Annotated in this window: 50 protein-coding genes, 1 tRNA gene, 1 rRNA gene and 1 pseudogene; 21 read left to right on the forward strand and 32 right to left on the reverse strand. The window is 47.1% G+C overall.

The window, feature by feature from the left end:
• The 10 genes and pseudogenes from J0A65_RS27460 to mioC form a co-directional block, all read right to left on the reverse strand.
• Positions 1 to 94 (reverse strand): annotated as a pseudogene (locus tag J0A65_RS27460) (ATP synthase subunit c family protein); the annotation flags it as partial.
• A gap of 74 nt (positions 95 to 168) precedes the next feature.
• On the reverse strand, positions 169 to 1,002 hold the full coding sequence (gene atpB, locus J0A65_RS18250) for a F0F1 ATP synthase subunit A (protein WP_206595782.1): 834 nt from the start codon (positions 1,000 to 1,002) through the stop codon (positions 169 to 171).
• Between the two features lie 37 nt (positions 1,003 to 1,039).
• Entirely contained in the window at positions 1,040 to 1,417 is a 378-nt protein-coding gene (locus J0A65_RS27940; protein WP_416135318.1) for an ATP synthase subunit I, read from the reverse strand.
• A gap of 133 nt (positions 1,418 to 1,550) precedes the next feature.
• A complete protein-coding gene (locus J0A65_RS18260; RefSeq protein WP_206595784.1) occupies positions 1,551 to 2,426 on the reverse strand; it encodes a ParB/RepB/Spo0J family partition protein in 876 nt (291 codons plus the stop codon).
• A 48-nt stretch (positions 2,427 to 2,474) separates the two neighbouring features.
• Positions 2,475 to 3,266 (reverse strand): ParA family protein, encoded by a 792-nt coding sequence (locus tag J0A65_RS18265; RefSeq protein ID WP_206595785.1) that lies wholly within the window; start codon positions 3,264 to 3,266, stop codon positions 2,475 to 2,477.
• A gap of 21 nt (positions 3,267 to 3,287) precedes the next feature.
• Positions 3,288 to 3,926 carry a 16S rRNA (guanine(527)-N(7))-methyltransferase RsmG gene (gene rsmG, locus J0A65_RS18270; protein WP_416135319.1) on the reverse strand — a complete coding sequence of 213 codons (639 nt, stop codon included), beginning with the start codon at positions 3,924 to 3,926 and terminating at the stop codon, positions 3,288 to 3,290.
• Positions 3,926 to 5,827, reverse strand: coding sequence for a tRNA uridine-5-carboxymethylaminomethyl(34) synthesis enzyme MnmG (gene mnmG / locus J0A65_RS18275; RefSeq protein ID WP_206595786.1), 1,902 nt, complete (start codon positions 5,825 to 5,827; stop codon positions 3,926 to 3,928). Before mnmG ends, rsmG begins: the two co-directional genes overlap by 1 nt.
• Before the next feature lie 542 nt (positions 5,828 to 6,369).
• The gene (locus J0A65_RS18280; protein ID WP_206595787.1) at positions 6,370 to 7,191 is read right to left on the reverse strand and encodes an ATP-binding protein; all 822 of its coding nucleotides are present in this window, start codon (positions 7,189 to 7,191) and stop codon (positions 6,370 to 6,372) included.
• Positions 7,172 to 7,816, reverse strand: a complete 645-nt coding sequence (locus tag J0A65_RS18285; RefSeq protein WP_206595788.1) for a DnaT-like ssDNA-binding domain-containing protein — start codon at positions 7,814 to 7,816, stop codon at positions 7,172 to 7,174. The genes J0A65_RS18280 and J0A65_RS18285 overlap by 20 nt, the downstream gene beginning before the upstream one ends.
• Before the next feature lie 3 nt (positions 7,817 to 7,819).
• Entirely contained in the window at positions 7,820 to 8,278 is a 459-nt protein-coding gene (gene mioC, locus J0A65_RS18290; protein ID WP_206595789.1) for an FMN-binding protein MioC, read from the reverse strand.
• A gap of 162 nt (positions 8,279 to 8,440) precedes the next feature.
• Here mioC and J0A65_RS18295 point away from each other — a divergent pair, with 162 nt between their 5' ends.
• Complete coding sequence (locus tag J0A65_RS18295; RefSeq protein WP_206595790.1) at positions 8,441 to 9,751, forward strand: PP2C family protein-serine/threonine phosphatase; 1,311 nt, start codon at positions 8,441 to 8,443, stop codon at positions 9,749 to 9,751.
• 23 nt (positions 9,752 to 9,774) lie between these two features.
• On the forward strand, positions 9,775 to 10,278 hold the full coding sequence (locus J0A65_RS18300; protein WP_206595791.1) for an STAS domain-containing protein: 504 nt from the start codon (positions 9,775 to 9,777) through the stop codon (positions 10,276 to 10,278).
• Between the two features lie 106 nt (positions 10,279 to 10,384).
• On the opposite strand, the gene mnmE is transcribed toward J0A65_RS18300, so the two are convergent.
• The 6 genes from mnmE to rpmH all read right to left on the reverse strand — a co-directional run bounded on the left by mnmE (position 10,385) and on the right by rpmH (position 14,682).
• Positions 10,385 to 11,749 (reverse strand): tRNA uridine-5-carboxymethylaminomethyl(34) synthesis GTPase MnmE, encoded by a 1,365-nt coding sequence (gene mnmE, locus J0A65_RS18305; RefSeq protein ID WP_206595792.1) that lies wholly within the window; start codon positions 11,747 to 11,749, stop codon positions 10,385 to 10,387.
• A 5-nt stretch (positions 11,750 to 11,754) separates the two neighbouring features.
• Positions 11,755 to 12,237: a YajQ family cyclic di-GMP-binding protein gene (locus tag J0A65_RS18310; RefSeq protein WP_206595793.1), complete on the reverse strand. Its 483-nt coding sequence runs from the start codon at positions 12,235 to 12,237 to the stop codon at positions 11,755 to 11,757.
• 84 nt (positions 12,238 to 12,321) lie between these two features.
• Complete coding sequence (yidC, locus tag J0A65_RS18315; protein WP_206595794.1) at positions 12,322 to 13,953, reverse strand: membrane protein insertase YidC; 1,632 nt, start codon at positions 13,951 to 13,953, stop codon at positions 12,322 to 12,324.
• Positions 13,954 to 13,970: 17 nt separating this feature from the next.
• The gene (gene yidD / locus J0A65_RS18320; RefSeq protein WP_206595795.1) at positions 13,971 to 14,210 is read right to left on the reverse strand and encodes a membrane protein insertion efficiency factor YidD; all 240 of its coding nucleotides are present in this window, start codon (positions 14,208 to 14,210) and stop codon (positions 13,971 to 13,973) included.
• Positions 14,165 to 14,533 carry a ribonuclease P protein component gene (rnpA, locus tag J0A65_RS18325; RefSeq protein WP_206595796.1) on the reverse strand — a complete coding sequence of 123 codons (369 nt, stop codon included), beginning with the start codon at positions 14,531 to 14,533 and terminating at the stop codon, positions 14,165 to 14,167. Before rnpA ends, yidD begins: the two co-directional genes overlap by 46 nt.
• A gap of 14 nt (positions 14,534 to 14,547) precedes the next feature.
• The gene (gene rpmH, locus J0A65_RS18330; protein ID WP_082633349.1) at positions 14,548 to 14,682 is read right to left on the reverse strand and encodes a 50S ribosomal protein L34; all 135 of its coding nucleotides are present in this window, start codon (positions 14,680 to 14,682) and stop codon (positions 14,548 to 14,550) included.
• Between the two features lie 517 nt (positions 14,683 to 15,199).
• Here rpmH and dnaA point away from each other — a divergent pair.
• From dnaA to gyrB, 4 genes are read left to right on the forward strand one after another with little or no spacing between them, the layout of a single operon-like run.
• On the forward strand, positions 15,200 to 16,585 hold the full coding sequence (gene dnaA / locus J0A65_RS18335; RefSeq protein WP_206595797.1) for a chromosomal replication initiator protein DnaA: 1,386 nt from the start codon (positions 15,200 to 15,202) through the stop codon (positions 16,583 to 16,585).
• A gap of 19 nt (positions 16,586 to 16,604) precedes the next feature.
• Complete coding sequence (gene dnaN / locus J0A65_RS18340) at positions 16,605 to 17,708, forward strand: DNA polymerase III subunit beta (protein WP_206595798.1); 1,104 nt, start codon at positions 16,605 to 16,607, stop codon at positions 17,706 to 17,708.
• Positions 17,709 to 17,748: 40 nt separating this feature from the next.
• A complete protein-coding gene (gene recF / locus J0A65_RS18345) occupies positions 17,749 to 18,834 on the forward strand; it encodes a DNA replication/repair protein RecF (RefSeq protein WP_206595799.1) in 1,086 nt (361 codons plus the stop codon).
• A gap of 7 nt (positions 18,835 to 18,841) precedes the next feature.
• Positions 18,842 to 21,259 carry a DNA topoisomerase (ATP-hydrolyzing) subunit B gene (gene gyrB, locus J0A65_RS18350; RefSeq protein WP_206595800.1) on the forward strand — a complete coding sequence of 806 codons (2,418 nt, stop codon included), beginning with the start codon at positions 18,842 to 18,844 and terminating at the stop codon, positions 21,257 to 21,259.
• 47 nt (positions 21,260 to 21,306) lie between these two features.
• Here the strand turns inward: gyrB and J0A65_RS18355 are convergent, their stop codons facing one another.
• The 7 genes from J0A65_RS18355 to J0A65_RS18385 all read right to left on the reverse strand — a co-directional run bounded on the left by J0A65_RS18355 (position 21,307) and on the right by J0A65_RS18385 (position 27,652).
• Positions 21,307 to 21,792, reverse strand: coding sequence for an early set domain-containing protein (locus J0A65_RS18355; protein ID WP_206595801.1), 486 nt, complete (start codon positions 21,790 to 21,792; stop codon positions 21,307 to 21,309).
• 107 nt (positions 21,793 to 21,899) lie between these two features.
• Positions 21,900 to 23,966 carry a glycine--tRNA ligase subunit beta gene (gene glyS, locus J0A65_RS18360; RefSeq protein ID WP_206595802.1) on the reverse strand — a complete coding sequence of 689 codons (2,067 nt, stop codon included), beginning with the start codon at positions 23,964 to 23,966 and terminating at the stop codon, positions 21,900 to 21,902.
• Positions 23,966 to 24,877, reverse strand: coding sequence for a glycine--tRNA ligase subunit alpha (glyQ, locus tag J0A65_RS18365; protein ID WP_206595803.1), 912 nt, complete (start codon positions 24,875 to 24,877; stop codon positions 23,966 to 23,968). The genes glyS and glyQ overlap by 1 nt, the downstream gene beginning before the upstream one ends.
• Before the next feature lie 153 nt (positions 24,878 to 25,030).
• Positions 25,031 to 25,474, reverse strand: a complete 444-nt coding sequence (locus tag J0A65_RS18370) for a DUF2489 domain-containing protein (RefSeq protein WP_206595804.1) — start codon at positions 25,472 to 25,474, stop codon at positions 25,031 to 25,033.
• Positions 25,471 to 25,929, reverse strand: coding sequence for a Der GTPase-activating protein YihI (yihI, locus tag J0A65_RS18375; RefSeq protein ID WP_206595805.1), 459 nt, complete (start codon positions 25,927 to 25,929; stop codon positions 25,471 to 25,473). The genes J0A65_RS18370 and yihI overlap by 4 nt, the downstream gene beginning before the upstream one ends.
• A gap of 30 nt (positions 25,930 to 25,959) precedes the next feature.
• Complete coding sequence (locus J0A65_RS18380) at positions 25,960 to 26,592, reverse strand: class I SAM-dependent methyltransferase (RefSeq protein WP_206595806.1); 633 nt, start codon at positions 26,590 to 26,592, stop codon at positions 25,960 to 25,962.
• 442 nt (positions 26,593 to 27,034) lie between these two features.
• Entirely contained in the window at positions 27,035 to 27,652 is a 618-nt protein-coding gene (locus J0A65_RS18385; protein ID WP_206595807.1) for a c-type cytochrome, read from the reverse strand.
• Positions 27,653 to 27,871: 219 nt separating this feature from the next.
• Here J0A65_RS18385 and yihA point away from each other — a divergent pair, with 219 nt between their 5' ends.
• The gene (gene yihA, locus J0A65_RS18390; protein ID WP_206595808.1) at positions 27,872 to 28,504 is read left to right on the forward strand and encodes a ribosome biogenesis GTP-binding protein YihA/YsxC; all 633 of its coding nucleotides are present in this window, start codon (positions 27,872 to 27,874) and stop codon (positions 28,502 to 28,504) included.
• 339 nt (positions 28,505 to 28,843) lie between these two features.
• Here the strand turns inward: yihA and polA are convergent, their stop codons facing one another.
• Positions 28,844 to 31,588, reverse strand: a complete 2,745-nt coding sequence (polA, locus tag J0A65_RS18395; protein ID WP_206595809.1) for a DNA polymerase I — start codon at positions 31,586 to 31,588, stop codon at positions 28,844 to 28,846.
• 399 nt (positions 31,589 to 31,987) lie between these two features.
• On the opposite strand from polA, the gene elbB reads away from it, so the two are divergent.
• Positions 31,988 to 32,641, forward strand: coding sequence for an isoprenoid biosynthesis glyoxalase ElbB (gene elbB / locus J0A65_RS18400; RefSeq protein WP_206595810.1), 654 nt, complete (start codon positions 31,988 to 31,990; stop codon positions 32,639 to 32,641).
• A gap of 10 nt (positions 32,642 to 32,651) precedes the next feature.
• Positions 32,652 to 33,290: a helix-turn-helix transcriptional regulator gene (locus J0A65_RS18405; RefSeq protein ID WP_206595811.1), complete on the forward strand. Its 639-nt coding sequence runs from the start codon at positions 32,652 to 32,654 to the stop codon at positions 33,288 to 33,290.
• Positions 33,291 to 33,345: 55 nt separating this feature from the next.
• Here the strand turns inward: J0A65_RS18405 and J0A65_RS18410 are convergent, their stop codons facing one another.
• Both J0A65_RS18410 and J0A65_RS18415 read right to left on the reverse strand, forming a co-directional pair.
• Complete coding sequence (locus J0A65_RS18410; RefSeq protein WP_206595812.1) at positions 33,346 to 34,722, reverse strand: M16 family metallopeptidase; 1,377 nt, start codon at positions 34,720 to 34,722, stop codon at positions 33,346 to 33,348.
• Complete coding sequence (locus J0A65_RS18415) at positions 34,706 to 36,037, reverse strand: M16 family metallopeptidase (protein WP_206595813.1); 1,332 nt, start codon at positions 36,035 to 36,037, stop codon at positions 34,706 to 34,708. Before J0A65_RS18415 ends, J0A65_RS18410 begins: the two co-directional genes overlap by 17 nt.
• 177 nt (positions 36,038 to 36,214) lie before the next feature.
• On the opposite strand from J0A65_RS18415, the gene J0A65_RS18420 reads away from it, so the two are divergent.
• The 4 genes from J0A65_RS18420 to J0A65_RS18435 all read left to right on the forward strand — a co-directional run bounded on the left by J0A65_RS18420 (position 36,215) and on the right by J0A65_RS18435 (position 39,686).
• A complete protein-coding gene (locus J0A65_RS18420; RefSeq protein ID WP_206595814.1) occupies positions 36,215 to 36,640 on the forward strand; it encodes a hypothetical protein in 426 nt (141 codons plus the stop codon).
• Between the two features lie 7 nt (positions 36,641 to 36,647).
• Complete coding sequence (locus J0A65_RS18425) at positions 36,648 to 38,099, forward strand: TrkH family potassium uptake protein (protein ID WP_206595815.1); 1,452 nt, start codon at positions 36,648 to 36,650, stop codon at positions 38,097 to 38,099.
• 160 nt (positions 38,100 to 38,259) lie between these two features.
• The gene (locus J0A65_RS18430; protein WP_206595816.1) at positions 38,260 to 39,507 is read left to right on the forward strand and encodes an EAL and HDOD domain-containing protein; all 1,248 of its coding nucleotides are present in this window, start codon (positions 38,260 to 38,262) and stop codon (positions 39,505 to 39,507) included.
• A gap of 92 nt (positions 39,508 to 39,599) precedes the next feature.
• Positions 39,600 to 39,686, forward strand: a tRNA-Leu gene (locus tag J0A65_RS18435).
• 76 nt (positions 39,687 to 39,762) lie between these two features.
• On the opposite strand, the gene trkA is transcribed toward J0A65_RS18435, so the two are convergent.
• The 4 genes from trkA to def are packed head-to-tail and all read right to left on the reverse strand — an operon-like array spanning position 39,763 to position 43,943.
• Positions 39,763 to 41,142: a Trk system potassium transporter TrkA gene (trkA, locus tag J0A65_RS18440; protein WP_206595817.1), complete on the reverse strand. Its 1,380-nt coding sequence runs from the start codon at positions 41,140 to 41,142 to the stop codon at positions 39,763 to 39,765.
• Between the two features lie 59 nt (positions 41,143 to 41,201).
• The gene (rsmB, locus tag J0A65_RS18445) at positions 41,202 to 42,494 is read right to left on the reverse strand and encodes a 16S rRNA (cytosine(967)-C(5))-methyltransferase RsmB (protein ID WP_206595818.1); all 1,293 of its coding nucleotides are present in this window, start codon (positions 42,492 to 42,494) and stop codon (positions 41,202 to 41,204) included.
• A complete protein-coding gene (gene fmt / locus J0A65_RS18450) occupies positions 42,491 to 43,426 on the reverse strand; it encodes a methionyl-tRNA formyltransferase (RefSeq protein WP_206595819.1) in 936 nt (311 codons plus the stop codon). Before fmt ends, rsmB begins: the two co-directional genes overlap by 4 nt.
• A 7-nt stretch (positions 43,427 to 43,433) precedes the next feature.
• On the reverse strand, positions 43,434 to 43,943 hold the full coding sequence (def, locus tag J0A65_RS18455) for a peptide deformylase (protein ID WP_206595820.1): 510 nt from the start codon (positions 43,941 to 43,943) through the stop codon (positions 43,434 to 43,436).
• A gap of 219 nt (positions 43,944 to 44,162) precedes the next feature.
• On the opposite strand from def, the gene J0A65_RS18460 reads away from it, so the two are divergent.
• The 6 genes from J0A65_RS18460 to hemF all read left to right on the forward strand — a co-directional run bounded on the left by J0A65_RS18460 (position 44,163) and on the right by hemF (position 49,006).
• The gene (locus J0A65_RS18460) at positions 44,163 to 45,224 is read left to right on the forward strand and encodes a LysM peptidoglycan-binding domain-containing protein (protein WP_206595821.1); all 1,062 of its coding nucleotides are present in this window, start codon (positions 44,163 to 44,165) and stop codon (positions 45,222 to 45,224) included.
• 26 nt (positions 45,225 to 45,250) lie between these two features.
• Positions 45,251 to 46,363 carry a DNA-processing protein DprA gene (gene dprA, locus J0A65_RS18465; protein ID WP_206595822.1) on the forward strand — a complete coding sequence of 371 codons (1,113 nt, stop codon included), beginning with the start codon at positions 45,251 to 45,253 and terminating at the stop codon, positions 46,361 to 46,363.
• Position 46,364: 1 nt separating this feature from the next.
• Positions 46,365 to 46,841, forward strand: a complete 477-nt coding sequence (locus J0A65_RS18470; protein WP_206595823.1) for a DUF494 family protein — start codon at positions 46,365 to 46,367, stop codon at positions 46,839 to 46,841.
• Between the two features lie 62 nt (positions 46,842 to 46,903).
• Positions 46,904 to 47,455, forward strand: coding sequence for a DNA topoisomerase family protein (locus J0A65_RS18475; protein ID WP_206595824.1), 552 nt, complete (start codon positions 46,904 to 46,906; stop codon positions 47,453 to 47,455).
• 57 nt (positions 47,456 to 47,512) lie between these two features.
• Positions 47,513 to 48,079 carry an L-threonylcarbamoyladenylate synthase type 1 TsaC gene (gene tsaC, locus J0A65_RS18480; protein ID WP_206595825.1) on the forward strand — a complete coding sequence of 189 codons (567 nt, stop codon included), beginning with the start codon at positions 47,513 to 47,515 and terminating at the stop codon, positions 48,077 to 48,079.
• A 9-nt stretch (positions 48,080 to 48,088) separates the two neighbouring features.
• Complete coding sequence (gene hemF / locus J0A65_RS18485; RefSeq protein WP_206595826.1) at positions 48,089 to 49,006, forward strand: oxygen-dependent coproporphyrinogen oxidase; 918 nt, start codon at positions 48,089 to 48,091, stop codon at positions 49,004 to 49,006.
• Here the strand turns inward: hemF and J0A65_RS18490 are convergent.
• On the reverse strand, positions 49,003 to 49,428 hold the full coding sequence (locus tag J0A65_RS18490; RefSeq protein WP_206595827.1) for a group II truncated hemoglobin: 426 nt from the start codon (positions 49,426 to 49,428) through the stop codon (positions 49,003 to 49,005). The genes hemF and J0A65_RS18490 overlap by 4 nt on opposite strands.
• Before the next feature lie 13 nt (positions 49,429 to 49,441).
• On the opposite strand from J0A65_RS18490, the gene aroE reads away from it, so the two are divergent.
• The gene (gene aroE, locus J0A65_RS18495) at positions 49,442 to 50,263 is read left to right on the forward strand and encodes a shikimate dehydrogenase (protein ID WP_206595828.1); all 822 of its coding nucleotides are present in this window, start codon (positions 49,442 to 49,444) and stop codon (positions 50,261 to 50,263) included.
• Here aroE and J0A65_RS18500 read toward each other — a convergent pair.
• Positions 50,254 to 50,787, reverse strand: a complete 534-nt coding sequence (locus J0A65_RS18500; RefSeq protein WP_206595829.1) for a gamma carbonic anhydrase family protein — start codon at positions 50,785 to 50,787, stop codon at positions 50,254 to 50,256. The genes aroE and J0A65_RS18500 overlap by 10 nt on opposite strands.
• A 382-nt stretch (positions 50,788 to 51,169) precedes the next feature.
• Here J0A65_RS18500 and J0A65_RS18505 point away from each other — a divergent pair.
• Positions 51,170 to 51,257: ribosomal RNA gene (locus J0A65_RS18505) — 16S ribosomal RNA — on the forward strand; the annotation flags it as partial.

Below are 51,257 nucleotides of genomic sequence, written 5' to 3' on the forward strand. Positions count from 1 at the left end.
CAGATTCCATGAACTTGCCACCCAGCAGACCGAAGCCGATAGCAGTACCCAGAGCACCCATACCGATAAGTAGAGCAACAGCGATGTATAACATGTATATCTCCGATTTTTAGTTAAGTAAAAAGTTAAAGGTTTAAGGTTAAATTAGAAAAAAATCTCTAATACGTTTTAGTGATCTTCACACGCCAGGCTCAAATACACGATGGTCAGCATCATGAAAATGAAGGCCTGCAGTGGCAACACCAGAATATGGAATACCGCCCAAACGAAATGCAGGGGCAATTGGAAGAAACCGATAGTGGCGATCAGAATAAAGATCAGCTCACTGGCATACAGGTTACCAAACAAACGCAGTGCCAGAGACAACGGACGCGCCAGCAAGGTAACGACTTCAAGAATCAGGTTCACAGGAATAAATACAGGGTGACCGAAAGGCTGCATACTCAGCTCTTTGGCAAAACCACCAATACCTTTGACCTTGATAGAATAAAACAGGATTAGGGCAAACACGCCTAATGCCAGGGCAAAGGTCATGTTCAGGTCAGTAGTAGGCACGGCTTTCATGTATACATCATGAGGATCCATACCAAAACCGTATTGACCAATCATGCCTGCAATAGATGGCAGTACATCAACCGGCATCAAATCCAGCAGGTTCATCAACAGAACCCACACAAAAATGGTCAGGGCCAGAGGGGCGATTAGCGCACTCTTACCGTGAAAGGTACTTTTAACGTTGTCATCAACGAAATCGACTACCATTTCTACGAAAGCCTGCATTTTGCCAGGCACGCCGGAGGTGGCTTTTTTAGCTACGCTACGGAAAACAAACAAAAACAGCAGGCCCATTGCAATAGACCAACCGAGAGTATCCACATTCCACTGCCAAAAGCCGGCGTCAGCACAGGCTTTATTAAATGCAATACCAGAATCGGTATTACACATTGTGGCATTGGTCAAATGGTGCGTGATGTAATCTTTGGTAGAGATTTCTGATGCCATTAGTTATCCCAACAAGTTTTTTAAAAAATCTTTCATCTCAAGGCTTTATTTTTATTAACACGAGCCATTGAGTCAGCATTGTGGCGGCGAAACTGGCAAACAGCACTGGAGCCTGAACATAAGGCCACTGAAATACCGCCACAAAGATAAAAATCGTCAATATCAGTTTGAATTTAGAGCCCTGACTGAAACTGCGAACCACAAGATCATTCTTACTGGCTCCAGCATATCTAAAGGCAAGGTGGGCAAATACGCTATTGGGAATGATGCAGGTAAACACGCCTGCAATTGCGGACAACCCGCTGTCAGCCCCCCACAACCACCAAGCAGCAAGGGACAAAACCAAGCCAGTCAGGCTCTGGGCGATTAGTACTCTTCTGGCCAGCAACTTGCCGGTCCTGGCCAAATCCGCCACCGCGTTCCCCGCTCAATTCAAACTCAATTCAAAAGCGCCAAAATTATACTGTTTCGCCGTAAATATTCAACAATTACCGGATTATGCCTTGGTCTTATAAGATCGAAGAATAAAGCGTCTTGTAGAATGGCAGCTAGTGAATCTTAGAAAGAATGCCGTCCAACTCATCCAGGCTGGTATAGCTGATGACCAGCTTACCTTTACCTTTGCTGTTATGGTTGATAGAAACGGCGGCACCAAGATTCTCGGCAAGTTGCGTTTCTAGTCGCTTAATATCGGGGTCGGCTTTCTTTTCAGGCTTTGCCGGAGCAGGTTCAAGCAGCTTACGCACCAGCTTTTCGGCATCACGAACCGTCATGCCTTTAGCCACGACGGCACGTGCGGCTTCTACCTGAAGGTCTCCTTCCAGACCGAGTAATGCACGGGCATGACCCATTTCAATATCGCCGTACTCAAGCAACAATTTAACGTCATCATTGAGATTGTTTAAGCGCAGCAGATTGGTCACGCTGGCGCGGGATTTACCTACAGCATCTGCCACTTCCTGGTGAGTCAGTTCAAATTCGTTGAGCAAACGTTGCAGAGCTTGTGCTTCCTCCATGGCATTGAGGTCTTCACGCTGAATATTTTCAATCAACGCAATAGCCACCGCAGCTTCATCAGGTACATCTTTGATCAAACAGGGAATTTCGGCCAGTTGTGCCATTTGCGAAGCTCGCCAGCGACGTTCACCCGCGATAATTTCGTACTTTTGTTCTGCCACTTTGCGAACAACGATGGGCTGGATAATGCCCTGAGAACGGATGGAAGACGCCAGGTCTTCCAGCGCTTCTGGCGACATGTCTTTGCGAGGCTGGTATTTGCCGGGTTGCAAAAACTCAACAGGTAACTTTTGCAATTCACCACTTTTTTCGAGCTGTTCCAGGTCCTGTTCCTGTTTGACATGCTGGTTACTGGTAGCCAGTAACGCATCAAGGCCTCGGCCTAGTCCTCGTTTCTTGCTCGACATGGGATCCTCAAAAGTTCTTGGTTTACTGTGTCGGCGAATTCTAACGGATTAACCCGCTTTGGCTACAGTGGATTCTCTGTCACGTCGCCGTAAAATTTCACCAGCCAATGCCAAATAGGCCTTAGCACCAGCAGAAGATTTTTCATAATACATGGCTGGCGCACCGAAACTAGGTGCCTCAGCCAAACGCACATTGCGGGGAATAACCGTACGGTAAACCTGTTCGCCAAAGTGGCGTTTTAGCTGCTCGGATACATCATTAGCCAGACGGTTACGAGGATCATACATAGTGCGCAGCACACCCTCGATTTTAAGCTCGGGATTAACCACAGAGGCCAATTTACGAATAGTATCCATCAGCGCTGTCAGCCCCTCCAACGCATAGTATTCGCACTGCATGGGCACTAAAACCGAATCTGCCGCCGCCATGGCATTGACCGTAAGTTGGTTTAGGGAAGGGGGGCAATCGATGAAAATGTAGTCGTAATAATCGCGAACCGGCTTGAGGGCATTACGTAATCTGACTTCGCGGGCAAACTGCTCCATCAGCTTGATTTCAGCCGCAGTGACATCACCGTTGGCAGCGATCAGGTGATATTTACCGGACGTTTCTTTGATAATGACGTCATCAATAGGTTTTTCTTCAATTAACAACTCATAGCAAGTCGCGTCTACGTCAAACTTATCGACGCCACTGCCCATAGTCGCATTTCCCTGCGGATCAAGATCAATTAGTAAAACCTTGCGCCGGGTTGCCGCCATGGATGCGGCAACATTCACCGCAGTGGTCGTTTTGCCTACACCGCCCTTTTGATTTGCAATGGCAATAACCTTACCCAAGACAGTCTTCCCCACGTTCAGTTAGATTTTCTGGATCTTGACCAGATGGCGTTGCGCATCCAGACCCGGTACTTCCAGCTTGACGACCTCGCAGACCTTGAAGTTCGCGGGAATTTCGTCCAATTCTTCGGCTGGAAATTGGCCCTTGAGGGCTAAAAAAGTCCCTTGAGAATCTACCAGATGCTGGCACCAGTGCAACATATCTTTTATGGATGCAAAAGCGCGGCTTAGAACGCCATCATAAGGCACATGCTGATGAAACTCTTCCACACGACTCTGCACCGCCTGAACATTGGTCAAACCAAGCTCATGAACAACTTGTTTAATAAAACGTATCCGTTTGCCCAGACTGTCTAACAGCACAAACTTTGTATCAGGCAGCATGATGGCCAGAGGAATCCCAGGTAAACCAGGCCCAGTTCCTACGTCGATATAGTGCTTACCAGTGATTTGCGGCGCAACAACCACGGAGTCAAGAATATGCCTAATCAGCATTTCCTTAGGATCGCGCACAGAGGTGAGGTTGTAGGCTTTGTTCCACTTATCCATCAACTGTACAAAACCCACAAGCTTCTCAGTCTTTGATTGCTCTACAGGCAAGCCCATTTTGACCAGATAGGTATTCAAACTGGCCAGCAATTCACTATCAATTTTCATCATCAAGCTGATTCTTTATCCAATTTTTTTAGCAAGCCCTGCTTTTTGAGGTGTACAAGCAGCAATGAGATAGCAGCAGGTGTGATCCCGGAGATCCTGGATGCTTTACCAACAGTTTCAGGGCGGGCCGATTTGAGCTTGGCCACCACTTCGTTGGACAAACCAGAAATGCCGGCATAATCCAGATCAATAGGCAGTAAGGTATTCTCATTGCGTTGCGTCCGCTCGATTTCATCTTTCTGCCGCTCGATGTAACCAGCGTACTTGATCTGAATCTCAACTTGCTCAGCAGCTTGAGGATCATTCAGGCCAGGGCCAAGATCGCTGATTTGCATCAAGTCGGCATAAGTAACTTCAGGTCGACGAACCAACTCTTCTAGTGAATGCTCGCGAGAAATCGGATTTTTCAGCTTCAGATTCAACTCAGGAACTGCTGCATGTCCAGGATGGATCCATTGACTACGCAAGCGCTGTCTTTCAACCTCAATGGCTTCCAGTTTAGCGTTAAAAGCAGACCAGCGAATATCATCCACCAGCCCCAATTCGCGACCTTTAGCGGTTAAGCGCAAATCCGCGTTATCTTCGCGCAGTAGCAAACGATATTCTGCGCGACTGGTAAACATACGATAAGGTTCCTGCGTGCCCATAGTTGCCAGATCGTCGATCAACACACCAACATAAGCCTCATCACGACGAGGTGTCCAGCTGGCTTTCCCCTGAACCTGTAATGCAGCATTCATACCTGCGATGAGCCCCTGGGCGCCGGCTTCTTCATAGCCAGTGGTACCGTTAATTTGTCCGGCAAAGAACAACCCATTAATGTACTTAGTTTCCAAAGATTGCTTGAGATCTCTGGGATCAAAAAAGTCATACTCGATGGCGTAACCTGGGCGAACAATATGAGCATTCTCAAATCCCTTGATGGAGCGCACTAATTGCCACTGAACATCAAAAGGCAAACTAGTGGAAATCCCATTCGGGTATATTTCAATGCTATTTAACCCCTCAGGTTCAACAAAGATCTGATGTGAGGTTTTATCCGCGAAACGTACGATCTTATCTTCAATAGAAGGGCAATATCTTGGCCCAATTCCTTCAATAACCCCAGCATACATCGGTGATTGATGCAGATTATTGCGGATAATTTCGTGCGTTTTCTCATTAGTATGGGTGATATAACAAGGGATCTGTCTGGGGTGATCCTGGATCTTACCCAAATAAGAAAATACCGGTAAAGGATCATCTCCAGGTTGTTCCTGCATGGCTGAAAAATCCAATGTTCTAGCGTCTAAACGCGCCGGTGTACCGGTTTTCAGTCGCCCGACTCTGAATGGCAGTGCTCGCAATCTTTGCGCCAGAGCATTGGATGGCGGATCCCCAGCCCTGCCTCCCTGATAATTCTGCAGGCCAATGTGGATAATACCACCCAGGAAAGTGCCAACAGTAAGAACAACAGCACTTGCCTGAAATTTTAATCCCATCTGGGTAACCACACCGGTCACCCGATCGTTTTCAACGATGAGATCTTCGCAAGATTGTTGAAACAAGGTCAGGTTAGGTTGCTGTTCAAGAATGTTGCGAATGGCTGCCTTGTACAGGCTACGGTCAGCTTGTGCGCGGGTCGCGCGCACTGCAGGGCCCTTGCTTGAATTCAGAGTTCTGAATTGGATCCCACCCAGATCCGCGGCAAGTGCCATAGCCCCCCCTAGGGCATCTATCTCTTTGACCAGATGGCCTTTACCTATTCCACCAATAGCAGGATTACAGGACATTTGCCCGAGTGTATCGATGTTATGTGTCAGCAACAGGGTTTTCATACCCATTCTGGATGATGCTAATGCCGCTTCTGTGCCTGCATGACCGCCACCAATGACAATCACATCAAACTTTTCTGTGTAAAACATCTTTCACTCTGACCTGCCAAAATTTGGGGCGCATATTCTATAGATTTTCCTGGCTAAACGGAACGATTAAAATTCGAGCAGGGGATCTATGCGATCCTCTGATCCGGATAAGAAAAGAAAGGATCTATTCTGATCTCTTTATTTATATTTATTATATTTAAGCAGACACGATCCTCTGGATAAGCCATTTTAATTATTACCAATCAATAACATAGGTAACGATCTTAGGTGTGAGTAATCGTTGATCTATTGGGTATAAGCTGGGATCAAAACGCGATCTTATCCACAGTCGATTTTCTTGTCTAAGTTATTCTTGCATTGATCAAAGGTTGATCACAGTAAACCTATAGATCTTATCCACAATTCCTTTATTCCTGTGGCTTCGCTGTGAATAAACTATGAGTTGATCCTGAGTAAGATCCTAAGATCTGAGTGGCGATAAGGGAGATCAGCGATCAGGAAGGTGCGGCGAGATCTGGGGATAATGATCTGAAAATGATGGCGGCGCTGACGGCGATATTTTTTGCCGTCAGCAGAAATAGTTATCTAACTTGGTTAGGAACATAGCCTGAGGTGGATTTTTTACTGGCAGATGTAAAATCGTCTGTGACTGTTTTACGTCGGCTGGGACCACTGAATCGAACTTTATAGGTGTCGTATTCCTTGATTGATTCAAAGCAATAAGGCCCCAGAGCCTGTTCAAGCCCAGTGAGATCATGATTAGTTATTAGAATACAGTTTTTATTCTGGCTATGACGCTGGCGCAGTAAGGTGCCTAACCAGCTTTGTGTGCTCTTCTTTAGTACGGTTTCGTTTACGCAGACTTCGTCTAAGATTAATAGATCCACAGACATAAGCTCCTGGGTGATCTCACGAAACTTCTGTCCTATGTCATCCTTGGCTGAATAATCATAGGAAAAGTACCGCATTTCCAGCAAGCTGGTCAGTTGACGATACAAAACGGATATTTCATAGCGATCTATAAGCTCATGCGCTATGGCGCCGGCAATATGCGATTTTCCTCGACCATAGTCCCCATAGAACACCATCATATGTGAGCCACTGGCTCGCCAGCTGGGGTCACTATGGGCGGCTATAAAAGACTGTGCAATGCTCACCGCTTCTGTGACGTCCGGACTGTCCTGAATGAGGTTGTCAAATGTCCACTTCGGATTTAAGTCAGAACGGCCGTGAATTTGCTCTATGCGCTTCCGTTTGGCATCTAGTTGCTGCTGACGTACTTCGTTGTTAGCTTGTTGTTCGTACTCTTTGCGAAGCTGCGCATAGTCTTTTACTTGCTCTACCGGTTTGGTCTTCCCCAAGGTTCGGCCGAGTTGTTCGATTTTATCCTTTAGGCTTTGCACTGTATTTCTCCACCAGTTTCTTGGCGTTTTCATCTGCTGCTACTCCGGGTGTAGCAGAAACAAATTGTTGCCCGATTTTATGTCTGCTACCCGGTGTCAGACGAGACTTTTTCAATTGTAGAACGAATCGCTGCGTCCACTGAAATTGGGTCAGGCTAATTTCCGGACGACTTAACCAATATGCGATGAACTCGCCGACGTCTTCATCAGAATACTGGTTATCCAACAAACCTACCAACTGACTTAATTCATCAAATAATCTCTGGTTTGGGCGCCAGTCGACAGACATACACTGCCAATGCAGATGTAAGGTTTGGTATTGGGTCTGTGATGCCACAACCAGAGGAAGTAGTAATTGCTGGCCATTTAAGCTGCGACTGCTAATACATTCATCGCGGCTGTCTACTAAACCAGCGTCAGCAAGTTCTCGTAATAACTGATTGATATGTCTGCCTAGACTCAGCAACGGCTGTTTACTGTTAAGCAGAGCTAGTAGTTTACGGTAGTTCAGGGGCTTGGTTAAGCCAGTTGTATTATCAGCGTCTGGTCGCAAGCCCAGGCAATAAAGTACTCTGGCTTCGTTGCTCAGAGCCCCATTTAGCGCAATCAATTCGGACTGATTCAATTGTTACCTCTGCAACCGGGATTTTATTGCGTCGCGAACTAAGTCGGATTCAAACCAGGCTACAACTTCATCTTCAGGAACGGGGTGTTGTAACACATCAATCAGTATGGGCTCAGCCAGTAGCGTGGCACCTGCGTTATTTAACAGTGTCTGCATCTGCTTGGCGCCTTCACAGAAAGTATCGTAGCTACTGTCCCCCAGTCCGACTAAAAGATAGGCAAGCTGAGGTAATTGCTGTTCTTCAAGCTGTTTGGAAAAAGGTTTTATATTGTCTGGTAGCTCACCCGCCCCATGAGTTGATGTGCAGACAAGCCATAGGGCTGAATTGTCTAAATCAGCCAGATCCGGCTTTAGATGCAGTTGGTTGGGAATTTCCATTTCCTGCAATTTTTCGACTAGTGCATCGGCAACATACTCAGTTGCACCCAACATTGAACCGACCAGTATTTCTATTTTTTGCATGTCAAAATGTGCTGATAACCTCAATGCCGGCATTATATCAAGTTGTCGACAAATTAGCCTTGATTGCTTTTATGCCTGACGGCCGTTGACTATGTTTATAGCTATAGTGAAATGATCAGCGTAGTTTTAACAGACAAGTGCTTTGTGAGATCAGAGTTGCCAATGAGCCAAGCCACTTATATTGAGGAAGCGTTGCTGTTCAGCAACGAAGATGAGGAGTTACAAAATTGTCGCGATAGCAATCAACCCTGGAAGGTGCTGATTGTTGATGATGATGAAGAAGTACACATACTGACGCGTTTGGTATTACGTGACTTAGTCTTTGAGCAGCGTCCACTGTTGTTGTTAAGTGCTAAAAGCGCGGCAGAGGCACGTAAGGTGCTAGCCGATGAGCAGGATATTGCACTGGTGTTGCTGGATGTAGTGATGGAGTCTGATGATGCAGGCTTACAGTTAGTTAAGTTTATAAGGGGGGAGCTTGGGAATGATGAAGTGCGCATTATTTTGCGCACCGGGCAACCTGGCCATGCACCAGAGCAGGAAATTATTCTCCAGTATGATATTAACGATTACAAAGGTAAGACTGAGCTAACCGTTCAGAAGCTTTTTACAGCGGTAATTGCTTCTCTTCGTACTTATATGTACATCGAAAAAGTCACGCAGTTAAATCAACATTTAGAACAAAAAGTGCAGGATCGTACCCAGGAGCTCGAAAAAGCCAACACCCGTTTACAACAATCCCTGAAACTTTTGGAAGATGGTGAAAAGGCGGGCAAACAGGTCCAGTTCAAGCTACTACCGGAAAAGGAACTTTCTTTAACTTCATTGAAGTTCTCCCATTTTTTAATGCCCTCAGAAATTATGAGTGGAGATTTCGTCGATTACTTTTCTATCGATGACCGTTATATCGGGTTTTATTTGGCGGATGTGGCTGGCCACGGGGTGTCGTCTGCTTTTATTACTATTTACCTAAAGCGCTTTATTACCACTCTGCAGGAACAATATCGTTTCAATAAGCAAACTGCACTTATCGATCCCGCCTCTGTATTGTCTATGTTGAATCAAGCATTAATCTCCGATGATTTGGGTAAGCATATTGCGATTTTTTATGCTGTGGTTGATTTGCAGTCCAATCAATTGAGCTACGCGAATGCTGGGCTCTTTCCCTGGCCGGTATTGATTCAAAATGGGCAATCCAGCTTTATAGAGACTAAAGGCACGCCGGTAGGATTGTTTGATTTTACGCAATATCAAACGAGTCAATGCCATCTGGCTGATGAATTCAGGCTATTTGTTTGTTCCGACGGCATACTCGACATCATGCAAGACAGCAATCTGGAAGATAAAATGAGTAAATTACTTGGCTGTCTGAAGCTTATACCTAAAACTCAGAATGTCTTGGCTGAGCAGTTTAAAATTACCGATTCGACCAGTTTGTCAGATGATTTGACAGTATTGAGCGTACTTCGCTAAGCGAAACTTGATTCGGAGGTGTTATGAGAGACGAACAGGTTTATTTTGCCAATCATGCGGGTTTATGTGTGTTTAAGTTTGTCGGAGAACTAAGGCATACCTCGGTGGAGGGTATGGACGGATTTATCCGTCATTTATTTGAGCAGCAACACGCATGCTCTCGGGTTTCTGTTGATTTAACTGAGACCGAATATATGGACAGCACCTGTTTGGGGTTGCTTGCTATGCTGGCCAGACTCAGCTTGAGTAACAGCAAAGGAAAACCAAACTTGTTCTGTACCAATGCCAATATGTTATTGTTGCTAAAGAGCATGTGTTTGGATCAGGTTTTTCATTTCGTCGAAGAACGCATAGAAGATATTCAGATGGATGAGTTAATTACGGAATCAACAACGGAGCCAACAGCTGATGCGCAGGCTGAGCTTATTTATCAAGCACACAAAGAACTTAGCGCACTGAGTGAAGACAATAGAAAGTTATTCCAACCGGTTGTAGAACTGATGGAGAAGGAGCGGCAAGGCAATTAAATATTGGCCTTGCCAAAAATAGGTCGCGTTGGATTATTAACAACTTTATACCTGCATAACCAGCACGTTTACACCTATTATGTTGGTGAATAATATGAACTAGTGGCTATTTACCGATACAGAAAGAGCTGAATATTCTTCCCAACAGATCGTCAGAGCTAAATTCACCTGTGATTTCGTTCAGATGTTGCTGCACTAAACGAAGTTCTTCTGCCAGTATTTCTCCGGCAATACTGCTGACCAACTGCTCGTAGCCTATATCTAAGTGTTCTGCTGCCTTTTCTAGTGCCTCCAAATGGCGTCTTCTGGCAATAAATTGCCCTTCGGTGCTAGCATCAAATCCCATACAGTCTTTTAGATGTTGAGCTAAAAGATCTATACCTTTGGCCTGGCTGGCACTCAGACGAATCAAAGTGTTTCCCTCTATCTCTGCTTTTTCAACTGGTTCACCGGATAAATCGACCTTATTGCGGATTAAGGTGACTTTTGTGCCGCTTGGGAGTCTTTCTATAAATTCGGGCCAGATTACCTTAGGATCGGTTTCGCTGGTTTCGCAGCTGTCGACCATCATTAACACCCTGTCAGCTTGGGCGATTTCCTGCCAGGCACGCTGAATACCTATTTGTTCCACCTTATCATCGCTATCTCGCAAACCTGCGGTATCAATAATATGCAGGGGCATACCATCAATATGTATGTGCTCTTTCAAAACGTCACGTGTGGTGCCGGCAATGTCGGTGACAATAGCGGCTTCTCGGCCGGCTAAGGCATTCAGCAGGCTAGATTTACCGGCATTGGGGCGACCGGCTATAACGACGCGCATTCCTTCGCGCAGGATACTTCCCTGGCGAGCTTGGGTGCGTATTGCTGATAGCTGTTGGATGATGTCTTGCAGGTCATTTTGAACTTTGCCGTCGGAGAGAAAGTCGACTTCTTCATCCGGAAAGTCGATGGCCGCTTCAACATAGATTCGCAGATGGATAACCTGTTCAACTAAGTGGTGCACTTGTTTAGAAAATTCACCCTGCAGGGAGCGAACAGCAGAGCGGGCGGCCTGTTCAGAGCTGGCATCAATCAGATCTGCGATGGCCTCTGCCTGAGCCAGGTCCATCTTATCATTCAGAAAAGCGCGTTCACTGAATTCGCCTGGACGCGCTATCCGCAGGCCATCAACGGCAAGAATGTGACGAATCAACATGTCCATAACAACCTGACCACCGTGTCCCTGGAGTTCCAGTACATCTTCGCCGGTAAAGGAATTAGGTGCCTTGAAGAACAACGCTATGCCCTGATCCAGAGGCTTTCCTTGTTCATCATGAAAAGGCAGGTATTCCGCAACACGAGGAGCAGGGACTTTACCCAGTACACGCTTGGCAACCTGCTGGGCTTGCTGGCCTGATACTCGGATGATGCCCACACTTCCTCGCCCTGGGGCGGTAGCCTGAGCAACAATGGTCGGTTGTCTGGTCATTACGCTTAATCGCGGAAATTGGTGAACTGGAATGGCTGCCCAAGGTCGGCAGATTTGACCAATGCAATGGCTTCTTGCAGGTCATCTCTTTTCTTGCCGGTAACGCGCACTTGATCACCCTGAATAGAGCTTTGCACCTTCACCTTGCTTTCCTTGATCAGTTTGCTGATCTTTTTCGCCATGTCTTGTTCAATACCTTGGCGAAACACCAATATTTGCTTATAGGTTTTACCACTGCGCTCGATACCTTTTTGCTCAATGCTTGCGGTACTGACTCCACGCTTGGCGCATTTAGAGCGCAAAATTTCCTGCATCTGTTGAAGCTGGAATTCTGCCTCTGCAATCAGCGTAACCTGATTATCTTTTTGTTCAAAACTGGCTTCTATTCCACGAAAATCAAAACGGGTATCCAGTTCGCGGATGGCGTTATCTACGGCATTTTTCACTTCAACCAGATCAATTTCAGAGACGATGTCAAAAGATGGCATGTCGGTTCCTCTAGGGTGATGAATAGGGGTATTTTACCCAACAGCTAAAGAAAAGGCCCGTATAACGGGCCTCTGAATTTGCTTTTAGTGGGATTTGATACCGCGTTTTTCCATGGATGCGTAGATCATCTTAGCCTGAACTAGAGTGATGACATTACTAATCAGCCAGTACAGTACCAGACCCGCCGGGAACCACAGGAAGAACACGCTCATCATGACTGGCATCCACTGCATGATTTTCTGCTGCATTGGATCCTGTATGGTCATAGGCTGCAGTTTCTGTAACAAGTACATACTGGCACCGGTTAGCACTGGTAGCACAAAGTAAGGGTCTTTAACTGACAAGTCGGTAATCCACAGGAAGAAGTCTGCATGACGTAGTTCAACACTTTCCAGGAATACCCAGTAAAGAGCCAGGAATATAGGCATTTGCAGCAGCAGAGGGAAACAGCCCCCCATAGGGTTCACTTTTTCCTTCTTGTACATTTCCATCATGGCCTGAGACATCTTTTGACGGTCTTCGCCATAGCGTTCTTTGAGCGCCTGCATTTTGGGTTGCAAAGCACGTAGTTTAGCCATGGATTCGTACTGAGCTTTAGTCAGCGGATACATGGCGCCTTTAACAATAATAGTGATGATAATTATGGCCAGGCCCCAGTTACCCACCAAGCCGTGGATAAATTGCAGTAACCAGAACAAGGGTTGTGAAAGCCACCACAGAATGCCGTAATCTACAGTTAAATCTAAACCTCTTGCGAGCTGTACCAGATCGTCCTGATCTTTAGGACCTGCATAAAAGGTGCTGCTTAGCTTAAGGGTTTCACCTGGCGCAAGGGTTTTCAGGCTACCTTTAAAACCAATGCTGGCGAATTCATTGTTCAAAATACGGCTGTAAAGCGTATTTTGTTCTTCTTGCGGTGGGACCCAGGCTGAAACAAAGTAATGCTGAAGCATGGCAACCCAGCCGCCTTGGGTATTTTCATTTAATTTTTCGTCTTCAATATCGTCAAAAGCATGCTTCTGATAGCGCTCTTCGGCTGTTGAATAGGCGGCGCCACGGTAGGTAGGCATAAACATGCTGCCTTCCGGACCTGCTAATGACTGCTTTAATTGTGCATATTGTTGCACATGAATAGGTGCTGCGGAGTTGTTCTGAACACTGTATTCGACGTTAATGTCATGCTTGCCTTTCTTGAAGGTAAAGGCTTTGGTAATCATTACACCATTGGCGTTTTGATAGGTAAGAGGAACTATTAAAGTGTCTTCGGTCAGATGATACTCGGTGGCCTGAACCGTATAAACTGGGCGCCCCTGAGCTGAGGAATCCGGGCCATCAGGACCAATCAGCCCACTTTGCGCGATATATTGATGGCCTGGCTCTGATGTCAGTAGCGTAAAGCTCTCAGTGGAGCCTTGAGTGACCGGGAAGTCAGCGAGCTTAGCTGACACTATGTCACCACCCTGAGTGTTTATTTGCACATCCAGGCTATCAGTTACCACGTGGATCAACTTACCCTGGGTTTCGGCCAATGCTGCCGGATGCTGGCTATCAGCAACAGGAACATCATCCGACACAGGACTACTTATGTTAGCGGTACTGCCTGCAACTTCGGCTGTTTGAACAGGCGGTTGGCCATAATCCAATTGCCATTGTTGCCACAATAAAAAGCTGACCAAGGCCAGGCCAATGAGAAGAAAGCTTCTTTGGGATTCCATAACTGACTACTTTTATCTTATGTTTTCGGCGGGACGGGATCGTCTCCCCCCGGATGTAAAGGGTGGCATTTTAATATGCGTTTGATGCTTAACCAACAACCAATCACAACACCATGGCTTTTTATTGCTCCAACAGCATATTCTGAGCAGGTCGGATTGAATCTGCATCTCGGCCCCAAAAGCGGAGAAATCCACCTTTGGTAAAGTCGAATTAGCCAGATACTGGCTGATTGCAACGCTGTTTGAGCTTTTTCCATAACCTACTCAAGAGTTCATACAACTGTTGATTGGTCAATTGATCCAACCCGGATTTGCCGACTAACACTATATCAGCACTGGGCAGATCATGTTGGTTTAGTCGAAAACTTTCTCGAATAACGCGCTTCAGGCGATTCCGGTCATGAGCTTTTTTTACTCTTTTTTTAGCGAGAGTAATACCAAGTCGGGGATGGTGTAAGCCGTTGGGTCTGGCGAGTGCAGTTAATTGCGGAGATACAGCAGGAATTGCTTGTTGGAATACATTCTCGAAATGGGTGGGAGTAAGTAACCTTAGCTCCCGAGAAAATTTATTTTCACCCACTTCGATAAATGCAATTAGGCTGATAAACGAGCACGGCCTTTAGCACGACGACTAGCTAGAACCTTGCGGCCATTTTTTGTCGCCATGCGGGCACGAAAACCGTGTGAACGTTTACGCTTTAAATTACTTGGTTGAAATGTTCTTTTCATAACCTAGTCCGCCGCTTCAATAACTGATGTTGACTCTTCAAGCACGGGGTTGTGCTTAAAAGGACGCCGAATTTTAGAGATCTATATGAAGCATGTCAACGCAATTTGCAGGGCGCTGTCGCTTTTATGTACCTTGCGCAAAATTATTATGTTAATAACCTATATATTTAATAGGGTTTATCCACAGAAAACAGCGAGTAGATCTCTAACTTATTAAAATAAAGGCTGCTTTTTATCCACTTATTGCTTTTTGGTATATGCCATTGTCACTCTGTCACTATTCTTTGTTGTCAAAATAAATTGATATTAATCAAATGGATATGTGTTTATCTAAGTTAATCCTGCAAAGCAGGAAAGATCGAACTTGAACATGTGGATAAATATGCGCAATAATTCACAGCCTTAGCGACAACAGGTCCTCACACCCAAATTTTTCGGTGTTCATTCTTTGTTCGCACGCATCCTTTTCGTCTTTTTAGCTGGTGACTTCATTGGTTCCGGCAGGAGTGCCTAATTAATGTCTTTATGGGAAGAATGTCTCAGGCGGTTACAGCAGGAGTTGCCCACTCAGCAATTCAGCATGTGGATTCGTCCGCTTCAAGCCCAGTATGACAACTCTACGCTGACGTTGTTTGCTCCTAATAGATTTGTACTGGATTGGGTGCGCGATAAGTATATTTCTCGTATATCAGAGTTGTTCGCAGAGATCTGTGCTCCAGATACGCCTCCAGCTCTGCATTTTGATGTAGGTGTAGCCAATAGCTTGCCAAGTGTCTCTGCGCCCATGCAACCAGCGGTAATACCCGTCAGTACATTTTCTGCACCACAGGTTGTTACTCACTCTCCAGTATCAGGTGTGCCACAGCAAGTCAGAGTTGAGCACAAGAGCAATATTAATCTGACCTATACCTTTGATAACTTTGTAGAGGGTAAGTCGAACCAACTGGCCAGAGCTGCTGCTAGTCAGGTAGCAGATAATCCTGGGGGCGCATATAACCCGTTGTTTATCTACGGAGGAACAGGTTTAGGTAAGACTCACCTATTGCATGCTGTTGGTAATGGACTGATGGCCAAGAATAAAGACGCTAAAGTGGTGTACATGCATTCAGAGCGTTTTGTTCAGGACATGGTTAAGGCTCTGCAGAATAATGCCATCGAAGAATTTAAGCGTTACTACCGTTCTGTCGATGCGCTGCTTATCGATGATATTCAGTTCTTTGCAAAGAAGGACCGCTCGCAGGAAGAGTTTTTTCACACTTTCAACGCGCTGTTGGAAGGTAACCAGCAGATTATTTTGACTTCTGACAGATATCCAAAAGAGATCGATGGTGTAGAAGACCGATTGAAGTCTCGTTTTGGTTGGGGCTTAACTATCGCGATTGAACCGCCAGAGCTGGAAACCCGAGTGGCGATTCTTATGAGAAAGGCGGTGGAGAATCGGATTCATTTACCGGATGAAGTGGCATTTTTTATCGCAAAGAGATTGCGGTCTAATGTGCGAGAATTAGAAGGTGCCTTGAATAGGGTTATCGCTAATGCAAACTTTACCGGGCGCCCTATTACCATTGATTTTGTCCGTGAAGCGTTACGAGATCTATTAGCCTTACAAGAAAAACTCGTTACTATAGATAACATTCAAAAAACGGTCGCTGAGTATTACAAAATTAAGGTGGCCGATATCCTCTCCAAACGGAGAAGCCGCAGTGTGGCAAGGCCAAGGCAGGTTGCTATGGCATTGGCGAAAGAATTGACTAATCACAGTTTGCCCGAGATTGGTGATGCATTTGGTGGTAGAGACCATACAACCGTCTTGCATGCCTGTCGAAAGATTGGCCAACTCCGTGAAGAGAGTCATGATATAAAAGAAGACTATCAGAATTTGATTCGAACCCTGTCGTCCTAAAAACTACAACGAGTCGCTCATGAAATTTACTATAAGTAGGGAAAACTTCTTACAACCTCTGCAGTTGGTTGCTGGTGCCGTTGAACGTCGACACACGCTGCCTATTCTGTCTAATGTGCTGATTAAAGTTAGTGAGGGTACACTATGGCTAACAGGCACGGATTTAGAGGTGGAGTTAATATCTAACGTAAGTCTGGCAGGGCAGTTCGAAGACGGTGAAATTACCGTTCCTGCCAAGAAGCTATTAGATATAGTTAAAGGATTTTCCGATGTTGGTGACGTTGAATTTTTGCTGGAGGGAAACAAAGCCCTACTGAAATCAGGACGCGGAAGATATTCCTTGTCTACACTCCCAGCGAGCGAATATCCAAACCTAGAAGACTGGCAAGGTGAGGTGGAGTTTGAGATTTCGCAGTCTCAACTAAAGCGGTTGATAGACAGCACGCATTTCTCAATGGCCCAGCAGGACGTGCGCTATTACTTAAATGGCATGTCACTGGAAACAGAAGACGGCATTATCCGCACTGTCGCCACAGACGGTCACAGATTAGCATTGTGCCGGACGCCTTACGAGGGAGCGCCGTTACCCGATCGTCAGGTTATTATTCCCAGGAAGGGGGTGATGGAGATATCACGCCTAATAGAGAATGATGATAAGTCCTTGAAGGTACAGATCGGTGCCAACCATATTCGAATCTTCTCTACTGATTTCATTTTCACCAGCAAATTAGTGGATGGCCGATTCCCAGATTATCGGAGAGTTCTGCCTAAGGATGGGGATAAGTCTCTCGAAGCCAGTAAGGAAATACTGAAGCAGGCTTTCTCTCGAGCATCTATTCTCTCTAACGAAAAATTTAGAGGTGTAAGGCTAAACCTCTCGTCAGGTGAGCTGAAGATTACAGCTAACAACCCTGAGCAAGAAGAAGCAGAGGAAATTGTTGATGTTCAGTATCAAGGTGACAGTTTAGAAATAGGTTTTAACGTTGCTTACCTGATTGATGTGTTGAACGCGCTTGGTTCTGAAAATGTTCGTATCAGCATGTCTGATTCCAACAGTAGCGCATTAATTGAAGACGCCAAAGATGATTCGGCACTCTATGTCATTATGCCAATGAGGTTGTAATCCTGCCCATCTTTTTGGCCCTAGCGGGCTTAGCATCTAAATGATACTGGAGCGTCTCCAAATCCAGCAGTTTAGGAATTTGCAGAGTGTATCGCTTATTCCTGCTGCTGGTTTAAATGTAATGTACGGTATCAACGGTAGCGGTAAATCCTCTTTACTAGAAGCTATCCATTATCTCGGTTTTGGCCGTTCTTTTCGTAGTGCTCGACATCAACATGTTATTCAACATGATGCCGATTCTTTCACCGTCTTCTGTAAGGCGATAGATGAAGAATCAACTCAGTCTGCAGCTATCGGCTATCAGCGACTGAGAAACGGCGAGTCTATTATTAGGGTAAATGGTGAACAGCTAAACCGCGCTTCTGATTTAGTTAAGTTGTTGCCTGTACAAATATTTACCCCTAATAGTGCTGAAGTCATTCACGGTGCTCCAAGTTTACGCCGTCGGTTTTTAGATTGGGGATTGTTCCACGTGGAACAGTCTTTCCTGACGTTGAATGCCCGTTATCAGCAGATTTTGGCCCACAGGAATGCATTACTTAGGAAAGGTGTATTAGGCAGCGAAGGGGCTTATTGGAATGAATCTCTAGCGGTTAGTGGGGAGCAGGTAGATAAGCTAAGGGAGAGTTACTTGGATAGGCTGGCTCCTTATATATATGCAAATCTGAGCCATTTTCTACCTGAGTTTTCCTTCGAAATTTCGTATTATAGCGGGTGGGATAGATCTAAGTCTCTGGCGGATGTTTTGAATCAAAATATGCCTAGAGACCTAAAATATGGCTTCACATCCCAAGGACCACACAAAGCGGATCTTCGTGTTAAAGCTGACGGTATAATAGCGCAAGAGGTGCTATCGAGAGGTCAGGCGAGAATGTTGATGGCTGCGCTTCTTCTTTCGCAGTCTCAGTATTTACTGACAGAGAAACGAAAGGGCTGTGTGTTCTTATTGGATGACATTGGCGCCGAGTTAGACTCGGCCAAACGAGAAGCTTTTATCAGTGAGTTACTCAATTCTTCTGCACAGATATTTGTTACTGCTGTTGAGAAGCAACATGTCGGTTTTGTAGAAGATTACAAAGATAAAAAAATGTTTCACGTGGAACATGGCCAGGTGAAAGAGGAGTAGAAGGTAAATGTCTGAAAACAACTATGATTCGTCAAGTATCAAAGTATTAAAGGGCCTGGATGCTGTCCGAAAAAGACCTGGAATGTATATCGGTGATACTGATGATGGCACCGGTCTTCACCATATGGTGTTTGAAGTTGTAGACAACTCCATTGATGAGGCGTTAGCCGGACACTGTTCTGATATCCGAATTACCATTCACAATGATGGTTCTGTATCGGTGAAAGATAACGGTCGTGGTATACCTACAGAAATTCACCCGGAAGAGGGGGTTTCTGCAGCTGAAGTAATACTTACTGTTTTGCATGCAGGCGGTAAGTTCGATGATAACTCCTATAAAGTTTCTGGTGGCTTGCACGGTGTAGGTGTATCAGTAGTAAACGCCTTGTCAGAAAAATTACAACTGCGTATTCGCCGTGGCGGCAAGATTCACGAGCAAGAATATCAGCACGGTGTGCCTCAAGCGCCTCTTGCTCCTGTCGGTGAAACAGAGGAGAGAGGTACTAGCATTCGTTTCTGGCCAAGTCCTCAAACCTTCTCTGACACTGTTTTTCACTATGACATCCTGGCTAAACGCCTTCGCGAATTGTCATTTTTGAACTCAGGTGTTTCCATTTATCTTAATGATGAACGTGACGGAAAATCAGATCATTTTTGTTACGAAGGCGGAATCAATGCATTTGTGCAGTTTCTGAATCAGAACAAAACACCAGTGCATCAGAAAGCGTTTTACTTCTCGACTGAGCGAGAGGACGGCATTAGCGTAGAAGTGGCTATGCAGTGGAATGATGGGTTTCAGGAAAACATTTATTGCTTTACCAACAATATTCCTCAACGAGATGGTGGTACGCACTTAGCCGGCTTCAGAGGAGCGTTAACCCGTACTCTGAATAACTATATGGAAAACGAAGGTCTAAACAAAAAGTCCAAGACCAACGCTAGTGGTGATGATGCCCGTGAAGGCTTGACCGCAGTTGTTTCCGTTAAAGTACCGGACCCGAAATTTTCGTCTCAGACAAAAGACAAACTGGTTTCTTCAGAAGTGAAACCTGCAGTAGAAACGACAATGGGTGAAAAGCTCCAGGAGTTTTTGTTAGAGAACCCTGCTGACGCTAAGATCATTGCTGGAAAAATTATTGATGCTGCCAGAGCGCGAGAGGCTGCCAGAAAGGCCAGAGAGATGACCCGTCGTAAGGGAGCGCTCGACCTGGCTGGATTGCCCGGCAAATTGGCGGACTGCCAAGAAAAAGACCCTGCATTGTCTGAGCTGTACATAGTGGAGGGAGATTCTGCCGGTGGGTCTGCTAAACAGGGGCGCAATCGTAAGAACCAAGCTATCTTACCTTTGAAAGGTAAGATTCTTAACGTTGAGAAAGCACGTTTTGACAAGATGCTTTCTTCGCAGGAAGTGGCAACCCTAATCACAGCCTTGGGTTGTGGTATCGGTCGGGATGAGTATGATCCAGACAAACTTCGTTATCACAGCATCATTATTATGACGGATGCTGACGTTGATGGGTCCCACATTCGTACCTTACTTTTGACCTTCTTCTATCGTCAGATGCCTGAAATTATTGAACGAGGCTATGTATATATAGCCCAGCCTCCACTTTATAAAATGAAGAAAGGTAAGCAAGAGCAATACATTAAAGATGACCCTGCTTTAACCGCCTACCTCACGACCATGGCTCTGGATAATGCATCCTTGTATGTAAACGAGAATGCACCTGCTATCTCTGGCGTTGCACTGGAGACTTTGGTTAAGCAGTTCCAGACCACTATGAGCATGATTGATAGAATCAGCCGTATCATGCCAAAAGCATTACTGATGCGTTTGGTTTATGCCGATATCCTCAACCTACAAGATCTGTCAGACCAAACTAAGCTGGCAGCAGTAGGGCAGAAGTTGGTTAAAGAACTAGAGGATTCAGAGAGTGACGGAGCTCTGTATCGTTTTGAGGTACGAGAAGACCGCGAGCGTTCAAATTGGTATGTGGTAGTGGTGATGCGCCAGCATGGTATCGACAACGAATATCGTTTAGACCATGACTTCATTGATTCCACAGAATACAAACGTATTCGAGAGCTAAATGAAGCTATCAATGGCATCATCGAGGATGGTGGTTATGTTGCCAGGGGCGAAAAAACACAGAAAGTTGATAGTTTCGCACAGGCATTGGAGTGGCTACTGGCAGAATCTAAGCGCGGTATTTATATTCAGCGCTATAAAGGATTAGGTGAGATGAACCCTACTCAGCTTTGGGAAACAACTATGGATCCTGAAAGCCGTCGCATGCTTCAAGTCACTATTGAGGACGCCATCGCTGCTGACCAACTCTTTACATGCTTAATGGGGGACCAAGTTGAACCTCGTCGAGCATTTATTGAAGAAAATGCATTAAGGGTAGCAAACCTGGATGTGTAGTAATAAAAAAGCCGGCTTCCGCCGGCTTTTTTAATTAAATCAATTAGTTATCTTGATTTCTTATTTATGGTCACTTGTGGATGGGCCGAATGCGAGAAGTCTATATAGAATTCATAAAGTCCGGTTTCGCTTGGCGTGAACTTGAAATTGTTATTGGTCATATCGCAACTAGCTTTTACGGGCTTACCTAGCTTGACCTGCTCATCATTGTCCTTTTGTAGATAGCCGCAGTTTGAACCCTCTGACCACTGAGCATCAGCAATTCTAAAATCGTAGGGTTGCCCATCGGCAATTAACTCAGCTTCACCTTTAAATAGGGTTTCTGAAAGACGCTGCATCTTATAGTTCTCATCAGCCTCCCACCAGGTAAACACACCTCGCAAATAAAGATCTTGAATTTGCTCTTGTTCTGGCAGGCTAGGGCGACTCGCACAGGCAGACAATGTCGAAAGTAGTAGGGCGATGGTAAGCGCTCTTGGCATGGCCATTCTGCGGATCCTCAATAATTCATATACGGCTTTAATATTGCGCATAGTTATAACAAATCATCCGGGGCAAAGCGAATACGCCGGACGTTTATCTAGTACCTCACAAATAAAGAAGCCCACCAATGGTGGGCCTCAATTTTCTATGCTCGGTACTAATTTAGAATTGAGATGTCTGCGACACCCAGGAACAATGTGCGCAATTCACTCAGCAGCGCTAGACGATTAGCCCTGACTGCGAGGTCTTCATCCATGACCATGACTTGATCGAAGAACAAATCGATGCATTCCCTGAGTGTGGCTAAGCTCACTAAGGCTTGCTTGTAATCCAACTGCTGCATGCTCTGCTGAACCTGTCCTTTTACCGACTCCAGTTGGCTAAGCAGTGCTTGCTCTGACGCGTCTTTCAACAAAGCTGCGTCGACTTTGTCCTGAAGTGGTTCTTCTACCTTGGCAAGGATATTGGCAACGCGTTTATTGGCCGCTGCAAGCGCCTGGGCAGCCTCTAATGTCTTAAAGTGCTGCACCGCTTTAATGCGGGCGTCAAAATCGGCAGGGCGCGACGGACGACGTGCCAATACCGATTGGATAACATCCACATCCACGCCTTGCTCCTGATACCAGGCACGGAAACGCCCTTGTACGAAGTCAAATACCTGCTCTGCCGTGTCACTATTAGTGAGTTTGTCCCCGAACAAAGTAACAGATGCACTTATTAACGGCTGTAGGTCTAAAGGTAACGCTTTTTCTACCACTATTCTTAACAGGCCAATTGCTGCTCTTCGCAACGCAAAGGGATCTTTATCACCTTTAGGTGCCTGCCCAATACCAAATATACCAACCAGGGTATCGAGTTTGTCGGCTATTGCGACCGCACAACTTATGTTAGAGCTAGGCAGCTGGTCACCTGAGAATCTTGGCATGTACTGTTCGTTCAGTGCCAAAGCAACCTCTTCATCTTCACCATCCAAACGTGCGTAATGCATTCCCATTACACCTTGCACATCTGGGAATTCCATTACCATGTTAGACATTAAGTCAGTTTTAGATAATAGACCGGCGCGCTGAGCCTGCTGTTGATTTGCGCCAAGTGCCTCGGCCACTTTGGCTGCTAAAGAGGCAATACGTTCGGACTTATCCTTCAGGGTACCCAATTGCTTTTGGAACAGTACGGTATCAAGACTTGCCAGGCGGTCTGCCAAACGTTGTTTCTTATCTGTAGTAAAGAAAAACTCTGCGTCGGCCAGGCGAGGGCGAATAACCTTCTCGTTACCTTTAACAATCTGTACAGGATCCTTGCTTTCTATATTGGTAACAAAAGCAAAGCGTGGCAGCAGCTCGCCATTTTGAGTAAACAGCGGGAAGTACTTCTGGTCGCCCTTCATAGTGTAAATAAGGGCTTCTTTGGGAACTTGCAGGAAGCTTTCCTCAAAGGAGGCGGTAAGCACTACAGGCCATTCTACCAGCGCAGTGACTTCTTCCAGCAGGCTCTCTTCCGGTTCAATGGCGGCGCCTTCGCTGCTCGCTGCCTGGGCTAGCCCTTGCCTGATAACTTCCTTTCGTTCGCGGAAGTCTGCCAGAACATAAGCACCTCGCAATAACGCCAAATAATTATCTGCATGATCCAGCGTTAGTGGAGCAGGATGATGGAACCTATGACCGGACAGGGTGGTAGATGAGCGAATACCCAATACTTCACCGTCGATAAGTTCGTTGCCAAACATCATGCAGACATTATGCACAGGACGAATAAACTCTGTGCGCTTGTTGCCCCAGCGCATAGGTTTAGGGATGGGTAAAGCTTTAAGGGCCTGATTTACCATGTCGGCAAGAATCGTTGGCAGGCTCTCACCTTTAACATTGGCCATATGCAGTAGCCACTCACCTTTATCCGTAGATAAACGTTGAGCATCCTTAATGTCTATTCCCAAACCTTGAGCCCAACCTAGTGCGGCTCGGGTAGGTTGGCCGTCAGCATCAAAAGCAGCACTGATTGCCGGTCCCCGTTTCTCTATGACCTTGTCGGCTTGCTGATAAGCAAGGCCTTTAATGTAAACGGCCAAACGTCTTGGGGAAGCAAACCAAGTCACGTCTTCTTTTGACAACTCAGCCTGTTGAAGCTGCTTATCCATTTCCTGCGCAAAGGACTCAGCCAGCTTAGTTAGCGCTTTAGGGGGCAACTCTTCTGTGCCAATTTCTATCAGTAAGTTTTCCTGGCGCATCAGTTGCTCTCCTTCTGCTTGCACATTGGGAAACCGAGGGCTTCCCTTGACTCGTAATAGCTTTGTGCACACGCCTTAGCCAGGGTTCTTACCCTGAGAATATAACGCTGGCGTTCTGTTACAGAAATCGCGTGACGGGCATCTAATAAGTTAAATGCGTGAGATGCTTTCATCACCTGCTCGTAGGCGGGCAAGGCCAAGCCTTTCTCGATAAGAGACTGGCTGTCCTTTTCACACTGGTCAAAAGTCCGGAACAGCGCTTCTACATCCGCATATTCAAAGTTGTAGGTGGATTGCTCAACTTCATTCTGATGGAATACATCGCCGTAGGTTACACGACCCATGGGACCGTCGGTCCATACCAGATCATAAATGCTATCAACACCTTGGATGTACATTGCCAGTCTTTCCAGGCCATAGGTTATTTCACCTGTTACCGGCGCGCATTCCAAACCACCTACTTGCTGGAAATAGGTGAACTGGGTAACTTCCATGCCGTTTAGCCATACTTCCCAGCCCAAACCCCAGGCGCCTAATGTGGGCGATTCCCAGTTGTCTTCGACAAAGCGGATGTCATGTACCAGAGGATCAAAACCTAGTTCAATTAATGAACCCAGATACAATTCCTGAATATTATCGGGTGAGGGCTTCAGCATGACCTGAAACTGATAGTAGTGCTGTAGTCGGTTCGGGTTCTCACCATAGCGGCCATCAGTTGGTCTGCGGCAAGGTTGAACGTAAGCGCTGCTGATTGGCTCGGGGCCGATAGAGCGGAGAAACGTCATTGGGTGGAAGGTGCCTGCACCTACTTCCATATCAAGGGGTTGAATAATCACACAGCCCTGACGTGCCCAGTAATCCTGCAGGGCTAAAATCAGTCCCTGGAAAGTCTTTATATCGAACTTTTGCATAAGATCCGGTGTTTGCTGGTTTATTTTAAAAAATGCTGCCAAGTATACCTTTTGAGCGACTTGGAAAGTAGGCAAAATTCAGGGGAATAAGCGCTGATTAGCAGAATTGAGGGATGAGATGCTAAAAGGGGCTAAGCGCACATTTGGGGGAAATTAGAAGCTCTTTAAAACTTGAATCTCTTTTAGTATTTGCGATTCCAGTTCAGCTTCATGCTCTTCGCGCTCAAGTTGCATACGGCGCCTTTCTGGCTTAGGTAACTCACTGTAGGCTTTGTGGGTTGGCATATGTTTGATGCGCCCATAGAGCTCATGTAAAGCTGGAAAACGCTCAGCATAATCAGAGGCTTGATCAAAATTTTCCAGCAGTACGCAGAGTCTGATACTGCCTTCCGATAAGCCACACTGCTGTTGGTCGAGGGCTTGCGCTATAGTCTGAATACTTTGGCGGAGGTAATCTTCTCGCTGTTTAACAGTGGCCTGTTGTTGCTGTTTCTGACGTTTTAACTGGAATAAGAGTTGCCCGGCATAAAATGCCAGGGCAGCAATAATTAATACCGCCGCCACCAGAATGATGGTTATCAGAGGCGTGAAACTCATTTCTTAAACTGATCCAGATTAATTTTTTCAAATTTATCAAGTAAGTCGTCGTCATCGTCTTGCTCAGCTTCCGGGTCAATACCCATCAGTTGGCAAAGTTCCTGATGACGTGCAAGCTTACTGTCGACATACCGTTGTTCTTCGGCAGACAGCTTATCACCGGCGTCTAAGCGGTCCATCAGCGCGTCCAGGCGGGTATCTTGCTCTATTGACTTAAGTTCTGCAGCCGGTGAGAAATACTTAGCTTTAGGCTGGGCCTCAGACTTTTCGACCACCAATGGAACGGCCTTCTTACTGCCAAGCCTGGGATCCCGGGGCGCTTTGGCGAGCTGCTCTGCCTTCTTCGGGGTTACATTATTGCGGGTGCCGGCCGGTTTGCCTGTACGACGTTTAGGCTTCCTGTCTTGCTCAGGTTGCTGTTTTTTTGCTTTGTGGGTAAATGGCTGCTTAGGCATGAAAAGTCACTCTGATTGAATGCAGCTATTTTACACCTTGTCTCGGTACAAAAACACTACATCGGGTCCAGCAATCTCTAGCCGCAAGGAATATTGCTGCGCTATCCAGGTAAAGGTTGCCTCGCTAAAAAAGCACACATGGGTTTGATCATTCTTGTAGTGCCAGTTGGCAAAGCGCTCTTTATTGATCACTCGCTTTGTCATTATGCCCAGTGTGGCTTGAGGGGCCATCAGAGTTAACCACAGCTTGAGCACCTCACCAGGTTGATAAAAATGCTCAATAGCTTCTGTACAACAAATAAAATCAAAGGTACCTGTTGGCGCAGCGGGAAGATAAAAAGGGTCATAGCCAATGGTAGGGAAGCCTGACTCACTTAGCATGTTGGCAAGCACAGGGGCAGGGCCACAGCCGTAGTCAAGACCTTTGGCGCCTTGCTTCAAACGCTGTTTCAGAGGTTCAGCAAAGCGAGACAAAAAACGCAGATAGCCTTCGTCTGTGTGACTATTTTGGTGTAGGTCGTAGATTGCCTTTTCTGCATCAGGGAGAAGTCTTTGTGCCTCATTGACAAACACCAACTGACAACAATTACACTGCCAATAGTCTCTTTTTTTATCGGCATGATAATGGCTGACAAGCTGATGGCAACAAAGGGGGCAGGGCATAATGAATGAAGCACAAAAAGAAAAGGCGATAGTCTACCTATCGCCTTTCGTATAACCAAGTGCCAGATGACACTTCTCCCGTTTTATCGTTCATCCTGAACGGTGCAGACAGCCTTATCATACGCTTCCCTTATTTTTCTTATTCGCGAAGCTTTTTTGTTATTGGTCTTCCTGACGCTTTATTGGCTTTCCGTATAATTTCCAAGAGCGAGTTAAAACGCTAAGAACAACGTATGGCTTTCCCTTCCTGGGTGCACTGTAGTCCCTGTTGTTGATGCGAAAGAATACAGGATAAAAAATATTTTACAACTTTTTTACAATGGTTTTTTTAACAAGTTTTGGCGTATTTTTTAACTAGCGTAAAGCAGAATAAACACTGCTAAGCCGCTAAAACGCAAAAACCGACCTAGTTAGGTCGGCTTTCTATAGATGCACGCTATGACTAGTACAAGCCGCCTACATACTTTGACAGCAGCTCAATATCCGCATCCGTCAGTCGCATGGCTATGTCACGCATCATACCATTAGGGTCATTCACACGCTTACCGGCGCGGAAGTCCTCTAACTGCTTTTTCACATAGGTGGCATGTTGGCCGCTTATGTCAGGGAACTTGGCTAAGCCCATGCCATCTCCGCGAGGACCGTGGCAAGCCGCACAAGCAGCAATTCCGCGCTCCATATCGCCACCCAGGAACAACTTAGAACCTGCTTGAATGACATCTTCTGGTGTGCTGCCTGCATTTGCTTTCTGCGATGAGAAGTATGCAGCCATATCCTCAATATCTTGATCTGATAGCGGGGCAGCCATACCAGACATTACCGGATCATAACGGCCTTGTTCGCCATTAGTTTGAGCACCCAGGCGCAATTCCTGCAGTTGCTTGACGATATAGCTGGAATGTTGCCCAGCAATACTTGGATACATATCCACCAAACTATTGCCATCTGCGCCATGGCAGGCGGCACAACTAGCTGACTTCGCCTTGCCTGCTTCTGCGTCACCGGCGGCAACGGCTGGAAGAGTCATGGTCAGGCAAAGCATCAGGAAGATCTTTTTCATAGTAATTCTCGTTGAGCTTTTTATGGGCTGGCTACTGGTCTTGCCGTATTTTACACATTTAATCCGGCAAAAAAATATATTCCCAAGGATTTGTAGGGTTTTAGCAACTTCTTAGTTGCTTGGCAGGGGACAATGATATACTGGCAACTTGAGTGATGTCGGTATTTGACCGATGTAAATGCATATTTTTGAGGCCGAATCGGCCTGTCGGGAGACAATGTGAGTCATTACAGCCATGCAAAATTTGTATTAAGTGCTCCGGATATTCGGCACTTAGGCGCTGATCAAGGTGTAGAAGTTGCCTTCGCTGGCCGCTCAAATGCCGGGAAGTCCAGCGCGTTAAACCGTATTACGCGTCAGAAAGGCTTAGCTAGGACTAGTAAAACCCCTGGTCGAACACAGTTGATCAACGTTTTTGAATTAGATTCTGATCGTCGTCTGATTGATTTGCCTGGTTATGGCTTCGCTCAGGTGCCGGTGGAAATGAAGAAAAAGTGGCAACGAGCATTAGGCGAATACTTGCAGCAACGAAAAAGTTTGAAAGGCTTGGTTGTGCTGATGGATATTCGTCATCCCTTCAAAGATTTGGATCAGGAATTGATTCATTGGGCGGTAAACAGCAAGTTACCAGTGCTGGCCTTGTTGACCAAAGCCGACAAGTTAAAATCTGGTCAGCGAAAAGCACAATTGCTGATGGCAAGAGAGGCTAGTTTGGCCTTTTGTGGTGACGTTACCGTGCATGCCTTCTCATCACTTACCGGTGTGGGATTAGAAAACGTTGAACAGGTACTCAACCAATGGTTTGGATTACCTAGTAAACAAGATACCTCAGATATAGCGCCCGCTTCCTGACTTTCCTCTGACCATCTGCAAAAAAAAGCCCCATCCAACAGGACGGGGCCAGACACAAACTCAGGGACACACATAAACCGTATATTCAGACGGCCGAGTTTTTGAAAAGTTCACAAGAAAATAGATTTTTTTAAAAAAAGTTTTGGATGTCGATTTTCGCGGCTTGATGAATAGGTTGGGGCATAAAAAAAGCCCCGGCAGAGCCGGGGCCTAAAGCAAAGGTCTGAAAGATAGAACATCTTACCTCTGTACCCTACAGGTTGAATAATAACCACGTTATGGATAAAAGCAAGATATTTTTGTAATTAAATTACATTGGGTTAAAGTTGTGCAACTTCTCTAGTGTGCCTCGTCCCAGTTGTCCCCGAGGCCAGCTTCTACAACCAGTGGTACATTCAAACTGGCTGCTTGTTCCATCAGCTTAATTATTTTTTGCCTGTTTTCTTCCAGATTGTGTTCTTTTATTTCAAATACGAGTTCATCGTGTACCTGCATTATCATGCGTACATCACCATCTGGTTGCTGATCAATCCAGTTATCAACGGCCAACATAGCCTTCTTGATGATATCCGCAGCTGTCCCTTGCATGGGGGCGTTAATCGCTGCTCGCTCAGCTCCCTTGCGTCGAGCGGCATTGCTGGACTTGATTTCGGGCAGATAAAGCCTGCGACCAAATACGGTACTGACATATCCCTGTTCTTTAGCACGCTCCCGGGTTGTTTCCATATATTGCAGGACACCTGGATAGCGTTCGAAGTAAAGATCCATATAGTTTTGGGCTTCGGCGCGGGGGATATCCAATTGCTGTGACAGACCAAAGGCAGACATGCCGTATATCAGGCCAAAATTGATCGCCTTCGCACTGCGTCTTTGATCAGCTGTGACTTCTTCTAAGGGAACACCAAATACTTCTGAGGCCGTCGCTCTGTGAATATCCTTTCCAGCAGCGAATGCGGTCAGCAGTCCTTGGTCTGCTGACAAGTGCGCCATGATTCTCAGTTCGATTTGAGAGTAATCTGCCGCAACTATCTTGTAGCCAGGTGATGCCACAAAAGCTTGCCTTACCCGGCGCCCTTCTTCTGTTCTTATCGGAATATTTTGTAGGTTAGGGTCAGTAGAAGACAGTCGACCCGTTGCTGCAACGGCCTGGTGATAAGAGGTGTGTACGCGCCCGGTGCGATGATTGATCATCTTGGGTAGTTTGTCGGTGTAAGTATTTTTCAGCTTGCTCAGCCCCCGGTATTCCATCAACAGCTTGGGTAGCGGGTACTGATGAGCTAATACCTGTAATACATCTTCAGATGTAGAAGGCACTCCTTTGGGGGTTTTCTTAATCACAGGCAGGTTCATTTTTTCAAATAATATTTCCTGCAACTGCTTGGGTGAACCAAGGTTAAATTCGCAGCCTGCCAGCTCGTGTACTTGCTTTTCCAGCTCAATAATGCGGCTGGCAAGTTGCTGGCTTTGATGCTTGAGCTTTTGGCTGTCTATCAGTACACCTTGTACTTCCATTTTGGACAGCACGCTGGCGAGGGGAACTTCGATGTCGGTTAATATGCTTTTAAGCTCAGAAACCTGTTCCAACTCAGGCCAAATTGCCTGGTGCAGCCTTAATGTTATATCTGCATCTTCAGCGGCATAATGTGCCGCCTGTTCAAGGGGAATTTGGTTGAAAGTAAGTTGCTTGGCGCCTTTACCGGCAATGTCTTCAAAATGGACCGTTTTATGTCCCAGGAATCGCTCAGCCAGGCTGTCCATATCGTGGCGACCAGCAACGCTGTTACTTACATAGGATTCCAGCATGGTATCAAAGGCGATGCCTTGTAAATTGATGCCATGATTGGCCAATACATTCTTGTCGTACTTTATATGCTGTCCGACTTTCAAGCATTGGGGATTCTCCAGCAACGGCTTCAATTGCTGTAGTACCCAGTTTCGATCCAACTGCTCAGGGGCATCAACATAATCATGTCCGACCGGCAGGTAAGCTGCTTCACCCGGTGCGACGGCGAAACAAAAGCCCACTAACTCCGCTTCCATATAGTCCAGACTGGTTGTTTCTGTATCTAAGGCGATAAGCGGGGCTGCCTTAAGCTTGTCCAGCCAACGCAAAAAATGTGCTTCATCCAGAATTGTTTCATATTGGTCCGCGCTAATATCAGCGGCCATTGGAGATGCAGCTGCAGTGGCGTCAACCGGTGATTCATGCGCCAGCTCCTCTAACCAGCGCTTAAACTCCAGCTCTGCGAATAATGTTGCCAGTTTTTGCTTGTCAGCCTCTCCTGGGGTTAGTTCTTCTGGTCGTAAAGGAAGCTCAACATCGGTCTTGATTGTGGCTAATTGATAAGACAGTTTGGCCTGTGTTTCATATTCTTGCATCTTCGCAGCCATGGTCTTGGCGCCGCGAAATTCAAGCTGAGCAATGTCATTCAATCTGGAATAGATGTCATCTATTCCTCCCAGTCCCTGCAGCATAGCTAAAGCACTCTTGTCACCCACGCCGGGGACGCCTGGAATGTTGTCGACCTTGTCGCCTTTAAGTGCCAACAGGTCGATAATCAGTTCTGGGGGAACGCCAAATTTCTCCACCACGCCGGTTGGATCCATCAGGGTATTGGTCATGGTGTTGATCAATGTGACGTTGTCATCAACCAACTGGGCCATGTCCTTATCCCCGGTACTGATAAGGGTTGGGATCCCGGCTTCACTCGCCTGCCTGGCTAATGTGCCGATGACATCGTCTGCTTCAACACCTTCGATCACAATAATAGGTAAGCCCATGGCTTTAATGATTTCGTGAATCGGCTCAATCTGGACTCTCAGATCATCCGGCATGGGCGGACGATGCGCTTTGTATTCCGGATAGATATCATCCCGAAAGGTCTTACCTTTCGCATCAAACACAACGGCCATGTGAGTAGGATGAAATTGCTTGATCAAGCTGCGAAGCATATTGATCACACCGTATACGGCATTGGTCGGTTGGCCTTTAGAATTGGACAGATCCCTAATGGCGTGAAAAGCCCGGAATAAATAAGAAGATCCGTCTACTAATATCAGAGGATAAGCTGGTTGTGTCGACATGGTTTGGCGCTCTGGCGTATGAATGCCGGTAAGGATGCCACAAGCGGTGAGATTCAGCCACGCCTTGCTTTATCCACAACCTTTGTATGTTGTGGATAACTTTGTTGATGAAGTTTTCTCTTGCGCAGGAGTAAGCTTTACCCAGTTACAGGCAAATGCTTAAAAGTCTTTAAAATACTGGCTTGGTATCAAAACAGGGGACATCTAGACCTGTTGTTATTCTTATAATCCTTTGTGGATAACGCACGGGGAAGGAATTTGCACTTGGCCCCAGCGGAACGCTACTCTACCATACCCCTGAGTGAAGAAAAGCCCTGATTGGTTAATTTTTAGATTGATTGGCTATGTATTTTTTAACCAAATTGCATAAGCCAGTGTCCTCGCGCTCTGGAGCAGAAAATGAACAAAGTTGCTGTGATATTAAGTGGCAGTGGTGTATTTGATGGCGCTGAAATCCATGAATCGGTGTTGACCATGTTGGCGTTAAGTCAGCGAGGCGTCGCTTACCAGTGTTTCGCCCCCGATATATCGCAATTGCATGTGGTTAATCATCTGACTGGCGATGTGGTTGAAACAGAGCCGCGCAATGTTTTAGTTGAAGCGGCCAGAATTGCCCGGGGGAATGTACTACCTGTGTCTGCATTAGCTGCCGTTGACTATGATGCTTTGTTGGTACCTGGTGGCTTTGGTGCGGCAAAGAACCTGTGTAATTTTGCCCTGGTTGGTGCAAATTGCCAGGTGGAACCCAGCGTATTAAGAGCCTGCCGGGAATTTGCTGAATTAGCCAAGCCAACTGGCTATATGTGTATAGCGCCGGTTCTGGCGGCCCGTGTTTACGGCGAAGGGGTGAGGTTAACTATAGGTAATGATAAAGAGACTGCCGATGCCTTGCGTATTATGGGTGCCGAGCATGTTGACTGTGAGGTTGATGATATCGTGGTGGATAAGACGCATAAGCTGGTTACGACCCCGGCCTATATGTTAGCGAAAGATATTGCTGAGGCCGCACAAGGGATAAACAAGCTGGTTGACGCTGTTTTAGCGTTTCGCTGAGGAATGAGGATTGGATAGTCGTGCTGACAAAATCCTGTACTTATTGAAGAATCAGGGTGAGATGACCGCACAGCAGTTGGCAGAGGCCCTGCAGATAACCGCAATGGGTGCTCGACAGCATCTATTGCAGCTTGCAGATGATGAGTTGGTCAGCCACTCTTTCCAACCTGCCCTGATTGGTCGTCCCAAGCAATATTGGCATCTTACTGAGCTTGCACAGCGACGTTTTGCGGATATGCACAGCCAGCTGAGTGTGCATCTTCTTGAATCTGTGCGAGCCGAGTTTGGTGAAAGTGGCCTGCAGCAGGTTATTGCTCGTCGGGAAACCACGATGCGCCAGGATTATCTGGCCAAGATGAGTGGCCTGACAGACTTGGTGGAAAAGTTGGATTGCCTGTGTCAGATACGTAATCGCGAAGGTTACATGGCCAGTTGGCATGAGGAGCCTGGTGTTGGGTATTGGTTTGTTGAGAATCATTGCCCAATTTGTGCCGCCGCGAGATGTAGTGACGGGTTTTGCCAGTCTGAACTGGCGTTATTTCAGGCCTGCATTGGGGATAAGTTTAAGGTACAGCGTCAGGAGCATATATTGGATGGCGCAAGGCGCTGCGCTTACCTGATTACCCGCTGCGATAAGATGTCAGTCTGATTATTCTGGGGCCAGCGGGTTGAGCCTCCGTATCGCTACGGAGACTCACTAGTCATTATTCGCTGTCCTGAATATTGACCTGCTGTAATTGACCGTATCCTTTTACCCAGTCCTTAATGATTTCTGCTTGGCCCACCACTACAAATTGTAAATTCTGGCTTGGGAAGTATTGCTCTATAAGCGACTGACTCTTATCAACCGTTAAGGCATTCACTCTTTCTGAGAAACCGTTGATAAAATCTTCATCAAAGCCATAGATAAACATATCCGACATCAGTGAGGCAAGCTGAGCAGAGGTCTCGTAATTTGGCGGGAACTGGCCTTTCACATAAGCTTTGGCCGAGTCGAGAGTCGATTGATCAATACCTTGCTTCCACAATTTCTGGTAAGTCTGTAATGCCAAGTCAATGGCTTGCTTGGTGGTATCGGTTTTTGTAAAGGTTGAAATATAGAAGCTGCCGCCTTGCTGATGAGATTCAAAACGGCTGCGGGCGCCATAAGTCAACCCAGAGTTCACGCGTAATTCGTCATTCAGCCAAGAGGTAAAACGCCCACCTAAAATGGTGTTGATAACACTGACGGCGACATAGTCTGGATTGCTCATGGCCATACCTGCGCCACCAATCATAAAGGTGCTTTCCACCGCATCGGGTTTGTCCACCAGTAGGACTTGGGCTTGCTTAGGTTGCACCGGTGTTGTCAGTTTTGCCCGCGCGGGGGCTTTTCCCTGCCAGGTCGCAAACAATTTGCTCAACTTACTTTTAAGTTGCTTGGTGTCGAAATCGCCCGCCACTATTACGGCCGTGTTGTCCGGTGTGTACCAACGCTTATGAAAGGCCTTCACATCGGCAAGTGAGATGCCGGCAACCGAGGTATTTGAACCGTCGATCTCTGCCGCATAGGGATGCCCTTTGAATAGCTGAGCGTTAAAGTAATCCTTAATGACGGCTTTTGGACTTTCCGTTTTCTGTTGCAGATTGGCCAAATAACGTTGTTTATGTTTGGCAAACTCCTGGTCGTCAAACGCCGGGGTTAACAAGCTGTCTTTAACCCATTGCAGTACCTGGTCCAGATCCTTACTGGCCAGAGAGGCTGAAACACTGGAATATTCCAGCTCAGCGTCGGCATCAAGTTGAGCGCCAATAAAGTCCAGTTTCGCTTCCAACTCGGCACGCGGCAGTTGCTGAGTTCCTAATATCAGGTTGGCGGCGGTCAGTTTGGCCAGCCCCGCCTTGCTGTCATCTACAGCCCCGGCTTTAACTGTCACCACTAAGTCGATAAGCTGCACCTCATGCTGTTCCATCAAATACAACGTCAGGCCGTTTTGTAGTGTTACTTTTTCGTACTTGGGCAAACTAAAGCCTGCAGCCCAGCTACCCAGGCTGATACACACCAGGCTGATGCAGCCAATTACCTTATAAATCTTGTTCATGGCTATCCTCCTGAGCGTCCAGAATACCTACTGTACGATTGGCCTTCTTTAGATACTGGTTGGCGACACGTTGAATGTCGGCGACCTTTAGGGCTTCCAACTTTGTTGGGGCATCAAATAGCGCGCGATAGTCACCAAAGTACATTTCGTAGGTTCCCAGGGTATTAGCCTTGCCATTGATGGTGGCCATTTCTCGGTAAAAGTCGACGAGGCGGCGATTCTTAACTTTCTGCAGTTCCTGTTCCGTAATTCCTTCTTTCTTTATTTTTTGCAACTGGGCGATGATGCCCTGTTCCAATTGAGCTGAGGTTGTACCCGGGCTTGCTACTGCATAGATGTAAAACAGATTGGGGTCTATGGATTCAGGGAAGTAAGCGAAAAGTTCTGTCGCAAGTTGTTGGGAAAAAACCAGGCTGTCCTGCAATCTGGAGCTATTTCCGGTTGCCAAAATGTCGGCCAGAACCGACAGTGCGTAATAGTCTTCATGCCGTGAATTCGGTACATGAAATGCCATCATCAAATTGGGGCTGGACACCGACGCTTTGTGCAGATAAACCCGGCGCTCACCTTTTTGCTCAGGCTCGACGGTATGGACTTCTCGTGGGGGAGTTTGGGCTGGTATACCGGCAAAGTGTTTGTTGGCCAGCTTTTTCACCTCATCGACAGTGACATCACCGGCAACCACCATGACGGCATTGTTCGGTGCGTAGTAGGTTTTGTGGTACTGCACCAGATCTTGCAGGGACCAATTCTCAATATCAGATTCGTGACCAATTACCGACCAGCTATAAGGGTGGGCGCGAAAGGCGCTGCCTTTAACTTCTTCCCAAATTGCCCGGAAGTTAGAATTCTCCAGCCCTGTGGAACGCTCTGAAATCACCACGCCTCGCTCACTTTCCACCATTTGCGGGTCGATGGCTAAATGTTCGATGCGGTCTGCTTCAAGTTCAAAAATCAAATCCAGCTGTTCGGCCGGAAACCAGTTGGTGTATACGGTCAGATTTTCCGTCGTGTAGGCATTGTTGCTGCCGCCGGCAGCCTCCATAGTACGGTCAAACTCTTTAGGGCCGTACTTCTTGGCACCATTGAACATCATATGTTCGAAAAAGTGTGAGAGGCCGGTGATGCCTGGATACTCGTTGCGCGAGCCAACTCGCCAGAATAAATAGGAGTTCGCGTTGGGAATGGAGTGATCTTCCAGAACCAGGAATTTCATGCCATTGTCGAGGCTGAAAGTCTGCACCTTATCTTCCTGGTTACCCAGCGCTGGCAAGGCCAGTGCAGACAACAGACTCCATATTGCTATTTTTTTCATCCAAATCTCCGTAGGGTAGGGATCTAGGTAGTGTAAGTTTGTCTTTATCGTTAAACCAGTTGCCCCTTGTAAGAAACCTTTTCATTCAAAGCAAAGGCAAGAACTGAAATTGGGGCTTTTGATTTGATCTCAGTCGGTCAATAATTGGGTATTGACCATGCAACCAATCAACTCCTTATGTATCGGCGTGTTTATTTGGTGGGATTCCATCCACACCTACATCGGAAAATCCGTGAAACGGCCTTGGATATGGCGTTGCCGTTGCATTTTTTTCATGCATTGCAAGGCAACGCAGAACCGGTCGATTCAGCTGCAGCGCCCCTTGATAACTTATTAGGGGAGCGCTTGCGACAGAGCATCAATCAGTTTTTGCTCGGTAGTGCCGATTGGGTTGCCTTCGCGCTGACCAGTGAATCTGAAGTCAGGTCACTGGCGGGGGAGATTGCCGTTGCGGCGGCTCAGGGCAAGGCAATTGTGTTTTTACATGATTCAGGGTCTTCAGCCAGCCCCACTTGTTTGGACCAGGTTGCCTGTTATGTGGCGGACGATTATCTGCAGCTTTTGACATTTTTGGGGCAGCGCTCAGTGAAGGTAGCTAGCTAAGGAAAATATGCAGTACCGTACAATAATTAGGATACTCGGCCTGCTGGTTGCTTTGTTTAGCGTTACCATGATTCCGCCTGCTGTCGTTTCTTTAATATATGCTGATGGGGGCGGTTTGCCCTTTATGCTGGCATTTTTCCTCTGTTTGATTACCGGAATTCTCTCCTGGTATCCCAATCGCACCCACCGCAATGAACTTAGGGCCAAAGAGGGATTTCTGATTGTTGCATTATTCTGGACCGTACTGGCCAGTTTTGGTGCATTGCCTTTCTTACTACTTGAACAACCGCAAATGTCGGTTACCGATGCTTTCTTCGAGTCCTTCTCTGGATTAACCACTACGGGGGCAACGGTAATAGAGGGAATCGACTATTTGCCCAAAGCCGTACAGTTTTACCGCCAGCAACTGCAGTGGCTGGGCGGCATGGGGATCATTGTATTGGCGGTGGCCATATTGCCGATCTTGGGCGTAGGGGGGATGCAGCTATATCGTGCTGAAATTCCAGGTCCGGTTAAAGACTCAAAAATGACCCCCAGAATTGCGGATACCGCTAAGCATCTATGGTTCATCTATCTGGGGTTAACTATTGCCTGTATGGTTGCTTATTGGGCGGCCGGAATGAACTGGTTTGACGCTATCTGCCATGCGTTTTCAACCGTTGCCATTGGGGGCTTCTCCAATTATGACGCCAGCCTGGGGCATTTCGACAGCCCCGCCATCAACATGGTTTGTGTGGCATTCTTGTGGGTGTCGGCTCTTAATTTTGCCCTGCATTACAACGCGTTTAGCAATCGCAGCCTGAAAGCGTATTGGCACGACCCGGAGTTGCGGGCGTTTTTCCTGATTCAGTTTGTGCTGGTGGCGATCTGCTTTGCCACCCTAACTGCGCATAGCTGGTATGCTGATGTGGAAACCGCTTTGGACCAAGCGCTATTTCATGCTGTTTCAATCAGTACTACAGCCGGCTTTGCGACTGACAGCTTCGCAGATTGGCCGGTATTTCTGCCGATTTTGCTTATTTTTGCCAGCTTTATTGGCGGCTGTGCCAGTTCAACCGGCGGTGGTTTGAAAGTAGTTCGAGTGCTGTTGCTGTTTTTACAAGGCAAGCGGGAAGTAGACAGGCTCATTCACCCCAAAGCCATTTACTCGGTTAAGCTGGGTGACCGTGCCCTACCTGACAGGGTAGTCGAAGCGGTGTGGGGATTCTTTTCTGCCTACACTTTAGTGTTTCTGATTATTATGATCGCCTTAGTGGCGACCGGCATGGACAATATTACTGCCTTCTCTGCGACAGCGGCCTGTCTGAACAACCTGGGACCCGGGTTGGGGGCGGTTGCTGCTAATTTTGCCGATGTCACTGATGCAGGGAAATGGTGGCTTGTACTGGCCATGTTGTTTGGGCGACTGGAAGTGTTTTCTTTGCTGGTACTTTTCTCGCCCACATTTTGGCGGAGCTAACGCTGGCCCTGAAGGTACTTGTATAAATAACGGAGAGTGCTGTCCAGAGCACTGAAACGCTGGTTTTATCACCACTATCTGATAGAGTCTGTTTGTTTACATTTCTCATACAAACGGGCTCAATGGACCAACCAAGAAACGGAGCCTCTGGGGTTAACTTATGTTTGCTTATATAGCCCGCCATCCTATTCTGGACAGTGACCGGAATGTCTATGCCTATGAACTATTATTCAGGGATGGCAGGAAAAATTGCTTTCCGGATATTCGACCGGATGAAGCCACTTCCAAAATTTTAACCGGCAGCCACCTAACGCTGGGGCTGGAAGATATTGCCTGCCACAAGACGTCTTTTATAAATTTTCACAAAGAAACCTTATTACATGGTTTCCCCAGTATGCTGGACCCCGAATCGGTGGTGGTTGAGATCGTTGAGACCGTGCCTACAGACAGCAGCATGGTGACAGCCTGTAAACAGATAAAAGACATGGGCTACAAGCTTGCTCTGGATGACCACAATTTTGACCCCAAGTGGGATATGTTCCTGCCGTACGTTGATATCATCAAAGTAGATACGCTGCGTAGTGACTATGAAACCATTGCCCGCAATATCGAGAAATTCAAACAAGCCAAGGTGCAGCTAGTTGCTGAAAAAGTGGAAACCTATGAAGACTTTAATCGTTTCCGCGATTTGGGCTTTGATTACTTCCAGGGGTTCTTCTTCGCCAAACCGGAAGTTATACGTCAGCGTAGTTTACCGACATCTAAGCTGGCACTTTTAGAGTTGCTGCAAGAGAGCAGTAACCGAGATTTTAATTTTGAGCGCGTGAATGGCATTTTCGAGCGGGATGTCGGTTTATCCTACATGCTGCTGCGTTTTATCAATAATCCTACTATTAACAAGCGTTACAAGATTTCATCGCTGCGTCATGCTCTGAATTACCTGGGTGAAGTTGAGCTTAAGAAGTTCATTTCTATTCTGGCCTTGGCCAATATGGGTGAAGAAAAGCCCATGGAACTGTTACATCTATCCTTGGTGCGGGCTAAGTTCTGTGAGCTGGTTAGTCAGGCTAAGAAAGACCAGGATAATCCGCCCAAAGGTTTTCTGGTTGGTTTGTTTTCGTTGCTGGATGCATTACTCGATCAAAGTATGGAGCATTTGGTGCAAAAGCTGCCTATCGATGAAGAGATCAAACAGGCTTTGTGTGGGCAAGAAGGGCGCTTGAGGAATTATCTGAGCCTGGCCAGGGCTTTTGAAAGTGCCAATTGGTTGGCCTTGATCAAGCTGTCAGGAGAGCTAGACCTAAGCCAGAAGATGTTGCATGGGTTGTTTAACCAAGCCATTGTTTGGGGCAATGAGATCCGTCAGACCGTTTCCCCACATTTTCCGAAATCGCAGGTCAGAACTTAAACGTTGTGGCGTAAAAATGTGCGAACGACATAAAAAGTTCACGTTGAGTGTTGACAAGATTGGTCTGACTCAATAAAGTACGCGCACTTCTCGCCCAGGTGGTGGAATTGGTAGACACGCTAGCTTCAGGTGCTAGTGGCCGAAAGGCCGTGGAGGTTCAAGTCCTCTCCTGGGCACCAATTCTTGAAAAAAGCTCTAAACGTTAGTTTAGAGCTTTTTTCTTTTCTGCTTCTGAAACCCTGATGCTCCACAGCCTTAGCCAAAGAAGAAGGCGCTGGGTTGGAAGAGTTTTTCCACGTAGCTGATAAATTTCTTGTCGACTAAAAATAATACGACGTGATCATCTGCCTCGATAACAGTATCACCATGGGCAATAATCACTTCGTCTTTACGCACGATAGCACCAATGGTGGTGCCTGGAGGGAGCTTAATGTCATTTATGGCTTTGCCCACCACTTTGGATGTATTGGCATCACCATGGGCTATGGCCTCGATGGCTTCCGCAGCACCACGTCTGAGTGAATACACATTTACAACGTCGCCGCGTCTGACGTGAGTCAGCAGGGCCGAAATAGTCGCTTGCTGTGGTGAAATGGCGATGTCTATCTCTCCACCTTGTACGAGATCCACATAAGCGCTGCGCTGAATTAATACCATGGCCTTTTGGGCGCCCATGCGCTTGGCCAGCATTGCTGACATGATGTTGGCTTCGTCGTCATTGGTAACAGCAATAAATACATCTATCTGCTCAACCTGTTCTTCCAGCAACAACTCCTGATCAGAGGCATCGCCGCAAAACACTATGGTCTTTTTCAGGTTGGAAGAAAGGTATTTGGCTCTGTCCTGATTGAACTCGATCAGTTTAACCTGATGTTTTTCTTCCAACTGCCTGGCTAAGCCGGCACCAATCAGGCCACCTCCGGCAATCATGATGCGTTTGTAGCTGGCTTCCAGCTTCTGCAACTCACTCATTACCGCGCGAATATGCTTAGTAGCAGCGATGAAGAATACTTCATCATCTGCTTCTATGACGGTGGTTCCTAAAGGGCGAATGGGTTTACCGCGACGATAGATAGCCGCTACCCGGGTTTCCACATTCGGCATATGCTCTTTTAGAGCAGAAAGTGCATGCCCAACCAGCAGGCCACCATAATAGGCCTTAACTGCGACCAGGCTGACTTTGCCCTCGGCAAACTCTACGACCTGCAAGGCTCCTGGGTAATCGATTAAGCGTTTTATCGAGCGGGTCACCAGCTGTTCCGGGGCGATCAAGTGATTCACCGGTACATCTGAGTGCTTAAATAACTGCTCTTGGTAAACTAAGTACTGCTCTGAACGGATACGCGCGATCTTGGTAGGTGTTTTAAACAGTGTGTGCGCAACCTGGCACGCCATCATATTGGTTTCATCGCTATTGGTCACGGCGATGAGCATATCGGCATCTTCTGCACCGGCTTTCTTCAGGACGTCAGGATGGGAGCCAAACCCGGATACAACCTGCAAATCCAGTCGATCTTGCAGATTACGTAAAATGTCATAATCCGAGTCAATGACGGTGATTTCGTTTTTTTCACCCACCAGGTTCTCGGCAAGGGTTCCCCCTACCTGACCGGCGCCCACAATGATGATCTTCATAGTTTGCGGTTCTTAATGTTGGTCGACGTACTGGCCAAAATCTGTAAGCCCATATTCTGTTAAGACTTTATCAGTCTCGCATAGTAGAAACCATCCATTTGCCCTTCTCCGGGCAGGATTTGCCAGCCAGGGTTGTCAGTGCTGTCTTGTGCATGTAGGGGAGAGAGCACGGCATCAGGATGATTGGCTAGAAACTGCTTAACCTGCTCGCGGTTCTCATCGGGCAGTATTGAACAGGTGGCATACAGCAAGGTGCCGCCAGGTTTTAGCATTGGCCAGACTGCCGCTAATATCCGGCGTTGCAATTCGACCAGGGGAGGGATGTCTGTACCTTTGCGTAGCCATTTGATATCAGGGTGGCGGCGGATAACCCCGGTAGCTGAGCAGGGAGCATCCAACAAAATACGATCGAATGGCTTGCCATCCCACCAAGAGGATGGATCTGCAGCATCGCCACATATCACCTGGGCATGATGACCAAGCCGTTGCAGGTTCTCTTCTACCCGCTGTAAGCGAGTTGCATCGCTATCTAATGCCAGACACTCTATGTCAGCTTGCAATTCCAGCAGGTGACAGGTTTTTCCGCCGGGGGCTGCACAAGCGTCTAATACTCGGTCTTTGCTTTGCGGGGCTAGTAATGTTGCTGCCTGCTGAGCTGCACCGTCTTGGGCGGCAAACCAACCTTGTTGGTATCCGGGTAGCTGCGTCAGATCGTAGCCTTTGCTGAGTATCAGGGCGGGTTGCTTGTCATCCGGTACCCTATATTGAATGCCCTGTTCATCCAGCGCTTGGCAAAACTCGCTTGGATTAACTCGCGCCTGGTTTACTCTTAGCCAGATGGGGGCCTTGCTGTTCATTGCCTGACTAAGGTCATCCAACTTATCGGGATAGGCTTGCTGCAATTTCTTGAATAGCCATTTAGGTAATCCGGAACGAATCTGCGCGTCATCTGGTTGCTTATCCTGCATCTCCTGGCGGATAAAATTGCGCAGACATGCATTCACCAAGCCTTTGAGCCCTGGACATTTGAGTTCCTGGCAGGCCCCCACGGTTTCAGCAACGGCGGCATGCTGAGATACTCTGCTGAAGGCCAATTGATAGAAACCAAGCAAAATCAGGTGTTCAATAACCTTCTGATTGGATTTAAGCGGTTTATTCAGTAGTTGTCTTAGCCAATACTGCAGTATTGGCAATTGACGGAGTACGCCATACAACATCTCTTGCAACCAGGCTCGGTCTTGCTCTTTGTGCTTGGCTTGCAAAGCTGGCATCAATTCTCGAAGCGAATGCCCTTGCTCTAATACCTGAAACAGGGTGCGAGCGATGTCCGCCCTTAGGGTTGAGGCTTTCAATTCAGTGTATTTCCGGGTAAAAACAGATCTTTTCTTGCATTTAGGATGTCAGCTACTGGCATGGCCTTTTTGCCTGCCAATTGGATAACCTCTAAGCGTAAGCTTTGTGCTGCTGTTGCGACCAGTATGCCTTGTTTACTGACCTCGAGAATTTCTCCTGGAACACCTTCTCTTGGTTCTACGCTGGCTTGCCACACCTTAACCGGTTGACCGTCCAATTCGAAGAAACAAACAGGCCAGGGGTTAAAAGCCCGAATATTGCGTTCCAGTTGTTCAGCATTGGCTTGCCAGTCCAATCGAGCCTCTTCTTTGGAAAGTTTTTCTGCGTAGTTTGCCAGATTGTTATCCTGAGGTTCAGCTGTGAGGGTCTCTAACTGCGCCAGAGTCTCCACCAAGGCCTTGGGACCAAGTTCCGCGAGCTTCTCATATAAGCTTGCACTGGTATCAGAAGGCTCAATTGGCAATGCTGCTTTTTGCAGCATGGCGCCAGTGTCCAGGCCCTTGTCCATCTGCATAATGGTTACGCCGGTTTGTTGGTCACCAGCCCAAATTGAACGTTGAATTGGTGCGGCACCTCGCCATCTGGGGAGCAAAGAGCCATGCACATTCAGGCAACCTAGTCGGGGAGCGTCCAGCACGGCTTGAGGTAAAATAAGTCCGTAAGCGACCACTACCATGACATCCGCGTTTAATTCGGCAAGTTGTTGTTGTGCTTCGGCACTTTTTAAGGTCTCTGGTTGGAATACCGGGATCTCATGTTGCAGGGCTAATTGCTTAACGGCACTCGGCTGCAGCTTTTTACCCCGACCCGCTGGTTGATCTGTCTTGGTATAGACGGCGATAACCTGGTGAGAAGAATTCAATAAGGCTTGCAGATGCCGGGCAGCAAAGTCAGGCGTACCGGCAAATATTATTTTCAATGACGTGCTCAACGGAACCTCAGGCTTTTTCTAACAGGCGGGCTTCTTTTTCCAGCTTCTTGCGAATTCGTTGGCGTTTCAGGGGCGATAGGTAGTCAACGAAGAGCACGCCACGAAGATGATCGAGTTCATGTTGGATACAAATAGCCAGCAATCCTTCCGCTTCAAGGGTGAACTCTTTACCTTCTCTATCCAATGCCGTCACTTTGATACGTTCGGCACGGTCGACTTTCGCGTAGTTATTAGGTACGGATAAGCAGCCTTCTTCACTAATGGTGGTACCGTGCTTTTCGGTAATTTCCGGATTGATGAATACCAATGGCTGGTCTTGATCTTCTGAAACGTCCATAACGACCAAACGCATATGAACATTCACCTGAGTGGCGGCTAAACCAATGCCATTCTCGGCTTTCATTGTTTCAAACATGTCGTCAACGAGTTTACGGATCTCGTCATTTACTTCCGCAACGGGTTTAGCGACAGTGCGCAAACGTTCATCAGGGAAACGTAGAACTTCTAATTTGGCCATTGATATCTTCAGCTACACTAGTTAATGGATCCAAGCATATGGATTCTTATACGAATTGCCATAAATGGCTATTTAATACTTGGCTTTAACGGTTATTCTAGCCCAATCGCTGGTAAAAAATAATAGCCGCTCCGTTTTGATTAGGTATGAATCAACGTCCGTAAGCATGTCGCAGTGGGGCGTGATGGTCGGCTCATTGGGGGAGTTATGCGACTTAAGTTGTCTAGATGGTTTGTATGGCTGTGCTTGTTTCCTGCCTGGTGCATGGCAATTACGGTTAAGCCAGATGCACCCGAAATATATGTGGTGAAGAAAGGGGATACCTTGTGGGATATCTCTTCGCTGTATTTGGACCAGCCCTGGCAGTGGCCTGAGCTTTGGCGTCACAACAGCCAAATTAAGAATCCTCACCTGATTTACCCTGGTGATGAACTAAGGCTGGAATGGGGGGCTGATGGCCAGCCAACGCTGGTAATGAATCGCACTGAGGAACCCAAAACAACCATTAAGCTATCACCAAGTGGTAAGCGCATTGATAAGTCTGCCACCGCCATCCCGGTGTTGCCTTGGACTGTGGTGCAACCATTTATTGAAAACGGCTTAGTCATGTCAGAAGAAGAATACCAGGCCCTGCCCAAGTTGCTTGGTGATTATGACGGAAGCATTCGCTATGCCAGTGGTGACATGGTGGTCGGTGAGTTCGGTGATACCGGGCAAGATATGTTGTTGTTACGTCAACAAGGTACGATTCGTGACATGCATGACAACGTAATTGGCGTGCAGGTTCGTCACGTAGCTGATGCCAGTTTACTGCCGACCGAGCAGGAACGTCTGATGCTGGTAAACTTGCATGACGCTAATTTTGAGGCGGTTCAGGGCGACCGCATTGGTGCCCGTTCGCTATTACAGCAAGGGCAAGATCTCGAATTGCAGGCGGTTGGAGATGTGCGTGGTCACATTATAGGTAACCTTCGCGAACACAATATGATGGGTAAACTTGATATTGTCGTTCTGGATCTAGGTGAGCAGGATGGCATACTGGCTGGCTCAGTGATGGGGATATATCTTCCCGGCCCGAAATTGGATACCAGCGATACGCCGGATTACGCAGAAAGTGACACTTGGCTGTTTGGTCTGGCTGAAAATGAGAATGTTGTTACCGCTCCTCCTTTGAAAGTAGGGGAGCTGGTTGTGTTCAGGGTGTTTGAAAATACAAGCTACGGGTTGATTGTCAAAGCCTCTAACATCATCAAAAGAGGCGCCTTGGTCGCTCATCCGTAGGTCATCATGACTGTGCAAGGATTAGCATGTCTACTGAAGCGGAGTTGTATGCATGGCTCGTATTGGACCAGGTCCCTGGGCTTGGTTCTGATGAACTGGAACAGCTAACTCAATTAACGTCAAACAACGCATCCGCATTGTTTGATCTTGAAGACCAACAGTTGCGGCAGCTTGGCTGGAAAGCAAAGCAAGTTGCCGCGTTCAGAAATCCAGACAAAGCCTGGATTGACGATGCGTTGCACTGGCTGCAAAGTTCGCCGGAACATGCCATCCTAACTTACCGAAGCGATACGTACCCTAAGCTTCTTCAACAACTGTTTCGCCCTCCCGTAGTCCTTTACTGTAAAGGCAATGTTTCACTGCTTGATGAACCGCAACTGGCAATAGTGGGCAGTCGTAATCCAACACCAACGGGTCATCAGTTTGCATTTGATATTGCTGCCCAACTGGTAGCTGCGGGGCTGGTGGTTACCAGCGGATTAGCTTTGGGTATTGATGGCTGGGCACACAAAGGCGCACTTGAAGCTAAAGGTAAAACTATTGCCGTCTTGGGCTCTGGGCTGGCTAAGCCTTATCCGCGCAGAAATGTCGGCCTGTCAGAGCAAATATGCAATGGCGGTGGGTGCCTGATATCAGAGTTTGCGCCGCAATTGGGGGCGAGGGCCGAACATTTTCCGAGGCGCAATCGTATAATTAGCGGCTTAAGTTTGGGAACCCTGGTGGTCGAGGCCGCTATTCGCAGTGGTTCGTTGATTACTGCCAGATGTGCATTGGAGCAAGGTCGGGATGTATTTGCTGTTCCGGGCAGCATCTTTAATCCTCTTGCTCAGGGTTGTCATTATTTAATCAAACAGGGGGCCAAGCTGGTGGAAGGTGTTGAAGACATTCTCGAAGAATATCAAAATCTTGCTTTAGGACGGCAAAATTATGCCTGTTCTCAACAGGAAAAAAGTGATGAGAATGGCTTGGCAAAGGATATATTGTTGGGTAGTGTAGAATTTGAAGTCACATCTATAGATGTGATTGCACAGCGCAGCGGCTTGCCGGTGACACAAGTGCTTGCACAATTACTAGAATATGAGCTGCGTGGCCTGGTAGCTGCCGTCCCCGGTGGTTACGTCAAGTTGAGGGGAAAATAGTATGTTTGACATCCTCATGTATCTGTTCGAAAACTTCATCCATAGTGAAACCGAGATTCGCGTCGACCAAGACGAGTTGACCGATGAACTGGTGCGTGCCGGTTTTCATCATGATGAGATCTACAAAGCCTTGTCCTGGTTGGAGAAGCTGGCAGCTTTGCAAGAGTCCGATACCAATCCCTATCTGGCTCATATGTCTGCAATGCCTGTCACTCGTATCTTCACACAGGAAGAGGAGATGCGACTGGACGTTGAATGTCGAGGCTTTTTGATGTTCTTAGAGCAAATCAAAGTGCTTGATGCCAGTACCCGTGAAATGGTGATTGACCGGGTGATGGAGATCGATGCAGCAGAGTTTTGCCTGGAAGATCTCAAATGGGTAGTGTTGATGGTACTGTTTAATGTACCCGGCAAGGAAAACGCCTACGCGCAAATGGAAGACCTACTGTTCGAGGAGCCTGAAGGGCCTCTGCACTAGCGTTATTGCCTACCTACAACGCTTAGATATTAAGCGAGCTCTGATTATGACATAATCCGTTTATGTCAAAGATAGATCACTCCCTATTTAACGCCGACGAACATGCTCTGGAGCATGCCTATGGCAATTGCCCTTTGTGTGATGCCAAGTTGCAAATTCGTTCGGGTAAAAGTGGACCTTTCCTCGGTTGCAGTCGTTATCCACACTGCCATTTCAGTAAACCGCTGCATGAATACCAAAGCCACGAAGTAAAAGTGATTGAAGGGGCGCAGTGCCCTGAATGTCAATCTCCTCTGGCGGTGAAGAAAGGCCGATTTGGTTTGTTCATCGGTTGCACCAACTTTCCACAATGCCACCATATTGAAAAACTCGAGCAAAAGCAGGAAAGCCTGGTTAGCTGCCCACAATGTAAAACCGGGAAACTGCATAGACGTACAAATAAGTATGGAAAGAGTTTTTTTGCCTGTGATGGCTATCCAGATTGTCGCTATCTGCTGAATTTTCCGCCTGTGGCGAAAAGCTGCTCTGCTTGTGGTTGGCCTATTATGATGCGCAAAGGGCATACCTTGGTTTGCCCACAGAAGGCTTGTCAGCATAAGGAAACGGATGACTAACTGGCATTGCACTTCGGCAAGCTTATATTAATATGCCGGCAAACTGGTAAACCTAGTATGGGAAGTCCTGTCTTGAACTTTGATGCAGAATTAAAATCGGCCTTTGATGATGGGGAAATTTTTGCTTATCCAACCGAAGCGGTTTTCGGTTTGGGTTGCGACCCGGATAACGAACAAGCAGTGATGAAAATCCTGGAGTTAAAACAAAGGCCTGTCGAAAAAGGCGTGATTTTAATTGCCAGTAACTATTCGCAATTATTCCCTTATGTCAAGGACGAAGCGATTCCAATGGACCGTCGCACAGAGATCGTATCCAGCTGGCCAGGACCGCACACTTGGTTGCTACCTAAATCCGATAAAGCACCAGATTGGATCACCGGCGGTTCTCCGTTGATTGCGGTGCGGGTTACTGCTCACCCTGTGGTACGAGCCTTGTGTGATTTCCTCGGCAAGCCACTTGTGTCAACCAGCGCTAATTTGGCAGGTCATGAGCCAGCCAGAACGGCGGCAGAGGTGGAACAGGAGTTTGGTGAAAAAGTCAGAATCATTCATGCGCAGGTTGGACAACAAGCCCAGCCTACCCAGATCCGCCACGGTCTGACTGGTCAAGTTATCAGAGCCTAGGAACAAATCATGTCCAATGTAAATTTAGAGCAGGTAAAGCAGTTTTTACTGGGTTTACAAAACAGTATTTGCCAGACACTTGAGTTGGTCGATGGCAAAGGGAATTTTGTGGAAGATAACTGGCAGCGCGAAGAAGGTGGCGGCGGCCGCACCCGGGTGATGCGTAAAGGGCAAGTAATAGAGCAGGGCGGTGTGAACTTCTCTCATGTGTTCGGGACACAGCTTCCCCCATCAGCGACTGCAGCCCGGCCTGAACTGGCAGGACGCAGTTTCCAGGCTATGGGGGTATCTTTAGTTATTCATCCGCATAACCCCTTTGTGCCCACCTCCCATGCCAATGTGCGCTTTTTTGTGGCAGAGAAAGACGGTGAAGCACCTGTATGGTGGTTTGGTGGCGGTTTTGATTTAACGCCTTTTTATCCATTCCGAGAAGATGTTCAGCATTGGCACAATGTCGCACGTAACTTGTGCCTGCCTTTTGGCGATGACGTTTACCCTAAGTACAAGCAATGGTGCGATGATTACTTTTTCCTCAAGCATCGTAATGAAACCCGTGGTGTAGGTGGTTTGTTCTTCGATGATTTGAATGAATGGGGCTTTGAAAAGAGCTTTGCCTTTATGCAGGCCGTGGGGAATGGCTATCTGGATGCCTATGTACCCATCATTGAAAATCGTAAACAAATGCCTTTTGGTGAACAGGAGCGTGAATTCCAGTTGTATCGTCGTGGTCGCTATGTGGAATTCAACCTGGTGTACGACCGTGGCACCTTGTTTGGTTTGCAAACCGGCGGCCGCACAGAGTCTATTTTGATGTCTATGCCACCACTGGCTCGCTGGGAATATGATTACACGCCATTACCTGGAAGCAGGGAAGAGCAGTTGTACCAGCACTACCTCAAACCTGTGGACTGGCTGGCCGAGATTTAATCCTGATTTTTCATATGCTGCGCCAAAGGCACCAGATTTTGCCAGATAATCTGGCGCAGCCTCTTGTCTTCAACGCATTGTTTTAGTGCGAGATTCATACAATACAACCATTGGCTGATCATCAGGCCATTCACCGGAGCGTGTAGGTGCCGGGCTCTTAATCTGGGATGGCCGTATTTTTGCTCAAACAGAGGCGGTCCGCCTAGCCAACCACTCATGAATTCAAAAAATTTCTGGCGGGTTTCGGTCAGATCGGCTTTGTGAATGGCCAACAACTCTGCGGCTTTTGGATCCGTCTGCATAATGTCATAGAAGCAATTGCACAGGCGTGCGGTCACTTGTTCCCCTCCAATCATTTGATAGAGGCTGGTGGGTTTGTCGTCAGCTTGTTTCTGGGTTAGGCTCCCCAGCCAATCAGTCATTTTCTTAAGTACCATGGATCAATACGCTGTCTTCGGTAATCCCATTGCGCATAGCAAGTCACCTTTTATTCATAAGATGTTTGCCGAGCAAACCGGACAATCATTGGAGTATTCGGCGATCTTATCACCCCTTGATGGTTTTGCGGATACCATCCAGGCCTTCATTACGTCTGGAGGTAAGGGGGCAAATGTGACGGTTCCTTTTAAAGAGCAGGCTTATAAGCTGGCTGACCAACTGTCGGAAGCGGCTGAACAGGCCGGGGCGGTGAATACCCTTACTTATAAAGAAGGGAAATTATTTGGTGACAATACAGACGGCATCGGATTGGTCAAAGACCTGCTATTTCATGGTGTGGTACTGCAAGGTAAAAAGATCCTGATCATTGGTGCAGGTGGCGCAACCCGAGGCGTGGTGTTACCTATCCTGGAACAAACCCCGGCCTCGTTGCATATTGCTAACCGTACTGCAGAGAAAGCATTAAACCTGGCTAAACACTTCGCTTCGTTTGCCAGGGTTACCGGCAGTGGCCTGAATGATATTCCCGATACTTCCTTTGATCTTATTATCAATGCCTCATCATCAAGCTTATCCGGTGATGCCCCCAACATAGATGCTGCCTATATGGTTAATAAGCCGGTGTGCTACGACATGGTATACGGTAAAGAAGACACGGCGTTTAATCTTTGGTGCCAACAGCAAGGAGCAAGCATGACCCTGGATGGTCTGGGTATGCTGGTCGAGCAGGCGGCGCAAAGTTTCTATTTATGGCGGGGAGTAATGCCCGACACCCAGCCGGTTCGTCAGGCATTAAGGAATATGCTGGCTCAGTCCTGAGCCAGATAATCTTCTTTTAATTCTACATAGTTAATGGCGGACTGTTTAAGAAACGCCAGTTCACTGTCGGTAAGTCTGCGGGCCTGTTTCACTGGGCTGCCGACATACAGGTAACCTGATTCCAGGGTTTTACCAGGTGGCACTAAGCTTCCCGCGCCAATAAATATGTCATCTCCGACTATGGCGCCGTCCATAATAATTGCACCCATTCCAACTAAAATACGGTTTCCCAGTGTGCAGCCATGTAACATGCACTTATGACCGACAGTGACATCATCGCCTATTATTAGCGGATAACCGGCCGGATGCTGCGTCGACTTCCTCGTTACGTGTAGTACGGTACCATCCTGAACATTAGTGCGAGCACCAATACGGATATGATTAACATCACCTCGGGCCGCAACTAATGGCCAAATACTGCTGTCATCGCCTAATTCAATGTCACCTTTTAATACAGCACTGTCATCAACGTAGCAATTTTGCCCAAGTTTGGGATATGCCTTCTTATAAAATCCTAAGCTCATTTCACTCTTTTCCGCTGTTTGAACAGGAGTATAGTAGCAAAAATGGACGTTTAATGCCTTAAATGCTCAATAACTCATCAAACGATAAATTTTCTGCAAAAACCAGTTGACGGCTTCGCTGAAATCTCTAGAATGCGCACCACTTCGACGGGGTAGCCCGGCAGGCCAGGAAGGCAGAAGGATTCAGGGAACGGCAAGCAACGAAAGAATAAAAAGTTGCTTGACACAGAAAACGGATAGCGTAGAATGCGCGTCCCGCTTGAGAGAGGGAAGCCTCACTTAAGCCGCCTGATAAGGCACTGTTCTTTAACAATTAGCAACGAGACAATCTGTGTGGGCACTCGTTAACGAGTGTCGGCTCAAGAAATTCATGATTTACATTTAATTGAAGAGTTTGATCATGGCTCAGATTGAACGCTGGCGGCAGGCCTAACACATGCAAGTCGAGCGGTAGCACAGAGGAGCTTGCT

It is taken from the genome of Bowmanella yangjiangensis, from assembly GCF_017255015.1.
In the GTDB taxonomy this organism is placed as follows: Bacteria; Pseudomonadota; Gammaproteobacteria; order Enterobacterales; family Alteromonadaceae; genus Bowmanella; species Bowmanella yangjiangensis.

Coding starts and splice junctions, on each gene's coding strand:
- J0A65_RS18475 (WP_206595824.1), top strand. CDS start 46,904: ATGTCAAAGATAGATCACTCCCTATTTAACGCCGACGAACATGCTCTG.
- atpB (WP_206595782.1), bottom strand. CDS start 1,002: ATGGCATCAGAAATCTCTACCAAAGATTACATCACGCACCATTTGACC.
- yidD (WP_206595795.1), bottom strand. CDS start 14,210: ATGGAAAAAGCTCAAACAGCGTTGCAATCAGCCAGTATCTGGCTAATT.
- J0A65_RS18385 (WP_206595807.1), bottom strand. CDS start 27,652: ATGAAAAAGATCTTCCTGATGCTTTGCCTGACCATGACTCTTCCAGCC.
- def (WP_206595820.1), bottom strand. CDS start 43,943: ATGGCCAAATTAGAAGTTCTACGTTTCCCTGATGAACGTTTGCGCACT.
- J0A65_RS18420 (WP_206595814.1), top strand. CDS start 36,215: ATGTATCGGCGTGTTTATTTGGTGGGATTCCATCCACACCTACATCGG.
- yihI (WP_206595805.1), bottom strand. CDS start 25,929: ATGCCTAAGCAGCCATTTACCCACAAAGCAAAAAAACAGCAACCTGAG.
- tsaC (WP_206595825.1), top strand. CDS start 47,513: ATGGGAAGTCCTGTCTTGAACTTTGATGCAGAATTAAAATCGGCCTTT.
- aroE (WP_206595828.1), top strand. CDS start 49,442: ATGGATCAATACGCTGTCTTCGGTAATCCCATTGCGCATAGCAAGTCA.
- dnaA (WP_206595797.1), top strand. CDS start 15,200: ATGTCTTTATGGGAAGAATGTCTCAGGCGGTTACAGCAGGAGTTGCCC.
- mnmE (WP_206595792.1), bottom strand. CDS start 11,749: ATGACCAGACAACCGACCATTGTTGCTCAGGCTACCGCCCCAGGGCGA.
- J0A65_RS18370 (WP_206595804.1), bottom strand. CDS start 25,474: ATGAGTTTCACGCCTCTGATAACCATCATTCTGGTGGCGGCGGTATTA.
- dprA (WP_206595822.1), top strand. CDS start 45,251: ATGTCTACTGAAGCGGAGTTGTATGCATGGCTCGTATTGGACCAGGTC.
- trkA (WP_206595817.1), bottom strand. CDS start 41,142: ATGAAGATCATCATTGTGGGCGCCGGTCAGGTAGGGGGAACCCTTGCC.
- J0A65_RS18415 (WP_206595813.1), bottom strand. CDS start 36,037: ATGAAAAAAATAGCAATATGGAGTCTGTTGTCTGCACTGGCCTTGCCA.
- rpmH (WP_082633349.1), bottom strand. CDS start 14,682: ATGAAAAGAACATTTCAACCAAGTAATTTAAAGCGTAAACGTTCACAC.
- recF (WP_206595799.1), top strand. CDS start 17,749: ATGATACTGGAGCGTCTCCAAATCCAGCAGTTTAGGAATTTGCAGAGT.
- J0A65_RS18260 (WP_206595784.1), bottom strand. CDS start 2,426: ATGTCGAGCAAGAAACGAGGACTAGGCCGAGGCCTTGATGCGTTACTG.
- J0A65_RS18410 (WP_206595812.1), bottom strand. CDS start 34,722: ATGAACAAGATTTATAAGGTAATTGGCTGCATCAGCCTGGTGTGTATC.
- J0A65_RS18490 (WP_206595827.1), bottom strand. CDS start 49,428: ATGACTGATTGGCTGGGGAGCCTAACCCAGAAACAAGCTGACGACAAA.
- J0A65_RS18500 (WP_206595829.1), bottom strand. CDS start 50,787: ATGAGCTTAGGATTTTATAAGAAGGCATATCCCAAACTTGGGCAAAAT.
- mioC (WP_206595789.1), bottom strand. CDS start 8,278: ATGCAAAAAATAGAAATACTGGTCGGTTCAATGTTGGGTGCAACTGAG.
- rsmG (WP_416135319.1), bottom strand. CDS start 3,926: ATGATGAAAATTGATAGTGAATTGCTGGCCAGTTTGAATACCTATCTG.
- polA (WP_206595809.1), bottom strand. CDS start 31,588: ATGTCGACACAACCAGCTTATCCTCTGATATTAGTAGACGGATCTTCT.
- J0A65_RS18430 (WP_206595816.1), top strand. CDS start 38,260: ATGTTTGCTTATATAGCCCGCCATCCTATTCTGGACAGTGACCGGAAT.
- dnaN (WP_206595798.1), top strand. CDS start 16,605: ATGAAATTTACTATAAGTAGGGAAAACTTCTTACAACCTCTGCAGTTG.
- J0A65_RS18380 (WP_206595806.1), bottom strand. CDS start 26,592: ATGCCCTGCCCCCTTTGTTGCCATCAGCTTGTCAGCCATTATCATGCC.
- J0A65_RS18355 (WP_206595801.1), bottom strand. CDS start 21,792: ATGCGCAATATTAAAGCCGTATATGAATTATTGAGGATCCGCAGAATG.
- glyQ (WP_206595803.1), bottom strand. CDS start 24,877: ATGCAAAAGTTCGATATAAAGACTTTCCAGGGACTGATTTTAGCCCTG.
- elbB (WP_206595810.1), top strand. CDS start 31,988: ATGAACAAAGTTGCTGTGATATTAAGTGGCAGTGGTGTATTTGATGGC.
- glyS (WP_206595802.1), bottom strand. CDS start 23,966: ATGCGCCAGGAAAACTTACTGATAGAAATTGGCACAGAAGAGTTGCCC.
- J0A65_RS18300 (WP_206595791.1), top strand. CDS start 9,775: ATGAGAGACGAACAGGTTTATTTTGCCAATCATGCGGGTTTATGTGTG.
- gyrB (WP_206595800.1), top strand. CDS start 18,842: ATGTCTGAAAACAACTATGATTCGTCAAGTATCAAAGTATTAAAGGGC.
- J0A65_RS18310 (WP_206595793.1), bottom strand. CDS start 12,237: ATGCCATCTTTTGACATCGTCTCTGAAATTGATCTGGTTGAAGTGAAA.
- J0A65_RS18295 (WP_206595790.1), top strand. CDS start 8,441: ATGAGCCAAGCCACTTATATTGAGGAAGCGTTGCTGTTCAGCAACGAA.
- mnmG (WP_206595786.1), bottom strand. CDS start 5,827: ATGTTTTACACAGAAAAGTTTGATGTGATTGTCATTGGTGGCGGTCAT.
- J0A65_RS18470 (WP_206595823.1), top strand. CDS start 46,365: ATGTTTGACATCCTCATGTATCTGTTCGAAAACTTCATCCATAGTGAA.
- J0A65_RS18425 (WP_206595815.1), top strand. CDS start 36,648: ATGCAGTACCGTACAATAATTAGGATACTCGGCCTGCTGGTTGCTTTG.
- hemF (WP_206595826.1), top strand. CDS start 48,089: ATGTCCAATGTAAATTTAGAGCAGGTAAAGCAGTTTTTACTGGGTTTA.
- yidC (WP_206595794.1), bottom strand. CDS start 13,953: ATGGAATCCCAAAGAAGCTTTCTTCTCATTGGCCTGGCCTTGGTCAGC.